The organism is Pseudomonas sp. Marseille-Q1929, assembly GCF_017316265.1.
In the GTDB taxonomy this organism is placed as follows: Bacteria; Pseudomonadota; Gammaproteobacteria; order Pseudomonadales; family Pseudomonadaceae; genus Aquipseudomonas.
This window is the reverse complement of record NZ_JAFLWU010000024.1, coordinates 56124-98150: the sequence shown is the minus strand read 5'-3', so window position 1 is coordinate 98150 and position 42027 is coordinate 56124. Positions and strand designations below refer to the sequence as shown.

At 60.9% G+C, this 42027-nt stretch carries 39 protein-coding genes and 1 pseudogene (1 of these 40 cut by a window edge); 23 read left to right on the top strand and 17 right to left on the bottom strand.

Annotation, left to right across the window (positions count from 1 at the left end):
- Window positions 1-230: 230 nt before the first annotated feature.
- The 4 genes from J1G37_RS22445 to J1G37_RS22430 form a co-directional block, all read right to left on the bottom strand.
- Window positions 231-521, bottom strand: coding sequence for a YgaP-like transmembrane domain (locus tag J1G37_RS22445; RefSeq protein ID WP_207045445.1), 291 nt, complete (start codon window positions 519-521; stop codon window positions 231-233).
- A gap of 67 nt (window positions 522-588) precedes the next feature.
- Window positions 589-1056, bottom strand: coding sequence for an RNA methyltransferase (locus J1G37_RS22440; protein WP_014717486.1), 468 nt, complete (start codon window positions 1054-1056; stop codon window positions 589-591).
- A gap of 180 nt (window positions 1057-1236) precedes the next feature.
- Window positions 1237-1611: a YajD family HNH nuclease gene (locus J1G37_RS22435; protein WP_017736286.1), complete on the bottom strand. Its 375-nt coding sequence runs from the start codon at window positions 1609-1611 to the stop codon at window positions 1237-1239.
- A 59-nt stretch (window positions 1612-1670) separates the two neighbouring features.
- Window positions 1671-2357: a hypothetical protein gene (locus J1G37_RS22430; protein WP_207045443.1), complete on the bottom strand. Its 687-nt coding sequence runs from the start codon at window positions 2355-2357 to the stop codon at window positions 1671-1673.
- A gap of 78 nt (window positions 2358-2435) precedes the next feature.
- Here J1G37_RS22430 and J1G37_RS22425 point away from each other — a divergent pair, with 78 nt between their 5' ends.
- Entirely contained in the window at window positions 2436-2720 is a 285-nt protein-coding gene (locus J1G37_RS22425; RefSeq protein ID WP_207045441.1) for a hypothetical protein, read from the top strand.
- Here J1G37_RS22425 and J1G37_RS22420 read toward each other — a convergent pair.
- Complete coding sequence (locus J1G37_RS22420; protein WP_207045439.1) at window positions 2717-3190, bottom strand: cyclic nucleotide-binding domain-containing protein; 474 nt, start codon at window positions 3188-3190, stop codon at window positions 2717-2719. The two genes, J1G37_RS22425 and J1G37_RS22420, sit on opposite strands and share 4 nt — an antisense overlap.
- Before the next feature lie 69 nt (window positions 3191-3259).
- Window positions 3260-5302, bottom strand: coding sequence for a S9 family peptidase (locus tag J1G37_RS22415; RefSeq protein WP_207045437.1), 2043 nt, complete (start codon window positions 5300-5302; stop codon window positions 3260-3262).
- A 24-nt stretch (window positions 5303-5326) separates the two neighbouring features.
- Between J1G37_RS22415 and J1G37_RS22410 the strand changes: the two genes are divergently transcribed.
- Genes J1G37_RS22410 through J1G37_RS22400 form a run of 3 tightly spaced genes read left to right on the top strand, consistent with a single transcriptional unit; the run spans window position 5327 to window position 7209 of the window.
- Complete coding sequence (locus J1G37_RS22410) at window positions 5327-5857, top strand: MFS transporter (RefSeq protein ID WP_207045435.1); 531 nt, start codon at window positions 5327-5329, stop codon at window positions 5855-5857.
- Between the two features lie 21 nt (window positions 5858-5878).
- The gene (locus J1G37_RS22405; RefSeq protein ID WP_026136743.1) at window positions 5879-6655 is read left to right on the top strand and encodes a class II glutamine amidotransferase; all 777 of its coding nucleotides are present in this window, start codon (window positions 5879-5881) and stop codon (window positions 6653-6655) included.
- An 11-nt stretch (window positions 6656-6666) separates the two neighbouring features.
- Window positions 6667-7209, top strand: coding sequence for a DUF2937 family protein (locus tag J1G37_RS22400; protein ID WP_207045434.1), 543 nt, complete (start codon window positions 6667-6669; stop codon window positions 7207-7209).
- A gap of 48 nt (window positions 7210-7257) precedes the next feature.
- On the opposite strand, the gene J1G37_RS22395 is transcribed toward J1G37_RS22400, so the two are convergent.
- Entirely contained in the window at window positions 7258-8178 is a 921-nt protein-coding gene (locus J1G37_RS22395) for a LysR family transcriptional regulator (protein ID WP_124528017.1), read from the bottom strand.
- Between the two features lie 176 nt (window positions 8179-8354).
- Between J1G37_RS22395 and J1G37_RS22390 the strand changes: the two genes are divergently transcribed.
- From J1G37_RS22390 to J1G37_RS22380, 3 genes are read left to right on the top strand one after another with little or no spacing between them, the layout of a single operon-like run.
- Window positions 8355-9095: a 5-oxoprolinase subunit PxpA gene (locus tag J1G37_RS22390; RefSeq protein WP_207045432.1), complete on the top strand. Its 741-nt coding sequence runs from the start codon at window positions 8355-8357 to the stop codon at window positions 9093-9095.
- Window positions 9092-9796: a 5-oxoprolinase subunit PxpB gene (gene pxpB, locus J1G37_RS22385; protein ID WP_207045430.1), complete on the top strand. Its 705-nt coding sequence runs from the start codon at window positions 9092-9094 to the stop codon at window positions 9794-9796. Before J1G37_RS22390 ends, pxpB begins: the two co-directional genes overlap by 4 nt.
- Window positions 9793-10707 carry a biotin-dependent carboxyltransferase family protein gene (locus J1G37_RS22380; protein ID WP_207045429.1) on the top strand — a complete coding sequence of 305 codons (915 nt, stop codon included), beginning with the start codon at window positions 9793-9795 and terminating at the stop codon, window positions 10705-10707. Before pxpB ends, J1G37_RS22380 begins: the two co-directional genes overlap by 4 nt.
- Window positions 10708-10831: 124 nt before the next feature.
- On the opposite strand, the gene J1G37_RS22375 is transcribed toward J1G37_RS22380, so the two are convergent.
- The 3 genes from J1G37_RS22375 to J1G37_RS22365 form a co-directional block, all read right to left on the bottom strand.
- Window positions 10832-12010: a VWA domain-containing protein gene (locus tag J1G37_RS22375; protein WP_207045427.1), complete on the bottom strand. Its 1179-nt coding sequence runs from the start codon at window positions 12008-12010 to the stop codon at window positions 10832-10834.
- Complete coding sequence (locus tag J1G37_RS22370) at window positions 12010-12855, bottom strand: MoxR family ATPase (RefSeq protein WP_003210690.1); 846 nt, start codon at window positions 12853-12855, stop codon at window positions 12010-12012. Before J1G37_RS22370 ends, J1G37_RS22375 begins: the two co-directional genes overlap by 1 nt.
- 213 nt (window positions 12856-13068) lie before the next feature.
- Window positions 13069-14145 (bottom strand): DUF748 domain-containing protein, encoded by a 1077-nt coding sequence (locus tag J1G37_RS22365; RefSeq protein WP_207045426.1) that lies wholly within the window; start codon window positions 14143-14145, stop codon window positions 13069-13071.
- A gap of 125 nt (window positions 14146-14270) precedes the next feature.
- On the opposite strand from J1G37_RS22365, the gene cysK reads away from it, so the two are divergent.
- Together cysK and J1G37_RS22355 are read left to right on the top strand one after the other, a co-directional pair.
- Complete coding sequence (gene cysK / locus J1G37_RS22360; protein ID WP_124528022.1) at window positions 14271-15245, top strand: cysteine synthase A; 975 nt, start codon at window positions 14271-14273, stop codon at window positions 15243-15245.
- 85 nt (window positions 15246-15330) lie between these two features.
- On the top strand, window positions 15331-16266 hold the full coding sequence (locus J1G37_RS22355) for an aspartyl/asparaginyl beta-hydroxylase domain-containing protein (protein ID WP_017735303.1): 936 nt from the start codon (window positions 15331-15333) through the stop codon (window positions 16264-16266).
- A 133-nt stretch (window positions 16267-16399) separates the two neighbouring features.
- On the opposite strand, the gene acnA is transcribed toward J1G37_RS22355, so the two are convergent.
- Window positions 16400-19141 carry an aconitate hydratase AcnA gene (gene acnA, locus J1G37_RS22350; protein WP_207045424.1) on the bottom strand — a complete coding sequence of 914 codons (2742 nt, stop codon included), beginning with the start codon at window positions 19139-19141 and terminating at the stop codon, window positions 16400-16402.
- A 190-nt stretch (window positions 19142-19331) separates the two neighbouring features.
- Here acnA and rlmM point away from each other — a divergent pair, with 190 nt between their 5' ends.
- On the top strand, window positions 19332-20411 hold the full coding sequence (gene rlmM, locus J1G37_RS22345; RefSeq protein WP_207045422.1) for a 23S rRNA (cytidine(2498)-2'-O)-methyltransferase RlmM: 1080 nt from the start codon (window positions 19332-19334) through the stop codon (window positions 20409-20411).
- 146 nt (window positions 20412-20557) lie between these two features.
- Window positions 20558-20809 (top strand): sulfurtransferase TusA, encoded by a 252-nt coding sequence (tusA, locus tag J1G37_RS22340; protein ID WP_207045420.1) that lies wholly within the window; start codon window positions 20558-20560, stop codon window positions 20807-20809.
- On the opposite strand, the gene J1G37_RS22335 is transcribed toward tusA, so the two are convergent.
- Complete coding sequence (locus J1G37_RS22335; RefSeq protein ID WP_207045417.1) at window positions 20806-22200, bottom strand: MATE family efflux transporter; 1395 nt, start codon at window positions 22198-22200, stop codon at window positions 20806-20808. The two genes, tusA and J1G37_RS22335, sit on opposite strands and share 4 nt — an antisense overlap.
- A 319-nt stretch (window positions 22201-22519) precedes the next feature.
- Here J1G37_RS22335 and pdxB point away from each other — a divergent pair, with 319 nt between their 5' ends.
- Complete coding sequence (gene pdxB / locus J1G37_RS22330; RefSeq protein ID WP_207045415.1) at window positions 22520-23662, top strand: 4-phosphoerythronate dehydrogenase PdxB; 1143 nt, start codon at window positions 22520-22522, stop codon at window positions 23660-23662.
- Window positions 23663-23713: 51 nt separating this feature from the next.
- Here pdxB and J1G37_RS22325 read toward each other — a convergent pair whose 3' ends face one another.
- The gene (locus J1G37_RS22325; protein ID WP_017737326.1) at window positions 23714-23893 is read right to left on the bottom strand and encodes a PA1571 family protein; all 180 of its coding nucleotides are present in this window, start codon (window positions 23891-23893) and stop codon (window positions 23714-23716) included.
- 255 nt (window positions 23894-24148) lie between these two features.
- Between J1G37_RS22325 and J1G37_RS22320 the strand changes: the two genes are divergently transcribed.
- Both J1G37_RS22320 and J1G37_RS22315 read left to right on the top strand, forming a co-directional pair.
- Window positions 24149-25915 carry an ABC transporter transmembrane domain-containing protein gene (locus J1G37_RS22320; protein ID WP_207045413.1) on the top strand — a complete coding sequence of 589 codons (1767 nt, stop codon included), beginning with the start codon at window positions 24149-24151 and terminating at the stop codon, window positions 25913-25915.
- Window positions 25916-25978: 63 nt separating this feature from the next.
- Window positions 25979-26740: pseudogene (locus J1G37_RS22315) on the top strand (Fic family protein); the annotation flags it as partial.
- A 70-nt stretch (window positions 26741-26810) separates the two neighbouring features.
- Here J1G37_RS22315 and J1G37_RS22310 read toward each other — a convergent pair.
- Entirely contained in the window at window positions 26811-28739 is a 1929-nt protein-coding gene (locus J1G37_RS22310) for a transglycosylase SLT domain-containing protein (protein ID WP_207045409.1), read from the bottom strand.
- 213 nt (window positions 28740-28952) lie between these two features.
- On the opposite strand from J1G37_RS22310, the gene J1G37_RS22305 reads away from it, so the two are divergent.
- A complete protein-coding gene (locus tag J1G37_RS22305; RefSeq protein WP_017737329.1) occupies window positions 28953-30872 on the top strand; it encodes an ATP-binding cassette domain-containing protein in 1920 nt (639 codons plus the stop codon).
- A 185-nt stretch (window positions 30873-31057) separates the two neighbouring features.
- Here J1G37_RS22305 and J1G37_RS22300 read toward each other — a convergent pair whose 3' ends face one another.
- On the bottom strand, window positions 31058-31498 hold the full coding sequence (locus J1G37_RS22300) for a universal stress protein (protein ID WP_124528029.1): 441 nt from the start codon (window positions 31496-31498) through the stop codon (window positions 31058-31060).
- Between the two features lie 105 nt (window positions 31499-31603).
- Between J1G37_RS22300 and J1G37_RS22295 the strand changes: the two genes are divergently transcribed.
- The 7 genes from J1G37_RS22295 to J1G37_RS22265 all read left to right on the top strand — a co-directional run bounded on the left by J1G37_RS22295 (window position 31604) and on the right by J1G37_RS22265 (window position 39962).
- Window positions 31604-32041, top strand: coding sequence for a hypothetical protein (locus tag J1G37_RS22295; protein ID WP_207045407.1), 438 nt, complete (start codon window positions 31604-31606; stop codon window positions 32039-32041).
- Window positions 32042-32526: 485 nt separating this feature from the next.
- Entirely contained in the window at window positions 32527-34674 is a 2148-nt protein-coding gene (fadB, locus tag J1G37_RS22290) for a fatty acid oxidation complex subunit alpha FadB (protein ID WP_124528031.1), read from the top strand.
- A 29-nt stretch (window positions 34675-34703) separates the two neighbouring features.
- Entirely contained in the window at window positions 34704-35879 is a 1176-nt protein-coding gene (fadA, locus tag J1G37_RS22285; protein ID WP_026136849.1) for an acetyl-CoA C-acyltransferase FadA, read from the top strand.
- Window positions 35880-35976: 97 nt separating this feature from the next.
- Window positions 35977-36213: a DUF1653 domain-containing protein gene (locus J1G37_RS22280; protein WP_207045405.1), complete on the top strand. Its 237-nt coding sequence runs from the start codon at window positions 35977-35979 to the stop codon at window positions 36211-36213.
- 114 nt (window positions 36214-36327) lie between these two features.
- Window positions 36328-38949, top strand: coding sequence for a type I DNA topoisomerase (gene topA / locus J1G37_RS22275; protein ID WP_017737335.1), 2622 nt, complete (start codon window positions 36328-36330; stop codon window positions 38947-38949).
- Between the two features lie 127 nt (window positions 38950-39076).
- Window positions 39077-39598 carry a DUF6586 family protein gene (locus J1G37_RS22270; protein WP_207045403.1) on the top strand — a complete coding sequence of 174 codons (522 nt, stop codon included), beginning with the start codon at window positions 39077-39079 and terminating at the stop codon, window positions 39596-39598.
- A 130-nt stretch (window positions 39599-39728) separates the two neighbouring features.
- Window positions 39729-39962, top strand: coding sequence for a hypothetical protein (locus J1G37_RS22265; RefSeq protein WP_026136850.1), 234 nt, complete (start codon window positions 39729-39731; stop codon window positions 39960-39962).
- 119 nt (window positions 39963-40081) lie between these two features.
- On the opposite strand, the gene sulA is transcribed toward J1G37_RS22265, so the two are convergent.
- Window positions 40082-40558, bottom strand: a complete 477-nt coding sequence (sulA, locus tag J1G37_RS22260; protein ID WP_207045401.1) for an SOS-induced cell division inhibitor SulA — start codon at window positions 40556-40558, stop codon at window positions 40082-40084.
- 10 nt (window positions 40559-40568) lie between these two features.
- A complete protein-coding gene (gene lexA, locus J1G37_RS22255) occupies window positions 40569-41177 on the bottom strand; it encodes a transcriptional repressor LexA (RefSeq protein ID WP_003172575.1) in 609 nt (202 codons plus the stop codon).
- A gap of 263 nt (window positions 41178-41440) precedes the next feature.
- Here lexA and J1G37_RS22250 point away from each other — a divergent pair, with 263 nt between their 5' ends.
- Window positions 41441-42027, top strand: the 5' portion of a protein-coding gene (locus J1G37_RS22250) for a TetR/AcrR family transcriptional regulator (protein WP_124528036.1). It continues 121 nt past the right edge of the window; 587 of the gene's 708 nt are visible here — the first part of the coding sequence; the start codon lies at window positions 41441-41443; its stop codon lies off the right edge, out of view.

Sequence of the window (42027 nt, the reverse complement as noted above, 5' to 3'; positions counted from 1 at the left end):
CCATGCTTACGGCGTTGAGTTTGAACTCGCTGGAATAGGACTTTCGCATCATCTGCACACCTCAGGTTTGGGCGCCATCATAGTGCCCTATTGATGTGTCCAAATTCATTAGGCCAGTTCAGCTTGCTCGCGAAAGCGGTGAGTCAGTCAACTCATGTGCTAACTGACAGACTGCATTCGCGAGCAAGCCCGCTCCCACATTTGGATCTCCAACATCTGATAAATCGGGTTCAGACGGTGGTTTTTTCCGACGCCACTTCAGCCGGGGTCTTCAGGCTTTTCAACTCGGCCCCCACGCGCTCGATCTTCGTACGAACCGTGTTCATCTCCTGGCGCCCCTGCTCCAGCTTGTCCTTGAGCGAGCTGTGCCCCGTGATCCCACGGGCCAGCACCACGCCGCCAATCGCTACCTGGATCAAGCCGAAAATCCCGCCACGGCGCAGGCCTTTGCCCACCATCATCACGCCACCGGCCACGGAGCCGAGGCGTTCCAATCCGTGCACGTTTTTGCTGTCGTTCATGATCTGTCTCCAACAAGGCGAGTGATACGTAGCTGACCGCCCGCAGGCGCCGGATGTTCCCGCAAACTCAGTATTTGGGGCCCGAACGGGTGTTGTTGCCCTTGGCCAGGCGGTCGTAGAGCACCACGTTGACGGTGGCGGCAAGGTTCATGCAGCCGGTGGTCGGGATGTAGACCACGTCTTCACACCAGTCGCGGATCTCTTTGTCGAGGGAGCCGTCTTCGGGGCCGAAGATGTACAGCGCGCGGTCGGGGTGGGTGTATTCGGGCAGCGGGCGGGCGCCGTCCACCAGCTCCACGGCGACTGGGATGCAGCCCAGGGGCAGGATCTTTTTCAGGTCATCGATGCCGATCAGCGGAATGTCGTGGTGGACCTTCTTGGTGTCGGTGATGAAATCCCGCGCACGCTCGTAGCGCACGCCGGTGTAGAACACCGAGGCCACGCCGTAGCAGCCGGCGGCGCGCATGACCGAACCGACGTTTTCGGGGGATTTGGGGTTGTACAGACCGATGCAGCTGTAGCGTTTATTGCCCACGGGGAAGGGTGCCTTGGCGGAAAAAAACGCGATTATACGGTGCTGGGGGCTGTGGTGCTTGGGGGATCGCTATCGCAGGCAAGCCAGCTCCCACAGTTGACTGCATTCCAACTTTGAAATGCGGTCAACTGTGGGAGCTGGCTTGCCTGCGATGAGGCCAGTACCGACAACAAAGAACGATCAGTCGTCCTTCTTCATCAACCCCGCCAACGCCGCAAACGGGTTATGCGTAGCCTTGGCAATCGTTGGGCTGCTGGTGGACCCTTCGCTGAAGTATTGCTGGTCGGTATACCGCGAGTGCTCGTTGTCGTGGCAATACAGGCACAGCAATTCCCAGTTGGAGCCATCCTGGGGGTTGTCATCATGGTTATGGTTGCGGTGGTGCACGGTCAGTTCGCTCAAGCGCTTGCCGGAGAACTCACGGGTGCAGCGGCCGCACACGTGGGGGTACATCTTCAACGCTTTGTCGCGGTAGCCCATTTCCCGGTCGCGCTGGGCATCGGCGAGGATGCGGTCCAGCTTGGCGGTGTGGGAGGGCGGGTTGGTTGAGCTCATCATGGCTCCTATATTTTGGTGGTCACGGATACGCTTGATTCTAGCCGTTCACGGCGCAATTAGCCCTTGAGCTTTTCGGCAATCCAGATGGTGTGGCGCGTACCTTTGTTGCCGTGGGCGAACACCTGCACTTCTTCGGCCTTGAAGCCGGCCTTGCGCAGTTTGTCGCTGAACAGCTTGTCGGCACTCGCCGACCACACCGCCAACACGCCCTTGGGGCGTAGGGCCTTGGCGCAGGCGGCGAGGCCACCGGCGGAGTACAGCCAGCTGTTGGCTTTTTGCGTGAGGCCTTCGGGGCCGTTGTCGACGTCGAGCATGATCGCGTCAAACCCCTGGGGTTCGGCTTGTAGCACCTTGGCCACGTCTTCCATGCGGATCACCGTGCGCGGGTCCAGCAGCGGGCGGCCGGATTTCTCCCCCAGCGGGCCACGGTTCCACTCCACCACGCCGGGCACCAACTCGGCGACCACCACTTCGGCGGTCTTGCCCAAATGCTTGAGCGCCGAGGCCAGGGTAAAGCCCATGCCCAGGCCGCCGATCAGCACCCGCGAATCCGCGCGCCCGGCGACCTTGCGGCAAGGGATCTCTGCCAGCGCGTCTTCGGAGCCATGCATGCGCGTGTTCATCAACTGGCCGCCGTCACCGCCCTGGATCTTGATCACAAAATCCTCGCCGTATTCGAACAGGCACAAGGCACCGCCGTTGTCGGGGATCGGGGTGGTGTCCAGCAGAACGAAACGTTTCATGGAAATCTCATTGGGAAGGGCATTCTTGCGCGGTTGGGAGTAGCCTTACGACATTCCGGTCAGGCCATGGAGCCATCGATGAAGTGCAGCATTCTAACGGTCATTGTGCTTGGCGCGCTCACATTGGGTGCGGCGCAGGCTCAGGAGTTGCAAACCGTACCGGTTGCGCCGGCGCCAACCCCAGGCGCACCGGGCACGCCCACGCCGACGTTATACCCGCAGGTCACCCCGCCGGTCGCGCCCAAGGCCACGGCTAACGGTTCCCCCGCGCTGGTGCCGATCGTGTTGCCGACGCCGCCAAAAGACCAGACCGTGCCCGGCTTGCAGCAGAACGACAGCAAACCGAAGACCCCAGGCGGTTAAAACTGCTGGGAGAGCAATTGCCCGTCGGCCATGCGCAGGCGCTTGGAGAGGGCAATGGCGATGGCACGGATAATCTTCGCCGCGACCCTGGGCGCGTCATTGAGCATTTTTTCCAGGGAATCCTTGCCCAGGTTCAACAGCACACAATCGCTGGCGGCGACGCAACTGGCGGAACGTCGCTCGCCATCGAGCACGGCCATTTCGCCAAACGCCCGCCCGCTGCGCAGGGTGGCGATGGTCACGCGCTGGCCACTGGGGTTGGCTTTTTGCACCGCCACCTGGCCGCTGTGGAGGATGCACATGAAGGTGCCGGCATCGCCTTCGAGGAAGATCACCTCGTCCCGGGCCATGCTGCTGATGTTGAAGTAGCCGGCGGCGATGTGAAAATCTTCCGGCAGCAGCGGATCGAACAGGCCGCAGTCCATGAGCATGTCGCGGATTTCGTTATTCAGTAAGGTCGGTTCTGGCATAGCGGCAATCTTGGTCCGTCAATCTTGTAGGGCGGTCCTGTGTTCAGACAGAACCGCCGCGCTTAGTTCCTAAATCAGTCCCAGTGCCTTGAACACAAATGCATATTCGAGCGCTACGTCACGTAATCCCTGGTAACGCCCGCTCATGCCACCGTGGCCGGCGCCGAGTTCGGTCTTGAGCAGCAGCAGGTTGTCGTCGGTTTTGGTATCCCGCAACTTGGCCACCCACTTGGCCGCTTCCCAGTACTGCACGCGGCTGTCGTTGTAGCCGGCGATCACCAGCAGGTGCGGATAAGCCTGGGCGCGAACGTTTTCGTACGGCGCATAGGCTTTTATCCGTTCGTATACGTCCGGTTCTTCCGGGTTGCCCCACTCGTCGTACTCGGTGATGGTCAGCGGCAGGTCCGGGTCGAGCATGGTGTTGAGTACGTCGACGAACGGCACTTCGGCAATCGCCGCCTGGAACAGCTGCGGGCGCTGGTTGAGCACCGCGCCGATCAACAGGCCGCCGGCGCTGCCGCCGCTGATGGCCAATTGCTTGGAGGTGGTCAAGCCCTCGGCGATCAGGTGTTCGGCGCAGGCGATAAAGTCGCTGAAGGTGTTCTGTTTGTGTTCCTGCTTGCCGTTGCGGTACCAGGCCTCACCCAGCTCGCCGCCGCCGCGCACGTGCGCAATGGCAAACGCCACGCCGCGGTCCAGCAGGCTCAGGCGCGCGTGGGAGAACCACGGGTCGAGGCTCGAACCGTAGGCGCCGTAGCCGTACAGGTACAGCGGCGTCGGCTTGCCCAGTTGGTCACGCTTGACCACCAGGCTGATCGGCACCTGGGTGCCATCGGCGGACGTGGCCCACAGGCGTTGGCTGACGTAGTCGTCGGCGTTGAACGCGCCCAGTACCGGGGTTTCCTTGAGCACGACTTGCGCGCCACTGGCCAGTTCCAACTGGCGCACCTGGGCCGGACGGTTCAGGGCCTCGTAGCGCAGGCGGATCTTGTCGCTGGGAAATTCCAGGCTGTTTTGTACGTAGAGGCTGTAGGCGGCGTCGGGCAATTCCACGCGATAGGCGGGCAGACCCTCCGGATGCACTTCGATCACCGGCAGGCCGCCGATGCGCAGGCTCAAGGTCATGGCGCTGGCATTGAGGCTTACGCCGTCGAGCATCACGTCGTCGCTGTGGGGGATCAGGTTCTGCCACTCGGCCTCGGTCGGCACGTCGCCAATGTCAGTTGCGGTGAACAAGGCGTAGTTGATGCCATCGCGGTTGCTGCGGATAAACCAGGTCCAGGCGCCATTCAGTTGGCCGTGGTCGACATCGTATTCATGGTCTTCGACCCGGGGTGCCAGGCAGGTGAAGTCGAGGTGTGGCTGCTCGGCGTCGAGGGCCCAGATTTCGCTGGTGGTCTTGCTGCCCAAGGCCAGCAGCAACTGGCGTTCGGAGCTGGAACGGTAGCAATGCAGGAAGAAACGTCCGTCGGGCTCGTGGAACACTTCCTGCGCCGCCGTGCCGTCCAGGCGATAGCGATACAGCTTGTGCGGGCGGTGGGTGTCGTCCAGCTCGCCAAAGAACAGGGTCAGGCTGTCATTGGCCCAGGTCATGCTGCCGTCGCAGTCCGCGAACTCCAGTTCGCTGACTTTGCCGGTGGCCAATTCCTTCACGTACAGGGTGAAAATCTCTTCGCCGCTGGTATCCAGGCTGTAGGCCAGGCGCTGGTGGTCGGGGCTGATGCTGAACGCGCCGAGGGAGAAGAAACCGCCGTTGGCCAGCACGTTCGGGTCCAGCAACAGCTCTTCGCTGCTTTCATCAACCACGTTGCTGTCGTCTGCCGGGCGGCGGCAGCGGTAGTGACGGGCGTATTCGTCACCGGCGGTGGTGCGCGTGTAATACAGGTACGGGCCCCACGGGGAGGGCAGGGACAGGTCGGTTTCGAGGATGCGGCCCTTGATCTCTTCGAACAGGGTTTCACGCAGGGCCTGCTGGTCGGCGAGCTGGGCTTCCTGCCAGGCGTTTTCGGCCTTGAGGTAATCGAGGACTTCAGTGCTGTCGCGTTCCTGCAACCAGGCGTAGGGATCCTGGCCTGGGGCCTTGCGGGCAATCGGAGCGGGCGATGTAGGCATGGATTATTCTCTATCTGGCGGACGGTGGCAGGCTTTGCAGCCGCGACACGCAAAAGCCGTTATCATAGCCGCCTCTTTGCCAGCCTTGCCATGGACACCATGACCGAGAACGACTATCTGACCGCTTGGGGCCTTTACGCCTTCGCCGCTTTGGGCTGCCTGTTGGTGTGGTGGCGCATGACCCGCTGGATCTGGCGCTGGTTGCGCGAGCCGCTGCAATTGCTGATGGCGGTGTTGCTGTTCAGCCCGACCATCGTCGACCCGGTCAAGACTCAGTTCGCGCCAGCCGTGGCCATCACCGCGCTGGACCTGGTGCTCAAGGTCGGCAACAACGCCTGGCGGGCCATTTCCGACTTGTTCATGTACACGATGATCGCCTTTGCCGTGTACCTGGTGATCGTGTTGATCCGCTGGCCCATCGAGCGTGGCGCCAAGGCCCGCCGCGAGCGCAAGGCCGCTGCCGATGCAGCCTTGGCCGCCGAGCCGGCCGATGATGACGAACCTTTCCGCCGCCCGGCACCTGTGAGCGGCATGCGCGTCGAACCGCGCCTTTAACGTTGTAGCGAGAGCCCTGGCATGTGTGAATTATTGGGCATGAGTGCCAACGTCCCCACCGACATTGTGTTCAGCTTTACCGGGCTGATGCAGCGTGGTGGCCGCACCGGTCCCCATCGTGACGGTTGGGGCATCGCCTTCTATGAAGGCCGTGGCCTGCGTCTGTTCCAGGACCCGGCGGCGAGCAGTGAGTCGGAAGTCGCACTGCTGGTGCAGCGTTATCCGATCAAAAGTGAAGTGGTGATTGGCCATATCCGCCAGGCCAACGTGGGCAAGGTGTGCCTGTCCAACACCCACCCGTTCGTGCGCGAGCTGTGGGGGCGCAACTGGTGCTTCGCCCACAACGGTCAACTGGCGGACTTCAATCCCCGCGCTACGTTCTATCGGCCCGTGGGCGACACCGACAGCGAAGCGGCGTTCTGCGATCTGCTCAACCGCGTGCGTGAAGCCTTCCCCGAGCCGGTGGACATCGAGCAGGTGCTGCCCGACCTGATCGCCGCCTGCGCCGAATACCGCAGCAAAGGCGTGTTCAACTGCCTGCTCAGCGACGGCGACTGGCTGTTTTGCTACTGCTCGACCAAGCTGGCACAAATCACCCGTCGCGCGCCGTTTGGCCCGGCGCGCTTGAAAGATGTCGACGTGATCGTCGATTTTCAGGCCGAAACCACGCCCAATGACGTGGTCACGGTGATCGCCACCGAGCCACTCACCGACAACGAAAACTGGACCCGCTACGAACCGGGCCAATGGAGCCTGTGGCGACGCGGTGAATGCGTCAGCCAGGGCATCACCGAGTAAGGATATCGACCATGTTGCTCAGCTATCTGCGGTTGGTGTTGTTTGCCATCGGTTTGTTGGTCGGCGTACAGGTGCCGGGGTTTATCAGCGACTACGCCAAGCGCGTCGAAGCCCACCTGATCGAGGCCCAGACCGGCTTGCGCGGGTTTGACGCCACCGCGCAGCAGTTCTTCAAGGGTGACCTGCAGGCCCTGGTCGCGCATTACCGCGCCAGTGATGACCCGGTGTTCCAGAGCGACGCCAACAGCCTGGGCGCGATGCTTGACCGCCAGGTGGCATTGGACAAGCAATTCCAGGCGATGCAAGGGCCGTGGTACATCCGCGTGCTGCAAGTGGCGGTGGCGGCTGACCCGGATATCCGCCAGGAGACCTGGAACGGCTACAGCTACCAGATCCTGCTGACGCCAGAGGCCATGGGCTGGGGGTTGGGTGGGGCGATGCTGTTGTCGTTCGGGCTGGAATGCCTGTTCCGGCTGATCGATTGGGTGGTGTTGGGCGGCAAGCGTTTGCGTCAGAGCCGGCCGATCGAGGAGCGTGACCTGAAAGGTCTCTAAAGCCCAACTCGGTTAACTGTGGGAGCAGGCAAGCCAGCTCCCACAGTTTTAATCGGGTTTTGTCAGTAGCATCCGCTCTGGGCCGACTTCCTCGGCATAGCGGGCCACCACCTTCTGGCACAACCCGACAATCTCCTCCACCAACTCCACCCCCACGCGCCACGACACCACCACCTGCAAGTTCGGCAGTTTCTGCGCCATCGGCAACATCACCAATTCCCCCCGCGCCAGCTCCTCCATCACCAGCACCGGCGGCAGCGCGCCGACCCCGAAGCCATCGCGCAACAAGCGGGTAATCGCCGACACCGAATTCACACAGTTCATCCGTGGCGCGGCCACGCCGTTGGCTTGCATCAGGCGCAGCACGTCCTGGTGTGGGTGGGAGTTTTTCGAGTAGGTGATGATGCGCTCCTGGGCCAGTTCGGCGAGGGACGCGTAGTCGCGGTGGTAGATCGATTGGCTGGCGACGATCCAGGCCATGGGGTGGCTGCACAGCTCCAGGCTGCGCACGGTTTCGAGGCGCAGCAGGTCGGTTTGCAGGATCAGGTCGAGGAAACCTTTTTGCAGCTGATCGCTGAGGTTGAGTGCGGTATCGGCGACCAATTCGATTTCCACCAGCGGGAAATGGTCCATCAGTTCCGCCACCAATGGGCTCAGCCAGGTGTGGATCACCGTGTCCATCGCGCCGATGCGGATGCGCCCGACCTTGCTGCTGGTGGTTTCCAGCGACTGCTTCAGGCCTTGCATGGTCACCATCATCTGCTCGGCGTAATCGAGTACCTTCACGCCTTCCGGGGTCAGGCTCACGCCGCGTGAATCGCGCAGAAACAACTTCACCCCCAGTTCGCTTTCTAGCACCGCGATGCGGCTGGAAATCGAGGCCTGGGTGGTGAACAGCTTCTCGGCGGTCAGGCGAAAGCTCTTGAGCTTGGCCACCCAGACGAAGGTTTCGAGGAACTTCAAATTCATGGGATCAACTTTTTCTTATGCATGGATCGGTTTTTATTAGTTGGACGCCGCACCGGGCCAGCGCCAAAAATCGAGCTATTCCACGATAAGCGTCGTTGGGGTGTCAGGACAAGTTGCGAGTTCTGTGTAAAAAATCCCACACTACAAAAAAATAAAGCCTACAGGAGTAGCCCACCGTGAGCCGCTTGCTACTGAATTGCGACATCGGCGAAAGCTTTGGCAACTGGACCATGGGTCTGGACGCCGAGGTCATGCCGTTCATCGATTGCGCCAATGTGGCTTGCGGCTTCCATGCCGGCGACCCGAGCATCATGCGCAAGACCGTCAGCCTGGCGCTCAAGCACGGCGTGCAAGTGGGCGCCCACCCGGCCTATCAGGATTTGCAAGGTTTCGGCCGCCGCTCCATGGCCTACACGCCGCAGGAAATCCAGGACCTGTTGCACTACCAGATCGGCGCCCTCGACGGCATCTGCCGGGCCCAGGGCGGGCGGGTGAGCTACGTCAAACCCCACGGCGCGATGTACAACGACATGATGGCCAACCCAACGCAATTGCGTGCCGTCATCCAGGCCGTGGCGGCCTACGGCGACCTGCCGCTGATGTTGCTGGCGACTCGCGACAACAGCGCCGCGCAGGCCTTGGGCGATGAATATGGCGTCACCCTGTGGTTCGAGGCCTTTGCCGACCGTGCCTACGACAACAACGGCCATCTGGTTTCGCGCCAGTTGCCCGGCGCTGTGCACCATGATGCCGAAACCATCATGCAGCAGTCCCTGACCATTTCCCGTGGCGAAGCGCTGATCGCCAGCGACGGCACCCCGCTGGTGTTGCAGGCCAATACCCTGTGCGTCCACGGGGACAACGCCAGTTCGGTCGCCGCCGTGCAGCGCATCCGCGAGGCATTGAAGAGCGCATGAAGCCACGGATTGAAGTAGTGGCCATCGACTGCCTGATGGTGCGTCTGTTTGATGCCATCGCCGAAGCCAATATGCCGTGGATGCTTGCCGCCACCCGGCGCTTGCGCGATGGCTTTGGCCCGGCGTTGGTGGACCTGGTGCCGTCCTACACCACCTTGATGGTGCATTACGACCTCACCGCGTTGAGCCCGGCCCAGGCGCGTGCATTGATTGATCAGGCCCTGATGGACCTGCAACCGCAAGCCCAGGGCAGCGGCCAGTGCCATGTGCTGCCGGTGTGGTACGACTTGAGTGTCGGCCCCGAGTTGACCTTGCTCAGTCAACGCAGCGGCTTGAGTGTCGATGCCGTGATCCGCCAGCACAGCGCCCACGAATACCAAGTGTTTGCCCTCGGCTTCGCCCCCGGTTTTGCCTTTATGGGGCTGGTGGATGAAATCCTCGCCACGCCGCGCCTGAGTACGCCGCGCAAACGCGTGGCGGCCGGCAGTGTAGGCATCGCCGAACGGCAAACCGCCGCCTATCCGGTGGTATCGCCCGGCGGCTGGAACCTGATCGGCCGCACCCCGGCCAAGCTGTTCGACCGCGATCGCGACGGCTACAGCCTGATGCAACCCGGTGACACGGTGCGCTTCGAGCCCGTTGACCACGCTGAATTCATCAAATTGGGTGGCGATGACACGCCGTTGGAGGCGCAGGCATGAGCCGCTTGATCATCGAGGCCAGCACGCCGCTGTGCCTGTTGCAGGACGCCGGGCGCTTTGGCGTGCGCCACCTGGGCGTGACCCAGGGTGGGGCGCTGGATTGGGTGTCGATGGCCTGGGCCAACTGGCTGCTGGACAATCCGTTGGACGCGCCGGTGGTGGAGATCACCCTGGGCGGCTTCACCGTGCAGGCCGAGGACTATTGCTTGCTGGCCCTGGCTGGTGCGGACTTGGGCGCATACATCGACGAACGGGCCATCAGCCCCGGCCGCAGTTTTATCCTGCAAAAGGGCCAGCGTTTGCGTTTTACCCAGCCGTTCAACGGTGCGCGAGCCTACCTGGCGGCGCCGGGCGGGTTTGATGCGCCGGCTGTGCTGGGCAGTTGCGCCACGGTTGTGCGTGAGGAACTGGGCGGTGTGGACGGTTTTGGCAAGGCGTTGGTCGAAGGCGGGCGTCTGGCCTATTGCGGTACAGGCGGCGCCATGAAGGTGCTGAATGCGCAGGATCTGCGGTCCGATAAACCGTTGGATGTGATCGTCGGCGCGCAGATCGGCCAGTTCAGCGGGCAAAGCCTGTTTGATGCGTTCAACACCGAGTGGTCCCTGGACAGCCGCGCCGACCGCATGGGCATGCGTCTGCTGGGCACGCCGTTGCAGTACCAGGGGCCGTCGCTGATCTCCGAAGGGATTCCGTTGGGCGCGATCCAGGTGCCGCCGGATGGGCAGCCGATTGTGTTGCTCAATGATCGGCAGACGATTGGCGGTTACCCGCGCTTGGGCGCGTTGACGCCGTTGGCGCTGGCGCGGCTGGCGCAGTGTTTGCCGGGGGAGAAGGTGCGGTTGGCGCCGGTGGTGCAGGAGACTGCACACCAGCAGCATATCGACTTCTTGCAGCGCTTTTTGAATAGCTAAAAGCATCGCAGGCAAGCCAGCTCCCACAGTTGAATGCATTCCAAAGCTGGAGTGTATTTCAACCTTGGAATGCATTCTCTTGTGGGAGCTGGCTTGCCTGCGATAGCGCCGGTGAATTCACCGCCTACTTGGAGAGGAAACGCATCCCTTCTTCCAACCCCCGCAACGTCAGCGGATACATCTGATCCTCCACCAACTCCCGCACAATCCCCGTCGACGCCGTATACCCCCAAGTGTCCTTCGGATACGGATTAATCCAGATCAGCTTCTTGTACTTGGCCATGAAGCGCTGCATCCACACATACCCCGGTTCTTCATTCCAATGCTCGACGCTGCCGCCGGCCTGGGTAATCTCGTACGGCGCCATTGACGCATCGCCGATAAAGATCACTTTGTAATCCGCGCCGTACTTGTGCAGCAGGTCCTGGGTGGAGGTGCGTTCCGAGGTGCGGCGCGCGTTGTTCTTCCACACCGACTCATAGACGAAGTTGTGGAAGTAGAAGTACTCCAGGTGCTTGAACTCGGTCTTGCACGCCGAGAAGAGTTCTTCGCAGATCTTCACGTGGGCATCCATCGAGCCGCCGATGTCGAACAACAGCAGCAACTTGATGGTGTTACGCCGTTCCGGGCGCATCTGGATATTCAGCAAGCCAGCGTCGCGGGCGGTGTGGTCGATGGTGCCATCGATATCCAGCTCTTCCGCCGCACCCTGGCGCGCGAATTTGCGCAGGCGGCGCAGGGCGATCTTGATGTTGCGCGTGCCCAGTTCCACCTGGTCGTCGAGGTTCTTGTACTCGCGCTGGTCCCAGACCTTCACCGCCTTGCCCTGGCGCTTGCCCGCATCGCCGACGCGAATGCCTTCCGGGTTGTAGCCGCCGGAACCGAACGGGCTGGTGCCGCCGGTGCCGATCCATTTATTGCCGCCGGCGTGGCGTTCCTTCTGCTCTTCCAGGCGCTTCTTGAATTCTTCGATCAGCTTGTCGAGGCCGCCGAGGGTTTGGATCTGCGCGCGTTCTTCATCGCTCAGCGAGCGCTCGAACTCCTTGCGCAGCCACTCTTCGGGGATCAATGCCTGCAGGTGGTCGTCGAGTTTTTCCAGGCCATTGAAATAGGCGCCGAAGGCCCGGTCGAACTTGTCGAAATGCCGCTCGTCCTTGACCAGGATCGCCCGGGCCAAGTAGTAGAACTCGTCCATGTCGGCGAAGGTCACGCGCATTTTCAGGGCGTTGATCAGGTCGAGCAGCTCGCGCACCGACACCGGCACCTTGGCGGCGCGCATTTCATTGAACAGGTTGAGCAGCATCAGCGGTTACCGCGACGGCTCATGAACGCCAGACGCTCCAGCAACTGCACGTCTTGCTCGTTCTTTACCAGCGCACCGGCCAGCGGTGGGATGGCCTTGGTCGGGTCGCGTTCGCGCAACACGGCTTCGCCGATATTGTCGGCCATCAGCAGCTTGAGCCAGTCCACCAGTTCCGAGGTGGACGGTTTTTTCTTCAGGCCTGGCACCTTGCGCACGTCGAAGAACACGTCCAGCGCTTCGCTGACCAGGTCCTTCTTGATGTCGGGGTAGTGCACATCGACGATCTTTTGCAGGGTGGTGCGGTCGGGGAAGGCGATGTAGTGGAAGAAGCAGCGGCGCAGGAACGCATCCGGCAGTTCTTTTTCGTTGTTGGAGGTAATGATGATGATCGGGCGTTTCTTTGCCTTGATGGTCTCGTCGATTTCGTAGACGTAGAACTCCATCTTGTCGAGTTCTTGCAGCAGGTCGTTGGGGAACTCGATGTCGGCCTTGTCGATTTCATCGATCAGCAGGATCACCCGCTCCTCGGACTCGAAGGCTTCCCAGAGCTTGCCCTTCTTCAGGTAGTTGCGTACGTCGTGGACCTTGTCCACGCCCAGTTGCGAGTCGCGCAGGCGGCTCACCGCGTCGTACTCGTACAGGCCCTGATGCGCCTTGGTGGTGGACTTGATGTGCCAGGTGATCAGCTTGGCGCCGAAGGATTCGGCCAGTTGCTCGGCGAGCATGGTCTTGCCCGTGCCGGGCTCGCCCTTGACCAGCAGCGGCCGCTCCAGGGTGATGGCGGCGTTGACGGCCAGTTTCAGGTCGTCGGTGGCAACGTAGGCCTGGGTGCCTTCGAACTTCATCGGTGTTTCCTCGCATTCATCAATGCCCGGACTATACCGCGCAGCCCCGGCGACTGTGAACGCAGACGGGTTATTCAGTCTCTGAATGGCGGGTCACGTCCTTTAATCTGTACTCGTACCCATGTGGGAGCTGGCTTGCCTGCGATAGCGGTGTATCAGCTAAAGATGTGCAAGCTGACACACCGCTATCGCAGGCAAGCCAGCTCCCACATTTTAGTCCGTGCTAGGCTTGGGCTGTTCGTAGCGCGCATTGAACGCTTGGATGAAACCATTGCGCAAAATCGCCAAAAACGCACCGAACGCGCTGACATCCTGCTGATGCACGCTACCACTCAGCTCCACCCGCGTGGCGAACTGGTTCTTCTGCTGGTTCTTCAGCACCGTCTCGCTGGCACCCACCACGGCCTCCCAGATCGAACGGAAGATGTTCTTGTCCTTGTTTTCCACATCCTGCTGCCAGTCGAACACTTCCACGTCCCGCAGCAGCGGCTTGATATAGCCGGTGAGCTGGCCTTTTTCCGCCTGGGCTTCGATCACCACGTCGCCGGTGCCGGCCTTGAAGTCGAACTTGCCGTAGGCCGAGGCAAAGGCGTTCATGCGCTTGAGCTGCAAATCCTTGGCGCGGAAACGGAATTCGAAGTTTTCGAAATTGCTCAGCGGATCAAAGGTCGCGCTGGCTTCCAGCGGCGCCTGGCCTTGCAGCAGGGCCTTGCCTTCGAAGCGGGCGTCGCGCTTGCCTTTGACGTCGACGATGTTGGTCAGGTTGTAGAAGCTGGCATTGACGGCGGTGGCGTCGATCTTCACCGGCGGCTTAGAGTTGAAGTTGTGGAAGGCAATCTTGCCGTCTTCGATGCGCACTTCGTCGAGGGTGATCGGTGCCAGTTTGCTCAGTTGCGCGCGCCAGTCGGTGCCTTTACCGGTCTGGGATGCCTGTTTGTTGGCGCCGCCATCGACGAAATTCACCTCAGGCTGGATGAATTGCACCTTGGCCACGACGGCATGGTCGTCCCACAGCGCCTGCCAGCTGACTGATAAGTCGATCAACGGCGCCTTGAGCAGCGGCACTGGCACCTTGCCATCAACCTTGATGATCTCCAGGCCGTTGATCTTGTAGGCGCCGCGCCACAGGGCGACGTCCACGTCAGTGACCTGGCCACGGTAGTCACCCATGTCGGCGAGCTTGTCGTTCAGGTAGTTACGCACCAGATAGGGCAGCGCGAGGTCCAGGGCGACCAGCAGTACCACCAGTCCGGCGACGGTCCATAGCAGCCAGCTGTAGCGACGTTTCATTGGGCATTCTCCATGTCTGTAGGAGATGGACTCTTGTGGGGCGCGCAACGTTCCTCGACTGGACGCGTTGCGACACGAGGCATACCCTTGGGGCCTTCCTGAATACCGCCCACATAGGACCCGTCATGAGCCGCATCTTTGCAGACAACGCGCACTCCATCGGTAACACGCCCCTGGTGCAGATCAACCGTATCGCCCCGCGTGGCGTGACCATCCTGGCCAAGATCGAAGGGCGTAACCCCGGTTACTCGGTGAAGTGCCGCATTGGCGCAAACATGATCTGGGACGCGGAAAGCACCGGCAAACTCAAGCCGGGCATGACCATTGTCGAGCCGACGTCGGGCAACACCGGCATCGGCCTGGCGTTTGTCGCCGCCGCCCGTGGCTACAAGCTGCTGCTGACCATGCCGGCGTCCATGAGCATCGAGCGGCGCAAGGTGCTCAAGGCCCTCGGTGCCGAGCTGGTGCTGACCGAGCCGGCCAAGGGCATGAAGGGCGCGATTGAAAAAGCCGCTGAAATCGTCGCCAGCGACCCGGCCCAATACTTTATGCCGGGCCAGTTCGAAAACCCGGCCAACCCGGCGATCCACGAAAAAACCACCGGCCCGGAAATCTGGAACGACACCGACGGCGCCGTGGATGTGCTGGTGGCAGGCGTGGGCACCGGTGGCACCATCACGGGCGTGTCGCGCTATATCAAGAATATTGCGGGCAAGCAGATCCTCTCGGTGGCCGTTGAGCCGATTGTCTCGCCGGTGATCACCCAGGCGCTGGCCGGTGAAGAGATCAAGCCGAGCCCGCACAAGATCCAGGGCATCGGCGCCGGTTTCGTGCCGAAAAACCTCGACCTGTCGATGGTTGACCGTGTCGAACTGGCCAGTGATGAAGAGTCCAAGGCCATGGCCCTGCGCCTGATGCAGGAAGAGGGGATTCTGTGCGGTATCTCCTGCGGAGCCGCGATGGCCGTGGCCGTGCGCCTGGCGCAGAAGCCGGAGATGCAGGGCAAGACCATCGTGGTGATCCTGCCGGACTCCGGTGAGCGCTACCTGTCGAGCATGCTGTTCAGCGATCTGTTTACCGATCAGGAAAACCAGGCTTGATGTGTGTCAGCGCCGATACCTTGGGCCTTCTGCATAATGGCCCAAGTGTTTATGATGCCCGGCGCATTTTTCCAGGAGTTGCTGCATGACCTTTTCTTTGGCCGCCAAACTGTCGGTGTTGCTGTTGTTTATCGGCAGCACGCTGTACGTGCACCTGCGTGGCAAGGCCCGTTTGCCGCTGTTGCGCCAGTTCGTCAACCATTCGGCGCTGTTCGCCCCGTATAACGCCTTGATGTACCTGTTCTCGGCCGTGCCGTCCAAGCCGTACCTGGACCGCAGCAAGTTCCCGGAACTGGACGTACTCAAGGACAACTGGGAAGTGATCCGCGAAGAGGCCATGCACCTGTTCGACGAGGGTTACATTCGCGCCGCCGAAAAGAACAACGACGCCGGTTTCGGTTCGTTCTTCAAGAAGGGCTGGAAGCGTTTCTACCTCAAGTGGTACGACAAACCACTGCCCTCGGCCGAGGCGCTGTGCCCGAAAACCGTGGCGCTGGTGAGCAGCATTCCCAACGTCAAGGGCGCGATGTTCGCGCTGTTGCCGGGCGGCAGCCACCTCAACCCGCACCGCGATCCGTTTGCCGGTTCGTTGCGTTATCACCTGGGCTTGTCCACGCCGAACTCCGACGCCTGCCGCATCTTTGTCGACGGCCAGGAGTACGCCTGGCGTGATGGCGACGACGTGATGTTCGATGAAACCTATGTGCACTGGGTGAAGAACGAGACGGAAACCACCCGCGTGATCCTGTTCTGCGACATCGAGCGGCCGCTGAGCAATGGCTTCATGACCCGCGTCAACCGTTGGGTCAGCAAGCAACTGGGCCGGGCCACGGCGCCGCAGAACCTGGACGACGAGCGCGTCGGCGGGATCAACCAGGCGTATGCGTGGAGCAAGACGTTCAGCGACAAGTTCAGTGGTGTGGTGAAGCAGTGGAAGCGCAAGCATCCCAAGGCTTACCGGATTGCGCGGCCGGTGTTGGCGGTGGTGGTGTTGGTACTGCTGTGGAAGTGGTTGTTCTGATCTGAATTTGTGAATACGGTCAAAACTGTGGGAGCTGGCTTGCCTGCGATAGCGGTATGTCAGCTAAATAAATGCTGGCTGGCCTACCGCAATCGCAGGCAAGCCAGCTCCCACATTTGATTTGCAGCGTTGCTTAGGATGCGATCAGCTGGCGCAGGACGTAGTGCAAGATGCCCCCCGCCTTGAAGTATTCAACTTCATTGAGCGTATCAATCCGACACAACACCTCAACCTTCTCTTGACTGCCATCCTCCCGCGTAATCACCAGCGTCAGGTTCATCCGCGGTACGATCTCTGCGTCCGTCAGCCCGAGAATATCGATCTGCTCCTTGCCGCTGAGCTTGAGGGTCTTGCGGTTCTGATCCAGCTTGAACTGCAACGGCAGCACGCCCATACCCACCAGGTTGGAACGGTGGATGCGCTCGAAGCTCTCGGCAATCACCGCCTTCACCCCCAGCAGGTTCGTACCCTTGGCCGCCCAGTCGCGGCTTGAGCCGGTGCCGTATTCCTGCCCCGCAATCACCACCAACGGCGTACCCGCCGCCTGGTATTGCATCGACGCATCGTAGATCGCCATTTTCTCGCCGGTGGGGATATACAGCGTGTTGCCGCCTTCCTCGCCGCCGAGCATTTCGTTGCGAATGCGGATGTTGGCAAAGGTGCCGCGCATCATCACTTCATGGTTGCCCCGGCGTGAACCGTAGGAGTTGAAGTCTCGCGGCTCCACGCCTTGCTCGCGCAGGTAGCGCCCGGCCGGGCTGTCGGCCTTGATGTTGCCGGCGGGGGAGATGTGGTCGGTGGTCACCGAGTCGCCCAGCAGGGCCAGGACATTGGCACCTTGTACGTCCTTGATCACCGGCAGCGGCCCGGCAATATCATCGAAGAACGGCGGATGCTGGATGTAGGTGGAATCCTTCTGCCACACGTAGGTGGCGGCTTGCGGCACTTCAATGGCTTGCCATTGCGCATCACCGGCGAACACCTCGGCGTATTCCTTGTGGAACATGCCGGTGCTGACCTGGGCGACAGCGTCGGCAATCTCTTTGCTGCTGGGCCAGATGTCCTTGAGGTACACCGGCTTGCCGTCCCTGTCGTTGCCCAGCGGCTCGCTGCTGATGTCGATGCGCACGGTGCCGGCCAGCGCATAGGCAACCACCAGCGGCGGTGAGGCCAGCCAGTTGGTTTTCACCAGTGGGTGCACGCGGCCTTCGAAGTTGCGGTTGCCGGACAGCACCGAGGCCACCGCCAAGTCGGCTTTCTGGATGGCTTTTTCAATCGGCTCGGGCAGCGGGCCGGAGTTGCCGATGCAGGTGGTGCAGCCATAACCCACCAGATCGAAGCCAAGCTTGTCGAGGTATTGGGTCAGGCCCGCAGCCTTGTAGTAGTCGGTCACCACTTTGGAACCCGGCGCCAGGGAAGTCTTGACCCAGGGTTTGCGTGTGAGGCCCTTTTCCACGGCCTTTTTCGCCACCAGTCCGGCCGCCATCATCACGCTAGGGTTGGAGGTGTTGGTGCAGGAGGTGATTGCGGCGATGACCACGGCGCCGTTTTTCAGGCGATAGGTCTGACCTTCGAAGTCGTAATCGGCTTCACCCACCAAATCGGCATTGCCTACAGCAACACCGCCACCGCCTTCGCTTTCCAAGCGCCCGACCTCTTTGTTGGCCGGTTTGAATTGCAGGTCGAGGAAGTCGCTGAACGCTTGGCCGACATTCGGCAGCGAGACCCGGTCCTGCGGGCGTTTCGGCCCGGCCAGGCTGGCTTCGACGCTGCCCATGTCGAGGGCCAGGCTGTCGGTGAACACTGGTTCCTGGCCGGCGTTGCGCCACAGGCCCTGGGCCTTGGTGTAGGCCTCCACCAGTTTGACGGTGGCTGAAGGACGGCCCGACAGGCGCAGGTAGTCCAGCGTCACTTCATCCACTGGGAAGAAGCCACACGTAGCGCCGTATTCCGGGGCCATGTTGGCGATGGTGGCGCGGTCGGCCAACGGCAGGTCGGCCAGGCCGTCGCCATAGAACTCGACGAATTTGCCCACCACGCCTTTCTTGCGCAGCATCTGCGTTACCGTCAGCACCAGGTCGGTGGCGGTGATGCCTTCCTTGAGCTTGCCGGTGAGTTTGAAACCGATCACTTCCGGGATCAGCATCGACACCGGCTGGCCGAGCATCGCCGCTTCCGCTTCGATGCCGCCCACGCCCCAGCCGAGTACGCCAAGGCCGTTGATCATGGTGGTGTGGGAATCGGTACCGACCAGGGTGTCGGGGAACGCGTAGGTGCGGCCGTCCTCGTCCTTGGTCCACACGGTGCGGCCTAGGTATTCGAGGTTGACCTGATGACAGATGCCGGTGCCCGGCGGCACCACGCTGAAGTTGTCGAAGGCGCTCTGGCCCCAGCGCAGGAAGGCGTAGCGTTCGCCGTTGCGCTGCATTTCGATATCGACATTCTGTTCGAAGGCATCGGCGTTGCCGAACTTGTCGACCATCACCGAGTGGTCGATCACCAGGTCCACCGGCGACAGCGGGTTGATGCGCTGCGGGTCGCCACCGGCCTTGGCCACGGCGGCGCGCATGGCGGCCAGGTCGACCACGGCGGGCACGCCGGTAAAGTCTTGCATCAATACCCGCGCGGGACGGTACTGGATCTCGCGATCGGACTGGCGCTCCTTGAGCCAGGCAGCGATGGCCTTGAGGTCGACGCCGGTGACGGTTTTGGCGTCCTCCCAGCGCAGCAGGTTTTCCAGCAGCACTTTGAGCGACATCGGCAGCTTATCCAGGTCGCCCAGGCTTTTGGCGGCTTCGGGCAGGCTGAAATAGTGGTAGGTCTTTTCGTCTATTTCCAGGGTTTTAAGGGTTTTCAGGCTATCAAGCGATGACATGACGCGACTCCTTATGATCCGCACGGCTACGGACCTGACGGGACGGACAGAGCTGTAAAGCTAGCCCTGTTTTCATTAGCAGGCTAATAACTGGACTCTATGGTGAAGTCCAAGGTTCCGAACTCAGTTATCATGCGCGCGTTTTCATGACAGGCCTTGCGCTACAGCAAGCCAGTTGCCAGGAGAGTTGATGAACACCCTTTTTATGCACTGCCGCCCGGGTTTTGAAGGCGAAGTCTGTTCCGAGATCGCGGAACACGCCGCGCGCCTGAACGTTTCCGGCTACGCCAAGGCCAAGACCGGCAGCGCCTGCGCCGAATTTGTCTGCACCGAAGAAGACGGCGCCCAGCGCCTGATGCACGGCCAGCGTTTTGCCGAGCTGATCTTCCCGCGGCAGTGGGCGCGCGGGGTTTTCATCGACCTGCCGGAAACCGACCGCATCAGCGTGATCCTCGCCCACCTGCGCGAATTCCCGGTGTGCGGCAGCCTGTGGCTGGAGATGGTCGATACCAACGATGGCAAAGAGCTGTCGAACTTCTGCAAAAAATTTGAAGTGCACCTGCGCAAAGCGTTGCTCAACGCCGGCAAGCTGGTGGACGACCCGAGCAAGCCGCGCCTGCTGCTGACTTTCAAGAGCGGCCGCGAAGTGTTCATGGGCCTGGCCGAGTCGAACAACTCGGCGATGTGGCCGATGGGCATCCCGCGCCTCAAATTTCCGCGTGACGCGCCAAGCCGTTCGACCCTCAAGCTGGAAGAGGCCTGGCACCACTTCATTCCCCGCGACCAGTGGGACGAGCGCCTGCACGGCGACATGACTGGCGTCGACCTCGGCGCCGCGCCGGGCGGTTGGACCTGGCAACTGGTCAACCGTGGCATGCTGGTGACCGCCATCGACAACGGCCCCATGGCCGAAAGCCTGATGGACACCGGCCTGGTGCAACACTTGATGGCCGACGGTTTCACCTTCGTGCCCAAGCAGCCGGTGGACTGGATGGTGTGTGACATCGTCGAGAAACCCGCGCGCAACGCGGCGTTGCTGGAAACCTGGATTGGCGAGGGGCATTGCCGTGAGGCGGTGGTGAACCTGAAGCTGCCGATGAAGCAGCGTTATGCTGAAGTGAAGCGTTTGCTGGAACGCATTGAAGAGGGCTTCAAGGCGCGCGGCATTCGGGTGGAGATTGGTTGCAAGCAGCTGTATCACGACCGTGAGGAAGTGACCTGCCATCTGCGCCGCCTGGAAACCGCCAAGAAACCTAGAAAGGCCCACTGATTTCTTGAGGTCATCACAGGACCCATGTGGGAGCGGGCTTGCTCGCGAAAGCGGTATAACTATCGAAATCTATGTTGAATGTGCCCGCGTCTTCGCGAGCAAGCCCGCTCCCACATTTGGAGCGGCGCCCGTTTCAGGAGTGATGTATGGATCAGCCCCTCGATTTGCCCGTAGACGCTGTGCTCGACGCCACCGGCCTCAACTGCCCCGAGCCGGTGATGATGCTGCACCAGCACATCCGCGACCTGCCGCCCGGTGGCTTGCTCAAGGTGATCGCGACCGATCCGTCGACCCGTCGCGATATTCCCAAGTTCTGCGTGTTCCTTGACCACGAACTGGTGGATCAGCAGGAACAGGCCGGTACGTACCTGTACTGGATCCGCAAGAAGTCCGCTTAACCCACGGCCTTGGCCGCGCGAATGCGTCGGCGTGCACTGCGCGCCAGGCGCACCAGCAACATCCCCGCCGCACAGCTCAGGCCGACGATCAGGCCCTGCCACAAACCGCTCGGGCCGCTTGGCGCGCCGAGCCAGTCGGTGAGCCCCAGCGCATAGCCGACCGGCAGCCCGACGCCCCAATAGGCAAACAGCGTCAACACCATGGTCACCCGGGTGTCCTGGTAGCCGCGCAGTGCGCCGGCCGCCGTGACCTGGATCGAGTCGGAAAACTGGAACAGCGCGGAAAATACGATCAGCGTCGATGCCAGGTGAATCACGATCGGGTCCGGGGTATAGATCGCCGCAATCTGCTCGCGAAACACCAGCATCAGGCTGCACGACAGGCAGGCGTAGGCCAGCGCGGTGCCCATGCCGACGCCGGCGGCAAAGCGTGCCTCACGCGGCTCGCCGCGGCCCAGGGCCTGGCCGACGCGCACGGTGACAGCCATGCTCAAAGAGTAGGGGATCATGAACACCAGCGAGCTGACGTTCAGGGCGATTTGATGGCCAGACACCACGGTGGCCCCGAGGCTGCCCAGTAGCAGCGCAATCACCGCAAAAATGCTTGATTCGGCAAAGATCGCGATGCCAATCGGCAGGCCGATACCCAGTACACGCTTGATCACCGTCCATTGCGGCCAGTCGAAGCGCTTGAACAGTTCGCTGCTCTGGTAGGCCGGCCCGAAGCGTGTCCATACGGCCAGGCCAATCGCCATCGCCCACATCGAAATGGCCGTGGCCCAGCCGCAGCCTGCGCCGCCCATGGCCGGCAGGCCGAGGTGACCGTAGATGAAGATGTAGTTCATCGGAATATTCAGCGCCAGGCCGAACAGCCCCATGACCATGCTCGGCCGTGTGCGGCCCAGGCCATCGCTGAAACAGCGCAGCACGTAGTACAGCGCGATGGCCGGCATCCCAGCGGCGATACCGTGCAGGTAGCCCATGGACGGCTCGATCAGGTCCGCTTCGACCTTCATGGCGTGCAGGATCGGTTCGGCGCACAACAGCAACAGCGCGCCCATGATTCCGACCACCACTGCCAGCCACAGCGACTGACGTACCAACGGTCCGATTTCGCTGAAGTGGCCGGCGCCGAAACGCTGGGCGACTTTCGGCGTAGTGGCCAGCAGGGTGCCGGACATCAGCAAGTACACCGGAATCCAGATCGAATTACCCAGGCCCACCGCCGCCAAATCCTGGGGGCTGACACGCCCGGCCATCACCGCATCGACAAAGCTCATCGCGGTGGTGGCCAACTGGCCGATCATGATCGGCAGGGCGAGCGTCAGCAGGTCGCGCACTTCCCGGCTGATGCGGGCGGGGCGGGTGAGGGCGGCGGTGGCAGTGTTCACGTACGGGTGTCCAGGAATAAAGGGAGGCGCAAGGACGGCGGATTCTACGCCTTGACGTGATGGTCAGGAAAAATCCTGTGTTGGGGATTTGTAAGCGCCCTTCCAAACACCGCAAGTTCACTGTGGCAACTGACACACCCTCAATCCCCTGTGGGAGCTGGCTTGCCTGCGATTGCGGTGGATCAGTCAATAGTGTGGTGACTGTCAGACCGCTATCGCAGGCAAGCCAGCTCCCACAACAGCCCGTTCATCCCAGTGGATCTGCGCTGGAACACAGATCGCAAGCCTGTACACTGCGGGTCCGCGAAAGGAGCCTGCCATGTTGATTGTTGCCGACGAAAATATTCCGCTGCTCGACGCCTTCTTCGAAGGGTTTGGCGAGATCCGCCGCGTGCCCGGCCGTGCCATCGACCGTGCCACGGTCGAGCAGGCCGATGTGCTGCTGGTGCGCTCGGTGACCAACGTCAACCGCGCGCTCCTGGAAGGCACGCCGGTTAAGTTTGTCGGCACCTGCACCATCGGCACCGATCACCTTGACCTGGAATACTTCAAGCAGGCCGGCATCCAGTGGTCCAGCGCCCCTGGCTGCAATGCACGGGGCGTGGTGGACTACGTGCTGGGCAGCCTGCAAACCCTGGCCGAGATCGAAGGTGCCGACCTCAATCAGCGCACTTACGGCGTTGTCGGTGCCGGTGAAGTCGGCGGGCGGCTGGTCAAGGTGCTCAAGGGCCTGGGCTGGAACGTGCTGGTATGCGATCCGCCCCGGCAGAGCACCGAAGGGGGCGATTACGTCAGCCTGGAACAGATCATCGCGCAGTGCGATGTGATCAGCCTGCACACGCCGCTGACCAAGTCCGGCAGTGGCTCCACCTGGCACCTGTTCGACCGCCAGCGCCTCGACCAGCTCAAGCCCGGCACCTGGCTGATCAACGCCAGCCGTGGCCCGGTGGTGGACAACGCTGCCCTGCGCGAAGTGTTGCTGGCGCGCGAAGACCTGCAAGCAGTGCTGGATGTGTGGGAGGGCGAGCCTGAAGTGGACGTCGATCTGGCTGACCTGTGCGTGCTGGCCACGCCCCATATCGCCGGTTACAGCCTGGAAGGCCGCCAGCGCGGTACGGCGCAGATTTATCAGGCGTTCTGTGCGCATCTGGGCCAGACGCCGAGCATTCAACTGAGTGACCTGCTGCCGCCGCTGTGGCTGGCCGAGGTGCATCTGAATGCCGAAACCGATCCGGCCTGGGCGCTGGCGACGTTGTGCCGCAGTGTGTACGACCCACGCCGCGATGATGCGGATTTCCGCCGCAGCCTTGTAGGCACCGTGGAAGAGCAGCGCAAGGCCTTTGACCTGCTGCGCAAGCATTACCCGGCGCGTCGCGAGATCGATGGCTTGAAGGTGCGCATCAATGGGGAGTCTGCGGCGCTGGCAAGTATCGTATCGGCCTTGGGCGCGACGGTAATTTGATCCCATAAAAAACCCGGCCACCAGGGCCGGGTCAGAAAGAGCTTGGGCGCTTCAGCCTTGCTTGGCAGGCGTGACCAGTCGCTGTTCCAGCTCGCGGCACGCTTGCTGGATCATGTCTTCGGTAATCGGCACTTCGCGGCCTTGGGCATCGATGATCGAGCAACCCAGGTTGGCCTGATGCGCTGTGCGGACGACTTCTACTTTGTCAGTGCTGCTAGTGTGCAAGGTCATGGCCTGTCTCCTCATCAGGTTGTGTACCTACTCTAATTCCCCCGCGTGACCGCGCTGTTACAACTCCTTGCAAGATCACCGGTTCGAACACCCAGTCCACCAGAAACCGCTACAAATTTCCAGCCGGGCATTAGACCGATAGCCTCTAGGGGCCCATATCGGCGGGCATAATTAACCTGACTCATTGTTATTTACCCAAGTTCCCCCAATGTTGCTGTGTAGATACCTATCCTCCTTGCGCAGGTGAAGCCCTCCATGTTCTCGATCCGTCAACGCCGTGCGATTCGCCTGGCCAGCCGCTTTATTGCGCCCTATCGCTGGCAGGCGTTGGGTGCCTTGCTGGCGCTGATTGTCACGGCGGGCATTACCTTGTCCATGGGGCAGGGCATCCGCCTGCTGGTGGACCAGGGCTTCATGACCCAGTCGCCGCACCTGCTCAACCAGTCCATCGGCCTGTTCATGCTGCTGGTGCTGGGCCTGGCCGTGGGTACGTTTGCGCGGTTCTACCTGGTGTCGTGGATCGGCGAGCGGGTGGTGGCGGACATCCGGCGCCAGGTGTTCAACCACCTGATCTACCTGCACCCCGGCTTCTACGAGAACAACCGCAGCTCGGAAATCCAGTCGCGGCTGACCACCGACACCACGTTGCTGCAATCGGTGATCGGCTCTTCGCTGTCGCTGTTCCTGCGCAATGCCTTGATGGTGATTGGCGGCATCGTGTTGCTGTTTGTCACCAATCCCAAGCTCACCAGCATCGTGGTGGTGGCGTTGCCGCTGGTGTTGGCACCGATCCTGATCTTCGGCCGCCGCGTGCGCAGCCTGTCGCGCCAGAGCCAGGACCGCATCGCGGACGTGGGCAGCTACGTGTCCGAGACCCTCGGCCAGATCAAGACCGTGCAGGCCTACAACCACCAGGTTCAGGACGAACAGCGCTTCGCCGTGACCGTGGAAGAGGCGTTTACCACGGCGCGCAAGCGCATCCTCCAACGCGCGTGGCTGATTACCCTGGTGATCATGCTGGTGCTGGGCGCAGTGGGCGTGATGCTGTGGGTCGGCGGCATGGACGTGATCAATGGGCGGATTTCCGGCGGTGAGCTGGCGGCGTTCGTGTTCTACAGCCTGATCGTCGGCAGCGCCGTCGGCACCCTCAGCGAGGTGCTGGGCGAGTTGCAGCGCGCCGCCGGTGCGGCCGAGCGCATCGGTGAGTTGTTGCAGTCGAGCAACGAAATTCAGGCGCCGGCCACCGGCACGGTGCAACTGCCGGAGCGGGTCAGCGGCCGCATGGAGCTGCAAGACCTGCGCTTTTCCTACCCGTCGCGGCCCGACAGCTACGCCATCGACGGCTTGAATCTGACGATCAATCCCGGTGAAACCCTGGCCCTGGTCGGCCCGTCCGGCGCGGGCAAATCGACCATCTTCGATCTGTTGCTGCGTTTCTATGACCCCCAGCACGGCAGAATCCTGATCGAAGGCCAGCCGTTGACCGAGCTGGACCCCATGGACCTGCGCCGTCACTTCGCCCTGGTGTCCCAAAGCCCGGCGCTGTTTTTCGGCAGCGTCGAAGAGAACATCCGCTACGGCAACCCGTCTGCCACCCAGGAACAGGTCGAAGCCGCCGCGCGCATTGCCCACGCCCACGATTTCATCCTGCAAATGCCCGACGGCTACCAGACCCACCTGGGCGACGGTGGCATGGGCCTGTCCGGCGGCCAGCGCCAACGCCTGGCCATCGCCCGCGCCTTGCTGGTAGATGCGCCGATCCTGCTGCTCGACGAAGCCACCAGCGCGCTGGATGCGCAGAGCGAACATTTGATCCAGCAAGCGCTGCCGCAACTGATGCAAGGGCGTACCACGCTGGTGATCGCCCATCGACTGGCGACGGTGAAGAACGCCGACCGGATTGCGGTAATGGACCAGGGCAAGCTGGTGGCGGTGGGCACGCACCAGCAGTTGATTGCGAGCAATCCGTTGTATGCGCGGTTGGCGGCGTTGCAGTTCAGTGATGGGGAGGAGGTGGATTGAAGCTGCGCGGAGCCAGGGCCTTAGGGCATCATGTGGTCTTTCGTGATTGAACTGGATGAGGACATGAGCCGCTATCAACCTCCGTTGACCCTGACGACAAAGATACTGGCGCTGGTAGGCGATATCAGTGAGCAGATCGGTCAACTTTCAGTCGGTGACGACAATCGTCAGACGCCTCAACTCCGGCGGGGCAATCGCATTCGCACGATTCAAGCCTCGCTGGCCATCGAGAACAATACGCTTAGCATTGAGCAAGTGACTGCTGTTCTGGACGGTAAGCGAGTATTGGGCTTGCCTCGTGAAATCCAGGAAGTGCGCAATGCGTTTGCTGCATACGAGGCTATGCCGCAATGGGTACCGAGTGATCGAGCAGATCTGTTGCAGGCTCACGAGCTGCTGATGTACGGATTGATCGACGATGCCGGTCGATATCGCCAGGCGGGTGTTGGCATCTATCGCGGTGAACAATTGGTGCATATGGCGCCACCTCCAAGCCGTGTATCACATTTGGTGGATGACTTGCTGAACTGGCTGTCTGCCTCAGATTGGCATCCCCTGATTGCAAGTTGCGTGTTTCATTACGAGTTCGAATTTATCCACCCCTTTGCGGACGGCAACGGGCGGATGGGGCGTCTATGGCAAACCTTGATCTTGAGCCAATGGCGCCCCGTATTGGCTTACTTGCCCGTCGAGGCGGTTGTTCGGCAGCAGCAGGATGCCTATTACGCAGCGCTATCGGCCGCTGACCAACAGGCAGAAGCAACGCCTTTCGTCGAGTTCATGTTGCAGGCCCTGAGCCTTGCTCTGGCTGAGGCTGCGCAGAGCGGCCGGCCGGCGATTCCATAAAAAATGCCCGCATCTCTCAATGCGGGCATTTTCATTTCTGCGTTACGCCTTACTGATCATCAAAATAACGTTCATGCCAATCCACCAACGGTTGTGGTGAGTTGAGCTTCTGCCCGTAGATCACCGAATAAGACAGCACGTTCTGCACATACTGGCGGGTTTCGTCGAAGGGGATGCTTTCTACCCATACGTCGAAACTCAGGTGGTCGGCGCCGCGCAGCCATTGGCGCACGCGGCCGGGGCCGGCGTTGTAGGCGGCGGAGGCGAGCACGCGGTTGCCGTTGAACTGGCTGTGCACCTGGCTCAGGTAGGCGGCGCCGAGCTGGATGTTTTTGTCCGGGTCGAGCACCTGGGCTGGGGAGGCCAGGGGGATGCTGAACTTGCGTGCGGTTTCTTTGGCGGTGCCGGGCATCAGTTGCATCAGGCCGCTGGCGCCGACGCCGGAGCGGGCGTCGTCCATGAAGGCGCTTTCCTGGCGGGTGATGGCAAACACCCAGCTCGAATGCAGGCCCCGCACCTTGGCTTCGCGCACCAGGGTGTCGCGGTGGGCCATCGGGAAGCGGATGTCCAGGTCGTCCCAGTATTGCGCCTGGCTGATGGTGCGGATCGCCGGGAAGTACCACTTCATGTCGTAGGCCAGCTTGGCCTGGGCGACCATTTCATCGCGGTTGAAGTGGCGGCTGACGTGGTACCACTCGCGGCGGCCATCGACGATCTGGCCACGGGCGTAGAACTCCAGGGCACGGCGTACGCCTGGGGTGTTGCGCACTTTGTTGACCAGCGCCTGGCTCATCACCAGCGGTCGGTTGGTCAATTGGTACGGGGATTTGGAGCGGTCGGCGGCGAGGAATCCGTAGAAATCCCGTTCCTTGGCCACGTTTTTATACAGTACCAGCGCTTGCGGGTTTTTTGGCTCGGCCAGTTCCAGACTGCGGGCCTGCCAGTAGCGCCAGCGGTTGGTGGTCGCCAGATCCTGTGGGAGCTTGCGGGTGAGCTGGTAGGCATCTTCCCAGCGCGCCAGGCGCAACAACAGGCGCAGGCGCCATTCGGACACGGTGTTGTCGCGCAGTTCCGGGTCGTACTGGGTCATTACGTCAAGGGCGCGCGGGTCGTAGCGACGGGCCAGGGTCAGGCCGATCTCGCGGGCGATCGACACTTTTTCGTCACGGGAGAAGTGCATGCTGCTGGCGTAGCCGTCGAGCAGGCCCATGGCCTTGTCCGGGTCCTGGCGCGCCAGGCGGCGCAGGCCCAGGCCTACGGCGTCAGACATGGCCTCGTTGACCGGCCGGAAGCGCGACGGGTCGCCGAGCATGTCGGGCTTTTGCGCCACGTCCACCATCAGGCGGCCTTGGGCGCCCAGGGTGGGCAGGGTTTTCACCAGGCTGTTGGCCAGCGCGTAGTTGCGCGCTTCGGCGGCGAGCTTGGCGCGGTCCCAGATCTTCTGCTCGGTGAGTTGGCCATCGGCGGCCCATTGGGCAAAGGTGGCATCACAGGCGGCAGGCTGGGACTTGCCGGTCAGCCAGAGCTTTTCGGTGGTCTTGTAGCCTTCGGCCTTCAGATTATGGGTGAGCTGGAACTGGCCGTGCAGGCAGTCCAGCTCGACGAAATTGAGCTTGGGGTCGTAGTACTTTTCAAAGGTCTGCCAGTCGCCACGGTCGGCCAGCCAGCGCAACCAACGCAACTTCATCCAGTTGGCCTGGGGCAGGTCGCCGTTTTTGGCGAGGAACTGCTCGATTTCCTCGTTGCTCGCGGTTTTCAGGCGCGCGGTCAACTCGTCATAGGCCAGGTACGGCGTCAGCGGGTAGTCGGCCAGTGCCTGGCTGTATTGCATGTATGGGCCGGAATCACCCTTGGCCAGGGCGCGTTTGGCTTCATCGTAATACTGGCGTTGGGTGGTGAGGTCCACGGCCTGGGCAGATTGTGCGGCAGTGGCGGAAAGAAGCAGACAAGATAAAAAGTTGAAAAGGCGACTGCGCATGAGACGTCCGTGCAGAGAAATCACGAATAGCGCCGGCGCGGCCGACACTGATTGCCCCTAGCTTAGCCTTTTGCTCGACGCGGGCGAAAGCTTTGCCGGCCGGTTCGTTCAGGTTGCCCGGAAATGTCCTACAGAACGTGTCTATTGAGAAAATGCCGGCCGCATCCCACCCCTAAGTCAGGTAGAATGCGCGCCCAGTTTTTGGAGAAGCGTATGACCCTGCTCAAATTCAGCGATGTGTCCCTTGCTTTCGGCGCTATGCCGTTGTTGGACAAGGTGTCCTGGCAGATCGCCCGTGGTGAGCGGGTGTGCATCATCGGCCGCAACGGCACCGGCAAGTCCAGCATGATGAAGCTGGTTAAAGGCGACCAGAAGCCCGATGACGGCTCTGTCTGGCGCGCCCCAGGCCTCAAGATCGGCGAATTGCCGCAAGAATTGCCGGTGGCCGACGGACGGACAGTATTCGACGTGGTTGCCGAAGGCCTCGACGGCGTCGGTGAGTTGCTGGCTCAGTATCATCATCTTGCGCAGAACTGCGTCACCGAAGACGACCTGAACAAGCTGATGCATGTCCAGCAAGACCTCGAAGCCCGTGACGGCTGGCGTTTGCAGCAACTGGTCGACAGCACCCTGAGCCGCCTGCAACTGCCGGCCGACAAGACCCTCGCCGAGTTGTCCGGTGGCTGGCGTCGTCGCGTGCTGCTGGCCCAGGCGCTGGTGTCCGAGCCGGACCTGCTGCTGCTCGACGAACCGACCAACCACCTGGACATCGGCGCGATTGCCTGGCTGGAAGAAGCCCTCAAGGAATTCCAGGGCGCCGTGCTGTTCATCACGCACGACCGGTCCTTCCTGCAAAACCTGGCCACGCGCATCCTCGAACTGGACCGTGGCGGCCTGATCGACTGGAACGGCGACTACGCCAGCTTCCTGGTGCACAAGGAAGCCACGCTGGCGGCTGAAGAAACCGCCAACGCCCTGTTCGACAAAAAGCTGGCCCAGGAAGAAGTCTGGATCCGCCAGGGCATCAAGGCCCGTCGCACCCGTAACGAAGGCCGCGTACGCGCCCTGAAAGCCCTGCGTGTCGAGCGCAGCGAGCGTCGTGAGCGCACCGGCAAGGCCAATATCCAGCTGGATACCGCCGACAAGTCGGGCAAGCAGGTGATGGTGCTGGAGAACGTCAGTTTCCATCACCCGAACGGTCCGTTCCTGATCAAGGACTTCTCGATGGTCCTGCAGCGCGGCGACCGTATCGGCCTGCTCGGCGCCAACGGCACCGGCAAGACCACCTTGCTCAAGCTGATGCTCAACGGCCTGCAGCCGACCAGCGGCACTGTGGAAGAGGGCACGCGCATCGACGTGGCCTATTTCGACCAGTTGCGCCACCAGTTGGACCTGGAAAAAACCGTGATCGACAACGTCGCCGAAGGCCGCGACTTTATCGACATCGACGGCCAGAGCCGCCATGTGCTCAGCTACCTGGGCGACTTCCTGTTCAGCCCGCAACGTGCGCGCACGCCGGTGAAAGCCTTGTCCGGTGGTGAGCGTGCGCGCCTGCTGCTGGCCAAGCTGTTCAGCAAACCGGCCAACCTGCTGGTGCTCGACGAACCGACCAACGACCTCGACGTGGAAACCCTCGAGCTGCTGGAAGAGGTCCTGCTGACCTTCAACGGCACTGTACTGATGGTCAGTCACGACCGGGCATTCCTCGACAACGTGGTCACCAGCACCCTGGTCTTCGAAGGTGAAGGCAAGGTGCGTGAATACGTCGGTGGTTACCAGGACTGGCTGCGCCAAGGCGGCTCGCCGCGCCTGCTGGGCGTGACCGAGAGTAAGTCCGGCAAGGCCGACTTGAACTCGGCGGTGGTCACTCCGGTGGCGGCTGCTGAGCCGGCTGTCGAAGCTGCACCGGCTGCCAAGAAGAAACTGAGCTACAAGCTGCAGCGTGAGCTGGAAGCCTTGCCGGGTGATATCGAGGCCAAGGAACAGCAGATCGCGGCGGTTGAAGCGGACATGGCTGACGCGGGTTTCTACCTGCGTCCGGCGGCTGAGACGGCCAAGGTCATTGCTTCCCTGGAGACGTTGAACCAGGAGCTGGAAGTGCTGGTTGAGCGTTGGGCTGAGTTGGATGCCTGAGTGATCTTGCTGCACTAAAAAGCCCGGCGTTCATTCCTATGAGCGCCGGGCTTTTTATATGAAATGCGATCAAAAAATGTGGGAGCTGGCTTGCCTGCGATAGCGGTGTATCAGTCGCCAAATGCATCAACTGACAGATTGCTATCGCGGGCAAGCCCGCTCCCACAGGTTGATCTCGGTAGGGCTTAAGGTGCTTTGACCAGCTTGACGGCCAGCACATCACACGGCGCGCCGTGCAGCACATCATTGGCGGTGGAACCCAGCAACAACGCCAAACCATGACGGCCATGGCTGCCGACCACGATCAGGTCGCAGGCCTTTTCCTTGGCCAGGTGGTGGATTTCCTGGCGCGGTTGGCCGTAGGTCAGGTGGCAGTCTTCCTTTTTCAAGTGCGGGTATTTGAGAATCAAACGGTCAAGGCGCTCCTTGGCCTGGTCGAATTGTTGTTGCTGCAACTGGGAAAGGTCCATCGGCACATCGCCGCCAAAAGCCATGGCCATAGGCTCGACGATATGCACCAGCGAGAGTATGGCGCCATTGGCCAATGCAGATTCCTGTGCGCGCTTGATCACTGGATCGCACTCTTCGGTCAGATCGACAGCGACCAGAATATGTTGGTAGGGCATGAGGCGTTCCTCCAAGGGACTGCAATAAATTCAGTATGGCTGCTTTCAAGCGGATGGGGTTGCGTCAGATCAAATCCGCTCATCTAGAAATTCGGGAGTACACATATGACGGTCTGGATAGTGGTGTCAATCCTTGTGGTGGTGTTGAGCCCTCTGGCATGGCTGCGTCCGTCGCGCCATCAGAGCGGGCGCATGGCCCTGCGCATGGAGGCGCGCCGCATAGGCCTGGCCATGCAGTTGTCGCCCCAAGAGTGGCCGCACTGGCTCAAGCAGGAACCGCCGAGCCCCTGTGCGCAGTACTGTCGGCCACGGCGGGGCAGCACGCCGGCGCTCTGGAGCTACTGGCAGTTGGAACCGGGGGTGTGGGTCAACCAATGGCGTGAAGCCTGCGTCGATGAGAAGTTGTTGCCGTATTTTTCAAAGCTGCCGGACAACGTCTACAAGATCGAGGCCGACAAGCAGATGATCGCCTTGTATTGGGGCGAGAAGGGCGAGGCGAGTGTGTTGCAGGACATCGACACGCTGCTCAAGGCCCTGGCCTGATAAACAACAGGCAATAAAAAGCCCGACATCATCATCGGGCTGGAGTTGGCCAGGCAGGCCGGTAATTTCGTGTCTCTCGCGTCGGATATTCATCCAGACGCTTTACGGTTGCGGCTAGCCTAGCCGCATATCCCGTTCTGTACAGCCCTTTTCCAGAACTTTTCTATTATTGATTTCATGAATATTTAAATATTGACGAGGCGCGTGCCTGTGGATCGGGTTCTGAAATGACTGGAAAGTCGCGTTTTTCCTAGCCTTTCGAGCGATTGACAATTGCCCGGAATTGGATGAAGGTGGCGTACCCAAATCAAACGGGCGTATGAATTGAGCGTTTGTCTGTCAGACCGCTCATACAGAACCCCGACTATCGCATTGGCGGGTGTGCCTGGCGGATTGGCCTGAACGTTGACGAAAACCTCAATGTCCAACCAATAGGCCAGCGTCCAATGTGTACTGTTCAGCGTCCATATCGTGGAGATCAGTTGATGATTTACGAAGGTAAAGCCATCACGGTTAAGGCTCTTGAAAGTGGCATCGTCGAATTGAAATTCGACCTCAAGGGTGAGTCCGTCAACAAGTTCAACCGTCTAACCCTGAATGAATTGCGTCAGGCCGTAGACACCATCAAAGCAGATGCTTCGGTCAAGGGTGTGATCGTTTCCAGCGGCAAGGACGTGTTTATCGTCGGCGCGGACATCACCGAATTCGTCGACAACTTCAAGCTGCCCGATGCCGAGCTGGTGGCTGGCAACCTCGAAGCCAACAAGATTTTCAGCGATTTCGAAGACCTCAACGTTCCGACCGTTGCCGCGATCAACGGCATTGCGTTGGGCGGCGGCCTGGAAATGTGCCTGGCAGCGGACTTCCGCGTCATGTCGGCCACGGCCAAGATCGGCCTGCCTGAAGTCAAACTGGGCATCTACCCAGGCTTTGGCGGCACCGTCCGTCTTCCGCGCATCATCGGTGCCGACAACGCCATCGAGTGGATCGCCGCCGGCAAGGAAAACCGTGCTGAAGACGCGCTGAAAGTCGGTGCCGTCGATGCCGTGGTTGCCCCGGACAAGCTGGCCGAAGCCGCGCTGAACCTGATCAAGGGCGCCATCAGCGGCGAATTTGACTACAAGGCCAAGCGTCAGCCGAAGCTGGAAAAGCTCAAGCTCAACGCCATCGAACAAATGATGTCGTTCGAAACCGCCAAAGGTTTCGTGGCTGGCCAGGCCGGCCCGAACTACCCGGCGCCGGTTGAAGCGATCAAGACCATCCAGAAGGCAGCGAACTTCGGTCGCGACAAAGCCCTGGAAGTGGAAGCGGCAGGCTTCGTCAAACTGGCGAAAACCTCGGCAGCCCAGAGCCTGATCGGCTTGTTCTTGAACGATCAGGAACTGAAGAAAAAGGCCAAGGCCTACGACGAAATAGCTCGCGACGTGAAACAGGCTGCCGTACTCGGTGCCGGTATCATGGGCGGCGGCATCGCCTATCAGTCGGCGTCCAAGGGCACGCCGATCCTGATGAAAGACATCAACGAGCACGGTATCGAGCAAGGCCTGGCGGAAGCCGCCAAGCTGCTGGTCGGTCGTGTGGACAAAGGTCGCATGACCGCAGCGAAGATGGCTGAAGTGCTTAACGGCATTCGTCCTACGCTGTCCTACGGCGATTTCGGCCACGTCGACCTGGTGGTCGAAGCGGTTGTCGAGAACCCGAAGGTCAAGCAGGCGGTACTGGCTGAAGTCGAAGGCCACGTGAAGGAAGACACCATCCTGGCGTCGAACACCTCGACCATTTCCATCTCGCTGCTGGCCAAGGCCCTCAAGCGTCCGGAAAACTTCGTCGGCATGCACTTCTTCAACCCGGTGCACATGATGCCGCTGGTGGAAGTGATCCGTGGCGAGAAGTCCAGCGAGCTGGCCGTCGCCACCACCGTTGCCTACGCGAAGAAAATGGGCAAGAACCCGATCGTGGTCAATGACTGCCCGGGCTTCCTGGTCAACCGTGTGCTGTTCCCGTACTTCGGCGGTTTCGCCAAGCTGGTCAGCGCCGGTGTGGACTTCGTACGCATCGACAAAGTCATGGAAAAATTCGGCTGGCCAATGGGCCCGGCGTACCTGATGGACGTGGTCGGCATCGACACCGGCCATCATGGTCGCGACGTAATGGCTGAAGGCTTCCCGGACCGCATGAAAGACGACCGCCGCTCGGCGATCGACGCGCTCTACGAGGCCAAGCGCCTGGGCCAGAAGAACGGCAAGGGCTTCTATGCCTACGAGGCTGACAAGAAGGGCAAGCAGAAGAAAGTGGCCGATCCATCGGTTCACGAAGTACTCGCGCCTGTCATCTATGAGCAGCGTGAGGTGTCGGACGAAGACATCATCAACTGGATGATGATCGCCCTGTGCCTGGAAACCGTGCGTTGCCTGGAAGACGGCATCGTAGAAACCGCCGCCGAAGCCGATATGGGCCTGGTGTACGGTATTGGTTTCCCTCCATTCCGTGGTGGTGCGCTGCGTTACATCGACTCGATCGGTGTGGCCGAGTTCGTTGCCCTGGCTGATCAATACGCTGATTTGGGCCCGCTGTACCACCCGACCGCGAAGCTGCGTGAAATGGCCAAGAACGGCCAGAGCTTCTTCGGTTAAGCGCCCAAACGACTAGAGCGAGACTATTTATGAGCTTGAATCCAAGAGACGTCGTGATTGTGGACTTCGGTCGCACTCCGATGGGCCGCTCCAAGGGCGGCATGCACCGCAACACCCGCGCCGAAGACATGTCGGCGCACCTGATCAGCAAATTGCTGGAACGCAACGTCAAGGTCGATCCGAACGAAGTCGAGGACGTGATCTGGGGTTGCGTCAACCAGACCCTGGAGCAGGGCTGGAACATCGCGCGCATGGCGTCGCTGATGACCCAGATCCCGCACACCGCTGCCGGCCAGACCGTCAGCCGCCTGTGTGGCTCGTCGATGAGCGCGCTGCACACCGCTGCGCAAGCGATCATGACCGGCAACGGTGATGTGTTCGTGGTCGGCGGCGTGGAGCACATGGGCCACGTCAGCATGATGCACGGCGTCGATCCTAACCCGCACATGTCACTGTACGCGGCGAAAGCCTCGGGCATGATGGGCCTGACGGCGGAAATGCTCGGCAAGATGCACGGCATCACCCGCGAAGCCCAGGACGCGTTCGGCGTGCGTTCCCACCAGCTCGCCCACAAGGCGACCGTGGAAGGCAAGTTCAAGGATGAGATCATCCCGATGAACGGCTACGACGAGAACGGTTTCCTGAAACTGTTCGACTACGACGAAACCATTCGCCCGGACACCACCCTGGAAAGCCTGGCGGCTCTGAAGCCAGCGTTCAATCCAAAGGGCGGCACCGTGACCGCAGGCACTTCGTCGCAAATCACTGATGGTGCTTCGTGCATGATCGTGATGTCGGCGCAGCGTGCCCAGGACCTGGGTATCCAGCCGCTGGCGGTGATCCGTTCGATGGCAGTGGCGGGTGTGGACCCGGCGATCATGGGCTATGGTCCAGTACCGGCCACACAAAAAGCCTTGAAGCGCGCGGGCCTGACCATCTCCGATATCGACTTCTTCGAGCTCAACGAAGCTTTCGCCGCACAGGCCCTGCCAGTGCTGAAAGATTTGAAAGTACTCGACAAGATGAATGAGAAGGTTAACCTGCACGGCGGTGCGATTGCCCTGGGCCACCCATTCGGTTGCTCCGGTGCACGTATCTCCGGCACTTTGCTTAACGTGATGAAGCAAAATGGCGGCAACCTTGGGGTTGCAACCATGTGCATTGGTCTCGGCCAAGGCATTTCCACCGTCTTCGAACGCGTCTAAGCGTTGGGTTGACGGAAGCCGGGGCCCAGTGCCCCGGTTTTTGTTTTTGGGTGGTTTTGTATTTTTTTTTTAACAAATTTTGTAAGAGGGCTAGAGCATGCAAGTCGAACCAGGGCTCTACCAGCATTATAAAGGTCCGCAGTACCGTGTTTTCAGTGTGGCGCGGCACTCCGAGACCGAAGAAGAAGTGGTGTTCTACCAAGCACTGTATGGCGAATACGGCTTTTGGGTGCGCCCTCTGAGCATGTTCCTGGAGACCGTCGAAGTTGACGGCAAGCAGGTCCCGCGCTTTGCTTTGGTGCAGGCCGAAGCCAGTCTTTTTTTAGGGCAATAACGGCAGGTCGCGCAGAATGCTGCGCTTGACCTCACCTTGTTGCCACTATATATAGCGTTGCCGCGACAGGCGCCAACTGCCTCTCACTTCTCGAATTCAGGAATTTTCCGATCCATGGGCAAATCGCTGGTCATTGTGGAATCCCCGGCTAAGGCCAAGACCATCAACAAGTACTTGGGTAACGAGTACGTGGTGAAGTCGAGTATCGGCCATATCCGAGACCTGCCCACCAGCGGTTCGGCTAGCGCCAGCAAGGAGCCTGCCGCCAAGCGCGGCAAGGCCGCTGCGGGCGAAGGTCCGGTGCTCACGCCTAAAGAGAAAGCGCGCAAGCAGCTGGTCTCGCGCATGGGTGTAGACCCGGATCATGGCTGGAAGGCCAAGTACGAAATCCTTCCGGGCAAGGAAAAGGTCATCGAAGAGCTGCGCCGGCTCGCCAAAGATGCCGACACCATCTATCTCGCAACGGACTTGGACCGCGAAGGGGAAGCCATTGCCTGGCACCTGCGGGAAGCCATCGGCGGTGATGACAGCCGCTACAAGCGTGTGGTGTTCAACGAAATCACCAAGAAAGCCATCCAGGAAGCCTTCTCCAAGCCGGGCGAGCTGGACATCGACCGCGTCAACGCCCAACAGGCCCGGCGTTTCCTCGACCGCGTCGTGGGCTACATGGTCTCGCCGCTGCTGTGGGCGAAGATCGCCCGTGGCTTGTCCGCTGGCCGTGTGCAATCGGTGGCGGTGAAGCTGGTGGTGGAGCGTGAGCGCGAAATCCGTGCGTTCATCCCTGAAGAATATTGGGAAGTCCACGCCGACCTCGGCACCGCCAAGGGCGCCAACGTGCGCTTCGAAGTGGCGCGCGAGAAAGGCGAGGCGTTCAAGCCGCTGAACGAAGCCCAGGCCATGGCCGCGCTGGAGAAGCTCAAGTCTTCCAGCTACAGCATCGTCAAGCGTGAAGACAAACCGACCAGCAGCAAGCCGTCGGCGCCGTTCATCACGTCCACCCTGCAACAGGCCGCGAGCAACCGCCTGGGCTTCGGTGTGAAGAAAACCATGATGATGGCCCAGCGCTTGTACGAAGCCGGCTACATCACGTATATGCGTACGGACTCCACCAACCTGTCGCAAGACGCGGTGGCGATGGCGCGTACGTATATTGAAGGCGAGTTCGGCAAGAAGTACCTGCCGGAGAACCCGAACGTCTACAGCAGCAAGGAAGGCGCACAAGAGGCTCACGAAGCGATTCGTCCTTCTGACGCCAACACCACGCCAGCCAAGCTGACCGGCATGGAGCGCGACGCTGAGCGCCTCTACGAGCTGATTTGGCGCCAATTCCTGGCCTGCCAGATGCTGCCGGCGCAATACCTGTCCACTACCGTGACGGTGGCCGCTTCTGATTTCGAGCTGCGCGCCAAGGGCCGTATCCTCAAGTTCGACGGCTACACCCGCGTGATGCCGCAAATCGCCAAGCCAGGCGACGACGACGTGCTGCCGGACATGGCCCAGGGCGACACGCTGAAACTGATCAAGCTGGATCCGTCCCAGCATTTCACCAAGCCGCCGGCCCGTTACTCGGAAGCCAGCCTGGTGAAAGAGATGGAAAAACGCGGTATCGGTCGTCCTTCGACCTATGCGGCAATCATCTCGACCATTCAGGACCGTGGCTACGTTGCCCTGCATAACCGTCGCTTCTACTCGGAAAAGATGGGCGACATCGTGACCGAGCGCCTGTCCGAGAGCTTCTCCAACCTGATGGACTACGGCTTCACCGCCGGCATGGAAGAGAACCTCGATGACGTGGCCCAGGGCGAGCGCGACTGGAAGAGCGTGCTGGACGAGTTCTACGGCGACTTCAAGAAGAAGCTCGAAGTGGCCGAAAGCCCAGAGCACGGCATGCGCGCCAACCAGCCGGTGATGACGGACATCCCGTGCCTGACGTGCGGCCGCCCGATGCAGATCCGTACCGCCTCCACTGGCGTGTTCCTTGGTTGCTCGGGCTACAGCCTGCCGCCGAAAGAGCGCTGCAAGGCCACGGTCAACCTGGTGCCGGGCGATGAAATCGCGGCTGACGACGAGGGTGAATCCGAGTCGCTGGTATTGCGTGGCAAGCACCGCTGCCCGATCTGCAGCACGGCGATGGACGCCTACCTGCTGGACGAGAAGCACAAGCTGCACATCTGCGGTAACAATCCGGATTGCAACGGCTACGAGATTGAAGAGGGCACCTACCGCATCAAGGGCTACGAAGGTCCGAGCCTGGAATGCGACAAGTGCGGCAGCGAGATGCAGCTCAAGACCGGCCGCTTCGGCAAGTTCTTCGGTTGCACCAACGCGACCTGCAAGAACACCCGCAAGCTGCTGAAAAGCGGTGATGCGGCGCCGCCGAAGATGGACCCGGTGAAGATGCCGGAGCTCAAGTGCGAGAAGGTCAACGATACCTATATCTTGCGTGACGGTGCTTCGGGCCTGTTCCTGGCCGCGAGCCAGTTCCCGAAAAACCGCGAGACCCGTGCGCCGTTGGTCATGGAGATCGTGCCGCACAAGGATGAGATCGATCCTAAGTACCACTTCCTGTGTGAAGCGCCGAAGAAGGACCCGGATGGTCGCCCAGCCGTGATCCGCTACAGCCGCAAGACCAAGGAGCAGTACGTGCAGACCGAAGTGGACGGCAAGCCAACTGGCTGGAAAGCGTTCTACGACGGCGGCAAGTGGAAGGTCGAGGACAAGCGCCAGGGCGCTTGATCGGCTAAGCTGCACCTACAAAGGCCGCCTGCAAGGGCGGCCTTTTTTTACGCTTGCAGTGCGCTTGGATGATCCTTGACACTGTTGGGCCAGCATCACGCCTCTTTTCGTTGTGGAGACTGCCGTTATGGCCAACGAACTCTATACCCGTACCAATCAGAAAATTTACTTCGCGGGTTTGTCCCTGGAAGCCCTTGGCCGCGCCGAGGAAGGGAAGGAGATGAATGCCATCGCGTTGGTCCAGGCGGGGCGTGAAGCGGCGTTGTTCCACCTCTACGGTGCGTTGCTGGGTTTGTGCCATGAAATCGCCGGGTTCTATCGCTTGCCCCAGGCTGGTTCGCCGCGTGCAGAAATGATCATGAATCGTGACGTGCTGGACACAATGGCGATTCCTGAGCTTGCTGAGTTGGTAGAGATGGCCCAGAGCCCCGACAGTTGGGTTGCGCGCTTGCTTAAGGCCCATGCCGATATGTTTCAGCCGCCACGTGTTCCCCATGTGCCCAAGGGTGATGTGACCCAGCCATTGATCGTGGCGGTGGCGCTGGAAGAAGACGAGCCCAAGCCTCTGAGCCGGGAAGAGCTTGAAAACTGGCGTCAGGAGCTGAAGAAAATGGCGCTGCGTTTTCGTGAAGGCTTGAACGAGTGCTAATGCATCCCCACTTATTCTATAAGCAGCGCAAAGCACCATTCATCATGCTGTAAAGAAACCTCTTCAGATCCTCAGCGGGGCCGGGTGGATGACTGATATAATCCCGGCCTTTCGTGGAGAACTGACTTTTATGCCAACGTCCTTTCTGGAAATTGTTGAACTGCCTGACGGCCGAATCGAGCTGCGCCGGGCTGAGGACGAGGGTTCTCTGGTGACTTTGGACTTTTCCGAGGACGCCAAGGCGTTCCTGCAAGGCCAGCACGTGGAAGTGGCAAAAGCCATGTTGAGCGTGGGTGTGCAGATGGCAGGCCGCCTGGCGGAAGGCGAGCCGGAGAAGGATGATGGGCCGCGGGTGCTCCACTGAGTCCGTTGGTCCATTTTTGGCTGTTTGTTGCAGATCGGCTTCTCAGTCCTGAAGAAGCCTCGTGTCCATCGCGGGCACTGACATCCGTCAGCTAGCCGCGAGTCTGACACTGCTAGCGTTTATCCCAATCGAATATTCAAGCTTTGTGCATCGCCCGTACGTGCAGCACTGATCAGTTGCTGCTTGGCACTTGCATTCAACGGATTCAACCAACTCACCACCGTATGGCTACGGCCCAGGCGCAACGCTTCGCAGGTCAACTGCTGCGCACTTTGCGCGCCGCGCGGTTGCAGCAGCAAGATGCGCTCACGGTTGAGGCCGGCGTCCCGCAGCCAGGCCTGGGTCAGGCTGGCGGGCGGGGCGATCAGCGTCAGCCAGCGGGCGTCGTCCTGTTCTTCGCTCAGTTCGCGCAGGATTGGCGCCAGCAGGCTCAGGCAGCTCCCGGCCGCACCGCGCAACGACAATTCACTGAACGCCTCGGGCTCGGCGCACCAGGGCGCCTCGACCGTTTCCTTGAGGATAGGCGCAAGGGGTTGGGCCATAAAGGCCTCGAACAGCGACAGTTGTGTGTGTTGCGGGGTGTGCACGAGCTGCATGATGCCTCCTTTAGCGGCGAATGACGCCGACGCTCAAGCCTTCGATCACCAGGTCCTGATCTTTCAGGTTCACTTCAATCGGGGCGAACTCAGGGTTCTCGGCCAGGAGCCAGACCTTGCTGCCTTCGCGCTTGAAGCGTTTGACGGTGACTTCATCGCCGATACGGGCGACGACGATCTGGCCATTACGGGCTTCACGGGTAGTGTGGACGGCCAGCAGGTCGCCATCGAAGATGCCCACGTCCTTCATGCTCATGCCATGGACGCGCAACAGATAGTCGGCGCGAGGATGGAAGAAGGTCGGGTTGATGTTGCAGGATTCCTCGACGTGCTGCTGCGCCAGGATCGGCGCACCGGCGGCGACGCGACCAATGATCGGCAGGGTCGATTCGTCGGCCTTGGCTTCGAAGCCAGGGATGCGAATGCCCCGTGAGGCACCTGGGGTCATCTCGATCGCGCCTTTGCGAGCGAGGGCCTTGAGGTGTTCTTCGGCGGCGTTGGGGGACTTGAACCCCAGTTCCAGCGCAATTTCCGCTCGTGTCGGCGGGTAGCCGTTGTCATCGAGGCAGCGCTTGATAAAAGCCAGAATCTCAGCTTGGCGTGGCGTCAGTTTTAGCATGTTGATCGCTCTGTCTTTTTATACAGTGACTGGGATTATATACAGTGAACTGCGCTTGGCAATCATCCTTTTCTGCCACTCCGCTGGACGGTCATTCGTCACTCCTCCTACAAGCCGGAGATAGCGCTGCCTACAGACCGGGAAGGATGTGATTAAATAGCGATGAAATAGATGACTGCCCGGCCGGAAAACGGCCCCTCAGGGTTGACAAGACACAACCTGAAACGTATGTTTCAAACAAGTGTTTGTCAGGCGGAGTAGCCATGGCCCAGTCGGAAACCGTTGAACGCATTCTCGATGCTGCCGAGCAATTGTTCGCGGAAAAAGGATTTGCTGAAACTTCATTGCGGCTGATCACCAGCAAGGCCGGGGTCAACCTCGCCGCCGTGAACTACCATTTCGGCTCGAAGAAAGCCCTGATCCAGGCGGTGTTCTCGCGCTTTCTGGGGCCATTCTGCGCCAGTCTCGACCGCGAGTTGGAGCGCCGCCAGACCAAGCCTGAAAACAAGCCAAGCCTGGAAGACCTGTTGGAGATCCTCGTCGAGCAAGCGCTGGTGGTACAACCGCGCAGCGGCAACGACCTGTCGATCTTCATGCGTTTGCTGGGTTTGGCGTTCAGCCAGAGCCAGGGTCACTTGCGCCGTTACCTGGAAGACATGTACGGCAAGGTTTTCCGTCGCTATATGTTGCTGGTCAATGAGGCGGCCCCACGTATTCCCCCCATCGAGCTGTTCTGGCGCGTGCATTTCATGCTTGGCGCGGCCGCGTTCAGCATGTCCGGGATCAAGGCCCTGCGCGCCATTGCCGAGACCGACTTCGGGGTGAACACCTCCATCGAGCAGGTCATGCG

Excerpts from the sequence above, each read along its gene's own strand:
- J1G37_RS22415 (WP_207045437.1), bottom strand. The coding sequence starts at position 5,302 with ATGCCTACATCGCCCGCTCCGATTGCCCGCAAGGCCCCAGGCCAGGAT.
- J1G37_RS22320 (WP_207045413.1), top strand. The coding sequence starts at position 24,149 with ATGTTCTCGATCCGTCAACGCCGTGCGATTCGCCTGGCCAGCCGCTTT.
- J1G37_RS22280 (WP_207045405.1), top strand. The coding sequence starts at position 35,977 with ATGCAAGTCGAACCAGGGCTCTACCAGCATTATAAAGGTCCGCAGTAC.
- tusA (WP_207045420.1), top strand. The coding sequence starts at position 20,558 with ATGGATCAGCCCCTCGATTTGCCCGTAGACGCTGTGCTCGACGCCACC.
- cysK (WP_124528022.1), top strand. The coding sequence starts at position 14,271 with ATGAGCCGCATCTTTGCAGACAACGCGCACTCCATCGGTAACACGCCC.
- J1G37_RS22425 (WP_207045441.1), top strand. The coding sequence starts at position 2,436 with ATGAAGTGCAGCATTCTAACGGTCATTGTGCTTGGCGCGCTCACATTG.
- J1G37_RS22445 (WP_207045445.1), bottom strand. The coding sequence starts at position 521 with ATGAACGACAGCAAAAACGTGCACGGATTGGAACGCCTCGGCTCCGTG.
- J1G37_RS22355 (WP_017735303.1), top strand. The coding sequence starts at position 15,331 with ATGACCTTTTCTTTGGCCGCCAAACTGTCGGTGTTGCTGTTGTTTATC.
- rlmM (WP_207045422.1), top strand. The coding sequence starts at position 19,332 with ATGAACACCCTTTTTATGCACTGCCGCCCGGGTTTTGAAGGCGAAGTC.
- J1G37_RS22405 (WP_026136743.1), top strand. The coding sequence starts at position 5,879 with ATGTGTGAATTATTGGGCATGAGTGCCAACGTCCCCACCGACATTGTG.
- J1G37_RS22400 (WP_207045434.1), top strand. The coding sequence starts at position 6,667 with ATGTTGCTCAGCTATCTGCGGTTGGTGTTGTTTGCCATCGGTTTGTTG.
- topA (WP_017737335.1), top strand. The coding sequence starts at position 36,328 with ATGGGCAAATCGCTGGTCATTGTGGAATCCCCGGCTAAGGCCAAGACC.
- sulA (WP_207045401.1), bottom strand. The coding sequence starts at position 40,558 with ATGCAGCTCGTGCACACCCCGCAACACACACAACTGTCGCTGTTCGAG.
- J1G37_RS22300 (WP_124528029.1), bottom strand. The coding sequence starts at position 31,498 with ATGCCCTACCAACATATTCTGGTCGCTGTCGATCTGACCGAAGAGTGC.
- pxpB (WP_207045430.1), top strand. The coding sequence starts at position 9,092 with ATGAAGCCACGGATTGAAGTAGTGGCCATCGACTGCCTGATGGTGCGT.
- J1G37_RS22375 (WP_207045427.1), bottom strand. The coding sequence starts at position 12,010 with ATGCTGCTCAACCTGTTCAATGAAATGCGCGCCGCCAAGGTGCCGGTG.
- lexA (WP_003172575.1), bottom strand. The coding sequence starts at position 41,177 with ATGCTAAAACTGACGCCACGCCAAGCTGAGATTCTGGCTTTTATCAAG.
- fadA (WP_026136849.1), top strand. The coding sequence starts at position 34,704 with ATGAGCTTGAATCCAAGAGACGTCGTGATTGTGGACTTCGGTCGCACT.
- J1G37_RS22420 (WP_207045439.1), bottom strand. The coding sequence starts at position 3,190 with ATGCCAGAACCGACCTTACTGAATAACGAAATCCGCGACATGCTCATG.
- J1G37_RS22430 (WP_207045443.1), bottom strand. The coding sequence starts at position 2,357 with ATGAAACGTTTCGTTCTGCTGGACACCACCCCGATCCCCGACAACGGC.
- J1G37_RS22365 (WP_207045426.1), bottom strand. The coding sequence starts at position 14,145 with ATGAAACGTCGCTACAGCTGGCTGCTATGGACCGTCGCCGGACTGGTG.
- J1G37_RS22305 (WP_017737329.1), top strand. The coding sequence starts at position 28,953 with ATGACCCTGCTCAAATTCAGCGATGTGTCCCTTGCTTTCGGCGCTATG.
- J1G37_RS22310 (WP_207045409.1), bottom strand. The coding sequence starts at position 28,739 with ATGCGCAGTCGCCTTTTCAACTTTTTATCTTGTCTGCTTCTTTCCGCC.
- J1G37_RS22325 (WP_017737326.1), bottom strand. The coding sequence starts at position 23,893 with ATGACCTTGCACACTAGCAGCACTGACAAAGTAGAAGTCGTCCGCACA.
- J1G37_RS22380 (WP_207045429.1), top strand. The coding sequence starts at position 9,793 with ATGAGCCGCTTGATCATCGAGGCCAGCACGCCGCTGTGCCTGTTGCAG.
- pdxB (WP_207045415.1), top strand. The coding sequence starts at position 22,520 with ATGTTGATTGTTGCCGACGAAAATATTCCGCTGCTCGACGCCTTCTTC.
- J1G37_RS22270 (WP_207045403.1), top strand. The coding sequence starts at position 39,077 with ATGGCCAACGAACTCTATACCCGTACCAATCAGAAAATTTACTTCGCG.
- acnA (WP_207045424.1), bottom strand. The coding sequence starts at position 19,141 with ATGTCATCGCTTGATAGCCTGAAAACCCTTAAAACCCTGGAAATAGAC.
- J1G37_RS22395 (WP_124528017.1), bottom strand. The coding sequence starts at position 8,178 with ATGAATTTGAAGTTCCTCGAAACCTTCGTCTGGGTGGCCAAGCTCAAG.
- fadB (WP_124528031.1), top strand. The coding sequence starts at position 32,527 with ATGATTTACGAAGGTAAAGCCATCACGGTTAAGGCTCTTGAAAGTGGC.
- J1G37_RS22295 (WP_207045407.1), top strand. The coding sequence starts at position 31,604 with ATGACGGTCTGGATAGTGGTGTCAATCCTTGTGGTGGTGTTGAGCCCT.
- J1G37_RS22370 (WP_003210690.1), bottom strand. The coding sequence starts at position 12,855 with ATGAAGTTCGAAGGCACCCAGGCCTACGTTGCCACCGACGACCTGAAA.
- J1G37_RS22435 (WP_017736286.1), bottom strand. The coding sequence starts at position 1,611 with ATGAGCTCAACCAACCCGCCCTCCCACACCGCCAAGCTGGACCGCATC.
- J1G37_RS22265 (WP_026136850.1), top strand. The coding sequence starts at position 39,729 with ATGCCAACGTCCTTTCTGGAAATTGTTGAACTGCCTGACGGCCGAATC.